This window comes from Desulfogranum japonicum DSM 18378 (assembly GCF_000429945.1).
GTDB lineage: Bacteria > Desulfobacterota > Desulfobulbia > Desulfobulbales > Desulfobulbaceae > Desulfogranum > Desulfogranum japonicum.
The window spans coordinates 1-54288 of the sequence record NZ_KE386994.1 but is presented as its reverse complement, the minus strand read 5'-3'; the positions used below and the strand labels follow the sequence as shown (position 1 = coordinate 54288).

The window sequence follows — 54288 nt, the reverse complement described above, 5'->3', positions numbered from 1 at the left end:
AGTCTGCAATGCACGTAGCAAATTGGAGGTGATTGAGGAGGTGAATGGTATCACTACCGCCAGCAATGTATATGCAAACCAAACCTTTCTCTTTTGCCCCTGCTTGGTGTTTGAAAATTGTGCTTGCAGAGGAGAAAGTAAATCCTTTAATATGAACATGGTGAGTTGCTCCTTTTGGCATATTTTCAGTTACTTAGTACTAATTGAACTATACCATAGTGGCACTCACCTTTCACCGCTTATCCTTTTGATATTACGTAATATATTTACATTTCCGACTCAATATGGCATAGTAAATGAGCCATTTCTCAACAATCGTTCTCATTTAGGAACTCTCCCCATATTTACCACCAAGCTTTTAACCTTGTGCACAATTTTAAGGAAACTTCAGTATCTCGAGTTTGCGAATAAAATGGAATTCAGAAACAAGCCAGGCCTAGCTAAGCAATCCTTTGGCCAGGTTGTTGATGCAATTTTTTTTTTGGGTGACACTTGGGCAGTTCGTTTGTTATTCTTGATGCTTATGAAGAAGTTACTCCTCAAATATGTTTTCTTGGTCGTTAACGTTTTGGTGATAATACCTTTTTCATGTTTTTTCATCTACCTGCAATGTTTAGGTATTGCATTAACTGCCAACGTTGAGTCATGATACCGGATACACGCTTTTCTTCAAACTTACATGCAGAGAATTCCAGCCCATTTCCTTCTTTTCTTTTCCAGGATATTCTTGGCAACATACCCGCGTTACTTACCGTTTTTGATCGCCACTTTTCGCTCGTCTATACTAATGAGCATCAACTGGGTAAGGAAGATGATCAAAAGAAAAGCAACCAAGATCTCTACAGTGCCTTTTATGAACATAGCGGAAACAACGGACAGTATGAGGCATTGATCGCGAAGGTGTTCAAAACGGGGGAAGCCTGTCATACCGAGCACTATCTTCCGAACTTTGGTTATATCGAGATCTATTCTTTTCCCATTTCAACAGGTAGCAGCCATATTGATTTTGTTGGACAACACCTTCGCAATATAGATGAAAGACGTAGGGTGGAAGAGGCTCTCAGCGGTGCCAATCAAATGCTTGAAGCCATCATAGAGGCGGCACCACTCGCTATTATTGCCCTTGATCATGAGGTCAAACTGACACTGTGGAATCCTGCCGCTGAGAAAATGTTTGGTTGGCGCAAGGAAGAGGTTCTCGGACGACCTTATCCCATTATCAATGATTCTCTGAAAAAGGAAGTGTGGGAGAATATCCAGCGACTGAAAAAAGGAGAGACCCGCCAATCCGTAGAAACCCAACGTATGCATAAAAACGGCATGTTGATCGATGTCAGCCTGTCTACCGCGCCAGTGTGCGATCGCCATGGGAACACGATCGGATATATGGCCATTTTTGCAGACATTCGGGAACAGACACGTGTCCAGGAAGCTTTACGCCAATCCGAGGCGAATTATCGTACCATCTTTGATGCGGCCAATGACGCGACCTTTGTCTTTGATCCGGAAAACGGTGCCATGCTTGATGTCAACCGGAAAATGTGCGAAATGTACGATTACGAGCGCGAGCAGGTGCTAAAATTAAACGTAGGAACCTTATCCGCCGGTTTTCCGCCCTACACCTACGAGGATGTGCTCCAGAAAATCCATAAGACCCGTCGTTACGACGCTTCCCATATGTTTGAATGGCTGGCAAGAGATCGCTCCGGCCGGCTTTTTTGGATTGAGGTAACCATGAAGGGAGCGGTCATTGGCGGGGAATATCGGGTGTTGGCTGCTGTTCGCGATATTTCCGAACGTAAGGCGGCTGAAGAAGAAAACCGGAAAATGCAGGAACGACTGCGCCAGATCGACAAGATGGCTGCCATCGGCACCCTGGCCTCCGGCATTGCCCATGAAATCAACAACCCCAATAACTTCATTCTCTCCAATGCCCAGCTCATCAATAGTATTTGGCCGGAAATCCAGCGAGTCCTCAGCTTTTACGCCCTGAAAAACAGCCCATTTTATATTGGGAGGCTCCCTTTTTCAGAGGTCTCCACCTGCATCCCCAAGATGCTTGACGCCTTGATTGAAGGGGCCAATCGCATCAATACAATTGTTACCGGCTTGAAAAACTTTGCCCGTCAGGAAAAATCCCAGCTCAATCAAACGGTAGATGTCAACCGAGTCATTCAGGCGGCTATGCCCATGCTCCAGAATCAGATACGCAAGCATACAGATTCGTTCGACTGTTTCCTGGCCCAATCCCTGCCTCCTGTCAAAGGTAGTTTCCAGCAATTGGAACAGGTGGTTATCAATCTGACCATGAACGCCCTGCATGCGGTTGAAAAGCGGCATGCAGGGGTTTACCTGTTCACCTGCCACGACAGGAAGCATAACCAAGTGGTCATAATGGTCTGTGACGAGGGCATGGGCATGACCGAGGAGCTCAGACAGGTGATATTCGATCCTTTTTTCACCACCAAGCACGATTGTGGCGGCACCGGGCTTGGGCTTTCCATTTGCTACAGCATTGTCAAGGAGCATGGCGGCCTGATCGAGTGTGATTCCTTCCCAGGAGAGGGCAGCACCTTCACGGTTCGCTTACCGATCCTCTGTCCGGAAAATATGGAAGAGGTATAGTCATGGATACGTCTTTTTCCGTGCTTCTTGTCGATGACGAGGAACATATCCTGCAGTCTTCCGCTGTTGTTCTGCGTTATGCCGGGATTCGCCACGTGCGTACCGAGGCGGACAGCAGGCAGGTTATTACCCATATCGAACAGGGAGACATCGGTGTTGTGGTGCTTGATCTGTTCATGCCCAACGTTTCCGGGACCGACCTGCTGACTGAACTCTGCCGCGACTATCCGCATATTCCCGTTATTGTCATGACAGCGGCGGATGAGGTGGCGACAGCTGTGGAATGCATGCGCTTGGGTGCGTTCGATTACCTTGTCAAGCCCGTCGACAATGCACGGCTCATCTCAAGCGTCAAACGCGCCATTGAGATGTGCAGCCTGAAAAATCAAGTAAGGGAACTGCGGGATCACCTGCTCACCAACACCGTGACCCAGCCGGAAGCCTTTGCTTCAATTATAACGACCAGTGTCAAGATGACTTCGGTATTTCAGTACTGCGAGGTGATTGCCCCTTCTATGCAGCCTGTGATCGTTCTCGGTGAGACAGGCGTCGGCAAGGAACTGATAGCGCAGGCGATTCATCGGCTAAGTGGTGTTCCCGGCAAGTTCGTCACGGTCAATATAGCAGGGCTTGACGACAATATGCTCTCAGACACCCTCTTCGGGCATACAAAAGGGGCCTTTACCGGTGCAGACCAGGCCCGAAAAGGTCTTATTACCCAGGCTGCAGAAGGCACCTTGTTCCTCGATGAAATAGGCGATCTGGGGGAACCATCCCAGGTAAAACTGCTCCGGTTGCTTCAGGAGCAGGAATACTATCCCATCGGTTCGGACGTTCCGCACATCAGCAATGCGCGTATCATTGCCGCAACTAACAAGAATCTTCGGAAATTGGTTGCAGACAAAACGTTTCGCAACGACCTCTATTATCGTTTGTGTTCCCACCAAGTGCAAATTCCTCCATTGCGGGATCGTAAGGAGGACATCGCCCTTTTACTGGACGCCTTTCTTGAGGAAGCTGCGGAGATATTCCACAAAAAAGTACCCGCTTACCCTCATGAATTGAACACGATGCTCACCAATTACTCCTTTCCAGGTAATATACGCGAATTAAAGGCGTTGGCCTTTGACGCAGTGGCCAGGCATAGACAAGGCATGCTTTCACTTGAATTTTTCAAGGATGTCGTGGGCCAACTACCCTCTCCTCTCCTGCAGGAAGCTGCACTAACCCAACGGTTTAGCGACTGGCTTCGGGAAACGGGGGACCGTTTTCCAAAGGTGTGTGAGGTGGAAGATCTTCTCATTGATGAAGCCATGCATCTGGCCAAGGGCAATCAACGGGTGGCAGCTTCTCTGCTCGGCTATTCCAGACAAACGCTTAATAAAAGGCTCATGTCCCGAAAAAAAAACCGGAAAACCGAGTATGGCTCCTGATATTCTCCGCACTGTCTGATGGTATAGGGTCCTGAGACCCCTGATCAGTCATGTGTCAACAATCTTGACAGCACATTGTTTTTTTCATTAATATTAAGCTGTTAGAACTTCCAACCAATAATGATTGTAAAAAAACGCGACAGTCGCCAGGTCGATCTTTGCGTTGATCAATCAGCTTACTCTCTGTTTTTACTGTTATTTTTAAATATTCTTTTTTGGCACTCTTCCTGCTTTGCCCTTACAGTTATTGTCCGGTTGCCACCAGTTGGCCAGCCGGGCCCTCTGGTATAAACAATCCAAAAAGGAGCAACAGCATGGCATTAGCAGAGCAAGTATTTGATTTCTTTATTCCCTCAGTCAGCAAAATGGGGATTGGTGCGGTGAAACAGCTGGGCGACGCCGCTAAATTCCTTGGAGGGACCAAAGCTCTTTTGGTGACGGATAAGGGTGTGGCCGCCTTGGGAATGGCTGATCAAATCAAACAAATATTGGAAGACGCGGGCATAACAACCCTGGTGTACAGCGATACGGAACCCAACCCCACTGATGTGAACGTACGGGAAGGGTTGATAATCTATAAAGAAAACAAGTGCAATATGTTGGTGAGCCTAGGCGGCGGTAGTTCACACGACTGTGCCAAGGGGATAGGCATTGTTGCCTGCAATGACGGCGATATCCGCGACTTTGCCGGCGTTGACGCTGTTCCCAATGCATTGCCTCCGTTCATTGCCATCAACACCACCGCAGGAACAGCGGCTGAGATGACCCGCTTTGCGGTGATCACCAACACTGAGACCCATGTAAAGATGATCTTTGCCACAGCCCGCATCACGCCAACAATCGCCATCAACGATCCAGTGCTCATGGTCGGCATGCCGCCGGCGCTGACAGCTTCAACAGGTATGGATGCACTGACCCATGCCATCGAAGCCTATGTGGCGGCCCTGGCTAACCCCGTTACCGATGCCTGCGCAGTTGCAGCCATCAAACTCATTGTTGAGTACCTACCCCAAGCCGTTGCCAATGGCGACAATATGGAAGCCCGCGATAAAATGGCCTATGCAGAATACCTGGCGGGTATGGCCTTCAATAACGCCGGTATAGGCATTGTCCATGCCATGGCGCATCAACCTGGGGCCTTACTCAACAAGCCGCATGGCGTCTGCAATGCAATTCTTCTGCCCCATGGCTGCGCGTTCAACCTGATCGCCTGTCCGCAGCGCTATGCTGACATAGCTGTACTCATGGGTGTTAATCCCGAAGGGCTGTCGTCTATGGAAGTGGCGGAAAAAGGAGTCGAGGCTATACGCAAGCTATCCGTAGCTGTAGGTATTCCAGCAGGTTTGGCTGATATAGGTGTGAAAGAGTCTGATATTCCATTACTCGCCGATAACGCGATCAAAGATATCTGCTGCCTGTTCAATCCGAGAAAAATTACCCTCGATGACCTGATTAGGTTGTATAAGGAAGCAATGTAATCAACACACGTCGAAGGAGATGCATTTTGAGCGCATCTCCTTCGATAGGGTGCACCCGTAATATGGAGTAACCTGTGCCTCTAGAATAAGTGGATAAAATTGATAGCGACAGTTCGTACGTTCTGCAGTATTCTCTCTGAGTCAGCAAGCTCTGCTCCCAGGCAGTGATGTGCTCCTGCCACTTCTTATTTCTGAAAAAGCTTGCTTTGGCGACCAAACCATATATTAAACTCCTGCTTAAGGTCCTCACGCGGTGGATGTGCAGAAGACACACCAACAAAACTCGCTCGTCCGGTCCTGAGGAGAGGCGGAAGCTGTGAGCCTTCCGCTCTATCCGGTAGAATGAACGACAATGAAATATCCAAGGGTATTGTATATAGGTGGTGCTCCCATGGTTGGGAAAACAACCATCTCTCGCATTATCAGTGCTCGATTACAGTACGGGCTTATTTCCACCGATGATATCGGGGCCGGGATTGCAGCTGTTACTGATCCATCATCCCATCCTGCTTTTCATTACATGGAAAACCTTGATTATCGCGAATATTACATTAAAAAGAATATTAGCGAGTTAATTCTGGATATCAACAAGCAACATCAAGAGTTGTGGCCAGCTTTATTAAAACTTTTTGAGAATCATTCAACTTGGGATTCGGAAACGATTATTGAAGGATGGGCGCTAAGACCACCTTATGTCTCCAATCTAACCGGTGACATTTCAGGGATTTTTCTGTTACCTGAAGATTCTTTGATTGAAAAGCGGATACGTGCTAATACTTTCAGCATTGCTTCGTCTGACCCCGAAAAAATGATTCAAAATTATCTTGAACGAAGTCTCTGGTATAATCGTTTAATTCGAGACCAAGTAATCCAGATCGGTCTAAATAAAATATCAATTTATGAAGGCATGGAGCCAAATTGTATTGCAGATGAATGCATGAAAAAACTCATGATCGATAAAAATCTATAATTTTTCACTTTACCGGATTCGGACCAAAAAATGGTTCTCTCCGGCACAATACCTTTGGTAGTAGCCAATAAGGATGAATCTAAAATGGATATTGAGAAACCGTTCAATGTATCGCTAACAAAAGACAAGTCTATAACTGGCAACCTTTACGGTTCTGGTGATATTGCAATTATTTTTTCGAATATGGATACAAATGAACAAAGTGAATGGAATCCACTTATTCGCCATTTACGATTAGATAGATGTATGGGATTTACATATACTTATCCGACGCACATGAATGACCAATCAGAAATTCTTGAAGAGGTCATTTCATATGCTCATGGACTGGGTGTAAAAAAAATCGTTCTTGTCGGTGCAAGCAGAGGTGGGGTTGCATCCTTAAAGGTCGCTGCTCGAAATGTAAATAATGATAGTATAGTCGGCGTGATAGCTCTTTCAGCTCCAATTGAATATGAAGGCACTATTTTCTATAACGCCAACGAATTAAAAGCAATCAAAATACCAAAACTGTTGTTGAACTCAGAGAAGGATGGCGGAGCTGAGGATAACCGAAAAATGCTCGAATTATTTTGTGATCCAAAAGAACTCTTCTTTTATTCTGGGGATGCCCATGGCACTGAACTTTTCGACCATGAACTTAAATCAATAGCGACTAAAATTAACGATTTTATGAAATCAATTTTAATAAAATATGATACTATTTGAATTGCCGAGCCATCGCGTACGTACGTGCGACAGTCAAATGCCGCAGTTGAAGCGCACGTTAACTAGAATCCATTTTTGAAGAGGAGATTGACATGAAATTTAAATTATCATTTTTGGTCTCATTAATCATGGTTGGATTAGCAAGTGTTGCCACCGGGACTGAAATTACATCATCACACAACATTGACTATCCTACAGGATGGCAAAACTGGTCCTCAATAGCAGTTTCACATAGAACCGATAACAATACACTTCGAATAATACTCGGCAATAAAACTGCTGTTGACGCTGCACGCGTTGGCCAAACTAATCCTTGGCCTGATGGCGCTATGTTAGGAAAGGTTGTTTGGAAAGATATTCAGTTAGAAAATTGGGAAGAGGCAACTGTACCGGGGCAATTTGTTCATGTGGAATTTATGATAAAGGACTCAAAAAAATATTCCAATACTTACGGTTGGGGGTGGGCACGTTGGGTTGGGCCAGATCTAAAACCCTTCAATAAAGGGGCCCAGACCTGCATCTCATGCCATACACCAGTTCAAAATCGTGATTGGGTATTTACCGACCCAGCACCTTTTCCGACTATAGAATAGCCTTGCAAACAACGGAAAACGGTTCAACAAGCTATTTAGTTTACCATTCATTGAGTGGTGATTTTTTTTACAAAGCTCAATGAGTTGGTTGCTTCTACTTACCCGTTAACGTATCAAATTTACACTTAAAATAGGAGATGTAGCCTATTTATCGGCCTCTCGTTCCAGGAACGGTGGCCGGGTTAAACAAACATATCGGGCAGTTAACGATCCAGCTAACTGCCTTTTGATCACCAGAAGTATATCAATGGCAACAGAAGATAAATAACATCCTGTTGTCGGATCAAAAACGTAATTTCATCTTCACCAGCAACCATGTTGGCTCCTTCATGTTCTTTTCCTGCATAATCAACCTTCAATCACTGCTTCAAAACCGGATACGATATCTAACAACTCAGAGGTTATAACATTCTGCCTTGCTTCACGGTATGTTCCCTGGAGTTTTTCACGCATCTCCATGATATTTTTTTCTGCTGCCTGCATGGCTGTCAGACGTGCAGCATTTTCACTGGCCATGGATTGAGCAAAAGCCCTGAAAAAAGAAGCAAACATATATTGATGCAGTAGATGCTCAAACAGCATTGCGGGTGGTAATCCGAGCATGGGAATACAGCGACTGGGCCATTCTTTTTTTCTTTTCTCCTCCAACCAGTGATCATCAAAGGGAAAAATTCTCTGCATAAAGGGATGATACCCTATAGTCTTTTTTTCCTGCCGGTTATAAACGATATAGAGCGTGCCGACTTCACGTTGTTTCTGCCAGGTAGCGAACGTTTCCATAATCCGCTGCATTTTGTTACTGATACCGCTTATGCTGTTTGGCAGGGAAAAAAACTCAGCTGCACCAAACCCTTGTTCCAGGGCTGAATGTACCCTTTCACCTGCAGCCCAAAAAACACAGGTATTTCCTTCCGCTTTAAGCTTTTCAGCATGATCATACGCGTATTTGACAACTACCTCATTAAACTGACCGCACATCCCCTGATCAGAGCCCAGTACAAGATATACGGCATGCTTTTTCACATGTCGCTGGGGTATTTCTGCCTGTTCACGAAACAATGCTTGCAATCCGGTATCAACCACTACATAGTAACGATCAAGAGAAGCTGCTGCTCCTTCGTACTGCCTTATATTCACTGCAGCCAGACTTTTCATGGTCTTAACCACCGAGAGCAGATCATGGGCTGTTTCTATCTTACGTTGCAGCTGTTCCAAGGTTTCCATGCGCTACCTATTCTCATTCAGGTTGCTCACTATTTTGCCTATGTTCATCCAGCTCGCAGACAGCATTGATAACATGTATGAGCCTGTCTTTCAGTGTATCCCATATCTGATCCTGCTTGCCTGCCGCACGAACAACCTCGGCCAAATCAGGATCCCCTCGCACCAGTTCAATAATTTTTTTCTCAACCATGGCAACGGAACGTAAGGGAACATTGTCAAACAATCCTTGAATTACCCCAAAGAGAACAGCTATCTGCTCCGCCTCAGCCTGGGCATCATACTGATCTTGTTTAAGCAATTCCCTCACTCTGCGGCCATGGACAAGCTTACGACGGGTATCATCATCCAGCCTGGTACCAAATCTGGAAAAGGACTCAAGCTCCTGATACTGGGAATACGAAAGGCGCAACTCACCTGCAACCTTTCTGTAAGCAGGCAGCTGAGCCTTGCCACCGACGCGTGAAACGGATTTTCCGACTTCAACAGCAGGTAATTGTCCCTTTTGAAACAGATCTGGCGAGAGATAGACTTGACCATCTGTTATGGAAATAAGATTGGTCGGAATATAGGCAGATATGTTTTGCGCTTCGGTTTCAATGATTGGCAAAGCGGTAAGAGAACCACCTCCACGCTCTTCACGTAAATGGGTGGATCGTTCAAGCAGCCGTGAATGGATATAAAAAATATCTCCCGGGAATGCCTCACGGCCTGGAGGTCTGCGCAAGAGAAGACAAATCTGCCTGTATGCCTGGGCATGACGGGTGATATCGTCGTATACCACAAGGACATCATGGCCCTGCCCCATAAAAAATTCCCCTATGGATGTGGCAGCATAGGGCGCGATATATTGAAGACCGGCAGCATCATTGCCTTCAGCCACTACTACAATAGTGTGGTCCATGGCGTGATTGCGCTGCAGGTCATCAATCACTTTAGCAACACTTGAACTGCGCTGGCCTATAGCGCAGTAGATACATATTATATTTCGCCCGCGCTGGTTGATAATGGTATCTACAGCCACTGCAGTCTTTCCGGTCTGTCGGTCACCAAGGATTAGCTCACGCTGACCACGCCCGATGGGGACAAGGGCATCAATCACTTTTATCCCTGTTTGCAGAGGAGTATCGACCGGAGCTCGATCCATGATTGCAGGTGCTTCACGCTGAACCGGTAAACGTTGTTCATCGGGCAAACGGGGCTTATCATCCAGCGGGTTGCCAAGAGGATCAATAATCCTGCCCACCAGCTCGTTGTGAACCGGAACATCCAAAACCTTACCTGTCCTGGAAACTTCATCACCTGACTTTAAACAATCATCGTTATCAAGGAGAACAATGCCAATTCTGTCTGGCAAAATGTCAAGCACCAGACCGGTGGCTTTATCTCCAAATATTACCAGTTCCTCGGACTGTACCCTGTTCAAGCCTTCAGCCCAGATGATACCCTGGCTGATCCTGCGGATACGCCCCACCTCCTCTATTTTGGGGGCAGGTGCAATGCTATCGAGGCTTCCATCAATCCCTGAGGTAACTTCCTCTAATATTTTCTGCAGCTCACGCATTGCCATAAGCTATTGCCTGCGTATTCTACCCGGAGTAAGTGCACGCATGACCTGATCCTCCATTTCATCCATGTACCCCCTGACATTCCATTCAAATTTGGTATTACCTGCCAGCAGAAGTATGCCAAAGCCCAGTCCGGGATCTACTATGAATTCAGGTTCGAGATCGGGAAATATTTTGTTCACTGCTGATTGGATCTCCTTCTGCTGATCATTACTGATCAAAAATCCGGTCTTCACTTGAACATCTGATACAACAGTTGTTTTGTTTTCATCTGCCGGGAATGCTTCTGGCAACAGGGTAGAAAAGCGGGTAATCATTTTTGCTTCGAGCTGCTCATCGGCAAGATCCTGAACAGCTTTGGCTGCAACGCTGAAAACCTGGTGGCAGAGTGTCTCTTTTACCTTCCTGAAAAAAAATTCTTTTTCCTGGTCAAGATGCTCGAGCCAAGAGATCCTTGCTTTTTCCACTTCCTCTTTTGCCTTTGCATAAGCCTCTTCATGCCATTGCTGAATTTCTTTTTTGACCTCCTGCTGTATGTGTTCTTTATAGGTTTCCAGTTCCTGGCGTTCCAGTGCAGAGATCTCTGCATCAGCAACAGCCTTTTGTCTTAGTGACTCGGCCTGCTCCAGCCTGTCAGCAATATTCTTTTCCCGTTCGTCCATTGCTTTCAGGATGGGCTTGTATAAAAAACGTTTCAGCAGATAAATAAGGATGAGAAAGTTGACAATCTGAGCACCAACCGTAAACCAGTCAATGAGCATTGCCTACCCCCCGGCCCTTGACAAAAAATAATTCCAGAATGGATTGGCAAAGATAAGGATCATCGAGACTACAAAACAGTAAATAGCCGTTGACTCCACCATGGCCAGTCCAACAAACAATGTTCTGGTAATGGTATTTGTTTCATCAGGCTGCTGGGCTATGGAACTCAAAGCCTGGGCCAGGGCCTTCCCTTCTCCAAGGGCAGGACCGATGGACCCAATGCTGATACATATACCTGCGGTAAAAATGGAGGCTATTGCTATCAAAGTCAGGTTGTCCATCATATCCTCCTAAACATCAGTTAATTTGTACTCTTTTGTTTATTTATCTGCGATGGGATCGAACCTTGAGGCCGGACCCGATATACACTGCTGCCAGAATTGCAAAGATATAGGCCTGCACCATGCCGGTGAGCAGGCCAAGCAAATTCATTAACACCGGAAAAATCAGAGGTGCTATAGCCAGCAGGATAGCAGCAATCATAGAACCACTCATAATGTTGCCAAAAAGTCGAACGGCCAACGCCAAAGTCCTGCTTATTTCACCTGTAATATTGAAGGGGAGCATCAATGGAGTCGGCTGAATATAATTTTTCAGATATGCCAGCAAACCGTTATCCACTATGCCGTAAGCAGGCACGGCAATACATACACAAATTGCCAGCCCGGTGGTGGTTGAAAGAGAGCCCGTGGGAGCCTGGAAACCTGGCACCACACTGAGCAGATTAGAGACGGCGATAAATAGAAAAAGAGTTCCAATAAACGGGAGAAACCTCCGTGGATCCTGCCGTGTTACATCCTGTATCTGACCATTTATGAGCGCAATAATGGATTCAAGGAAATTCTGCCAACGGGATATATTGGAGCCTCGATGCAACCTCCTGGTCACCCACCAACTTGCCAGGGTAAGCAGCAGCATGACCAGCCAGGTACAAACAATGGTCGCGTTAAGTTTAAACGGCCCAACCTGATAGAAAATTATAGAATCAGGGCTAATTCGCATGAACATTTCCCCTGTGAGACTGAGGTATTATTCTTATGAATAGAAACCTTGTGAGGAGGAAAAAAAGAAAGGCTATTCCAAAAGTCAGTAAACCATGCTGCAGGGCAATCCAGAAACACGCGAGCGTAACCGGGAATCTGATCAGGGCACTGACCAGCAGCATACGACCTGGTTTTTTTGCGAAAGGAATACGTCGGACCGTCAGCCATAACCCCCCAAAAAAGAACAGCGCCAATAGCAGGCCCCAAATAACACCCTGCAGCATATGCATACTATGCCCCCCCGTTGTCCTCTCTTTCCCTTGTGATGGTTTCACGTTCTTTCTGAATCCAGTACCAGGCATTTAAACAGCCAACCAAGAGCCCGATAAACAGCAACATGAGAGTCCACGAATATTGCGTCGGGAAGTGATAATCGATCCAGATTCCGATAAAGACAGCCACCATGGTAGGGATGGCCACAGACCAGCCGATTATGCCAAACATTCCCAACCCGTACCACATTCCATCGCGGCCACTGTTACGGGTACGCATCCTACGCTTCTCCCGTTTGGAAACTTCTGTAGAAAATTGCTCCTGTTTATTATCATTTTCTGTCATTGTTCCCTTGAAACATCGGTTCAAACATAAAAGTGTCAGTTTCTGCATTAATCAACAAAAAAAGCTACCTGAACGCCCCGAAATTCAGCCTTAACCAGTGACTCTTCTAAATGGTCTTTTTACCCAATTTTTGTGTTATGCTCAAAGCTTTACCCTCGAAGGCAAGCGAAGACTCCGATGTCAACTATATGCCTGCGGTAAAAAGCATTTTAGCCCTTAAACGTGAGGAAAAATCCTCATGTATTTTCTGGAAAGACACTAACTACTGGCTGCCGAGTCGGCTAAACTGTTTTAAAAAACCGATCTCAAGCTTGGCTGCAGCAGATCTGCTGGCCTTTTCTCTGTCGTCATACTCCTGCTGCATCTGTTGAACGATATCGACAAGCTCTCCCAGTTCTCCTGCGACAGCATTTCGGGTAGCGATCTCAACCTTGCCTCTGACTTTGACCAGGACTCCCCCGTCAATAGCTACAAAATTATCTTCACCCTGTAAATTCCTGTATGTCAAAATACCCGGAACCAGAGAGGTCACGTAATCGATATGGCGTGGTTTTAAGCAGAATTCGCCGGTATCGCTTTCAGCCCTGACTTGAAGCACTTGTATTTCAATAAATATGGCTGTAGGCAACATGATATTGAGCCGGATATGTTGTTGTTCCATTTGCTCAGGTGACATTATTATCGATTTTCACCTCGTCAATGGAACCGATCATATAAAGACCGCTTTCAGGGATCTGGTAAAATGCATCATTGAGTATTTTGTCACAGCCATTAATGGTATCTTCCAATTGAACGAACCGCCCATCCAGGCCTGTAAAATGCTCTGTAGTAAAAAACGGTTGAGTGAGAAAACGTTCAAGACGACGGGCCCTGTTGACTATACGCCTGTCATTCTGCGATAATTCTTCTAGGCCGAGCATAGCAATAATGTCTTTTAAATCTTCATAATCAGAGAGTGTCCTGCGGACCTGCCGGGCAACCTGGTAGTGCTTTTCCCCAACAATACGAGGGTTGAGCATCATGGATCTGGACTGCAATGGGTCAATGGCGGGATAAAATCCCTGGCTCGCCATTTGGCGGGATAAAACAATTGATGCTGATAAATGAGAAAAGGTATGCACAGCCGCTGGATCAGTGAGATCATCTGCCGGCACATAAACCGCCTGTATGGAAGTAATAGCAGCCTTACGGCTGCTGGCAATCCGCTCCTGTAATCCTGCCAGCTCCGTTCCCATGGTGGGTTGATAGCCAAGTCGTGATGGAAGGCGTCCCATCAGGCCAGAGAGCTCCATGCCGGCCTGGATAAATCGAAAAATATTGTCGATAAGCAGCAGCACATCCTGCCCTTGAACGTCTCGAAAGAATTCCGCCATAGTGAGGGCTGTATTACCAACACGAAACCGGGAACCGGGTGATTCGTTCATCTGGCCGAAAACCATGACCGTATTTTTCAGGACATCGGCTTCTCCCATCTCCCGATACAGTTCTTCGCCCTCCCTGCATCGCTCACCGATACCACAAAAAATACTCACCCCTTTGTGGCTGGCCACCATATTGTGAATCAGCTCAGTAATCACCACGGTCTTGCCGACACCAGCTCCACCAAACAAGCCCGTTTTGCCACCTTTTTCAATGGGAACCAGAAGGTCGATTCCCTTAATGCCGGTTAAAAATATCTCTTCACTGACCACCCGTTCAGAGAGACTCAGGGGATGCTGGTGAATGGATTTGAATTCTTTAAAATCAGGCTGTTCTCCATTGTCGATGACGTCTCCAAAGACGTTGAACATACGGCCAAGAAGCTGGTTACCAATGGGAACTTCGATCGGTCTACCGTAACCCTGAACCCTATCTCCCTTGGCAAGCCCGGCTGTTGTTGTCAAGGCGATACCACGGGCCAGATGTTCATCAAGATGATCGATAATCTCGATTACAGTCGCATGTATTCCTTCTGTTTTTAAGATAGAATACAGTGGCGGCAGAGAACCTGGACAGTGGATATCAACCACCGTGGCTCGTACCGAACTGATAACGCCACTAAATTGCTGCTGCCTGTGTACGTCCCTTTCAGCCATAATCCCAGTATCAGATAAAAGAAGGGTCTTTGTAGCCGGAATATGCTTGAGTTCAGGGTAATCTGCCTGCCCTGTGTTCATTATCACGCTAACTGGCAATTTTGACAAGGTCATTGTCAAAAAGCCTACATCAGGATCAAGTAACCTGGTTCCCCCCAATCCAATCAGCCATGACATGGAACAAAATATGCCCGCCTTAAAAGTGAGATCAAATCATCGATTATAAACAAACACCAATCAACAGTCCCGATTTCATCTGGAAAAACATAGCATGATTGTCCCAACAATAGCCACCGATAATCAGCAGGAGGCGTGAATTATCGAGACAATATCTAAATAAAAACAAAATATTACAGCATCACAAGCAGTATAACCAAAAATTTACATTGATTACAACGAAATCGGGGGGGCTCAATATACGGGATTAAGAGAACAGACAGTCAGAAAAATAAAGGCTGACGTATTTACAAGGATACGATATTCTACATATATACAAATACTTCCCACCTGGAGGTGCTACGATGCACGTCAAAGTTATAAGCAGAAGATTGTTTAGGATATCTCAGAAGGAAAAACTTGTTCCTCTTCTACAGAGCCTTCGTAAAAGTGCAGAGCAACAGGACGGTTTTATTTCCAGATCCACATACTCCAATATGAATGATCCAGGGGAATATATTGTGATAAGTGAATGGAAAACAGCTGATAACTGGACAAAATGGATGCAAAAAGAAGAGGTGCAAAAACTCCAGTGGGAGATTGACTCCATTCTGGGCGAAAGGACCTTTTTTGATGTCTACATTCCTGAAGATTTCTAGTGCTCAACTCATAACCTGGCCAAGAATAACATGATCAACAACACGCTGATATCAGATATCAAGCTGGCTTGGGGTAACTGATCCCAGACACTCCACGGAGTCTACGTTTACCTGCTCAAAATCGCGCTTGTCCAAATATGAAGCACCTCTAATCAATTACAGTTTGGAGACGAATGAAACCAAAAAGATACGTCCGCGTGATGAGTTACGCCTTGAAGGGATGATTTCATTAGCACAGAGAGTGTGCATAGATTAACAACACTCTCTGCCAGAAAAATACCATCTTCAGTCATGCATTTTTGCAATAGGGGTATCCAGCATATCCCGGACCTTCTTTGCAAAAGCTTCTGGGGTAAAGGGTTTCTGGAGAAACTCAATTCCTTTATCAAGAACTCCATGGCGATGAATGGCTTCACCCGTGTAACCTGAAATAAAGAGAATACGAATGTCCGGCCATTTCAGCGCCATCTGTTCCGCTAATTCCCGTCCTCCCATTTCCGGCATAACCACGTCAGTAATCAGCAAATCTGGGACATTTGAGCAATTATCGAGAATCTGCAATGCTTCTCTTCCATTTATAGCAGCCAACACTCGATAGCCGTACTCCTGCAAAATAGTACATGCAAGTTCACGCACCATTGTTTCATCTTCAACCAGAAGTATGGTCTCTTTACCTTTTACTATTTCCTCCTTCGGCGACTCTGTATCTTCCGGTAGTACCTTTTCACCCTCTGCCCGGGGAAGATAGACTTTAAATGTCGTACCAACTCCCAGTTCACTATAAACAACAATATGCCCCTGGCTTTGTGTAACAATTCCATAGACCGTTGCCAGACCAAGCCCGGTTCCTTTGCCCTTGTCCTTGGTTGTAAAAAATGGTTCGAAAATGCGAGATTTGGTTTCTTCATCAAACCCCACTCCTGTATCACTTACGGTCAGCACGACAAAGTGGCCAGGTTCCACATCCAGATGGTGGCTTGCATATTCTGCATCTAGTTCCACATTGGCTGTTTCAAGAGTCAATTTGCCACCGTCTGGCATGGCATCTCTTGCGTTAATGCATAGATTCATGATGATCTGCTCCATAAGAACAGGGTCAACGATTACACTGTCAAGATCATCCTGAAGCTGACATTCTACATGAATATTTTCACCAATCAGTCGCCGCAGCATCTTTTCACTTTCCACAACCACATGGTTGAGATCCAATACACGTGGTTGCAGAACCTGTTTACGGCTGAAGACAAGGAGTTGTTGAGTTAAGCTGGCTGCACTTTGGCCTGCCTTTTTTATCCTACGTATATTTTTTTGCAGCCGCTCATCATCTCCCACCCGCATCTGCAACAAATCACAATACCCCATGATTGCAGTAAGTAAATTATTGAAATCATGCGCTAATCCTCCGGCGAGATTCCCTACGGCCTCCATTTTTACAGCCTGCCGCAATTGTGCCTCAAGATTTACCCGTTCGGTAATATCACGGAGAATCCCTACAAGGTGGGGGTTCCCTTTTTCATCTCGGTGTAGAATCTTTTTAGTAAGGATTGTACACTTTTCCCCATGCATATTTGTTATTTTTTCTTCATTTACGTTTTCCCTGCCAGTGTTGAAAACCAACTCATCCTTGGACCAGAAGACATCGGCTTCTTCCTTTGGGAAAAAATCATAATCTGACTTACCCAGCAACTCCTCTCGGCTCAATCCAACAAATGCACAAAAGGCATCATTCAATAATTCCCATCGATGATTTCTGTCCTTTACAAAAATGGGCTCAGGAAGGGCATTGAGTAACCGATCCAACCAATTTCTGGATTCCATCAACGCATCCTGGGTTAGACGCAATTCTTGTAATTTTTCTTCAAGGCTCTGATAAAGTTTTGCATTTTCGATGGAAATTGCCGCCTGAGAGAGCAATGCATCAAGGAGTTGCAGCTGGTCCAGTGCGAATACATCGGCAGCCAAATTGTTTTCCAGATAGAGCACACCAGCCAGTTTTTTCTGATGAATAAGCGGCAGCCCCAGAACGGACCTGGAAAGATGTTCACGAAAATACACATCTTGTGCGTACTCTGGATCATTCTGAGCATCTCCGAGCACAACAGCGTGTTTTTGCCTTACCACAGCGCTTATCAGCGATTGAGGAATATCATCACTTTCTTCAAGAGGAATGGAACCAAACGTCTCAACTCCATGTCCATCAATGGTACCTTGGGCTTGTACAAACATTTTATCGCCCTGGGTAATGACCAGTACGGCTTTTTCAGCACCGGCATTTTCCATAACTATCTGCATGAATTTTTCAAGCAAACGTTCAAGCTGGATCTCCTGGGAAAGCGTGCGTGAGGCCTTGATGATTGTTGCCACATCCACCTGACCAGTGCCAGACAAGGTATGGCCCGTAAGGCTGGGAATTTCATCCTGACTCAAAACACCCAACACCTCAAGGGCCTTAAAAGCCTGGGTCAGTGCCTTGTCTCTATCACCCTGAGCGACATGGGCAAGTATCTGATACTTACAGATCCTGGTACATTCTTTTTTTCCTGTTATATGGGCAGATAACTCCTCTGCCAGTACATGGACCCTGGGAAAATTACAGTTGAGATACTCTGCCTCAATCGCTTCTTCATACAAGGTGCAGCTCAAGTCGTGGTACCTGTTCCATCGATCCTTTGGCAGAAGACCAAGCCCCATATTCAGGTACCATACCGCAGCAGCATACCCGCCTGAACAACGAGCCCTGTGACCAGCCATGCAATTTAATTCAGCCAGTTGCGAAAATTCTTCTTCTGTTTTGAGATAACGAAATCCCTCGTTCAACTGATCAACCACTGCAAAAATATGGTTTTTCAATTCATTGCCAGAGAGTTTTGAAAGAAACAGACGGCCCAGTTCAAGGTGGTTACGTCTTTTTTTCTGTTGGGGGAGCATAGACTCTGCAGCCATCCTCACTCTGGCATGAGTAAAAGTGAAACGGGTCGGCCCAAGAAAAGGAGCATTATCAGCTTCGCGTCCAGCCTCTTTATGTGATTTCCCCAGGGAAACAACCAACAAATTTTCTTCGATCTCAAGCAATAGTCTGCGAAGAGTATCTGTGTTGCTCCCAAGAATATCACCCAACGTTTCCAGGGAAAACTCGTTACCAATACAGGCGGCAGTCATTATCACATCCTGGGCTTGCTCAGAAAGTTCCTGTATCTTCATTGTTACCGAGGCAATTACATCTTCAACAACAGCTCTCTGGTGTATCAATGCGTCATCCCATTGCCATGATCGTTGCTCACAATCAAACCACAGTGCACCTTCTGTATGCAGTGATTGCATAAAGGTTATGACCAACAACGGGTTCCCTTTGGTTTTAGTAAAAACTGCCTCTGCAAAGTCAGCTGTTTCTTTATCTGATCGATGGATCATATCCTCAATCAGGTTTTGAACTGACTTTTGATCCAGATTTTTCAGGGAGATGTGCTGCACAAAGCTATTATCTGACAATTGGTCTATACATTTCAAATTGTGTCGTACAGGAGCATCAGATGACGAATCATCATATGCTCCAATCAATAGAAACGGACTGTTATTTTTTTCCCCAGCTAATAGTCTGATAACATCAAGGGTCACAGCATCAGCCCACTGGAGATTGTCGAGAAAAAGAACAAGAGGGCCGCACTCACAAGACAAAAGAGAAAATATTGAACAGATAACAGCATGTAACGGTTGATTGGGAGGCAGTTTCGGCACATCTTCCGATTCTTTGGCCACGGCATCCGTCACCAGCATATGCAGGCCAGGGCACATTGCGCTTAATAGATCCAGATGATCCTGGTTCTGCCTGCAAATACGCAAACGCAATGCATGGAGCCGCTGCGAAGAATATGCCGATAAAATACTGCTTAAAACAAAGAATGCCTGGTTTATACCATGACAGGGAACATTTCTCTGGTACTGATCGCAGGTGCCGGAAATAAACACACCGCCACTTTCTATTACCCCACGTTGAAGCTCATTGACCAATAAAGTTTTACCGCTTCCCTCAGGGCCAGATACAAGAACTATCTCCCCTTTTCCGCATGCCGCACGTTGAAAACTCTTTTCAAGTACTGCTAACTCAACATTTCTTCCGTACAGCCTCTGTGGAACAAGCAGCCTGGCAAAGACATCATCCCTGCCAAGAGTAAAGGAGTTGATATGGCCTGTTTTATGATATTGTGCCAGGCACCGTTCCAGATCCCGAACAACACCAAAGGCAGATTGATACCGCTCTTCAGCCCCCTTGTTCAGCAGCTTCATAACAATATCAGACAGTACACCTGGGACTTCTGGATTGACAGAGGAAACTGCCTGAGGCTGCCTTGCTATATGCTCATAAATGAGCTCAGCGTTTGTATCAGCAGTAAAGGGAACAAGTCCGGTCAGCATTTCGTAAAGAACAACGCCAAGAGAGTACAAGTCTGTTCGATAATCCACTCCCCTGTTGATTCTTCCTGTCTGCTCTGGTGAGATGTAGGCAAGATTATTTTCAAATTGATCTACCGGATCTGATACCTGGGATAAAGTGCTCTGCACGGCAATGGAAAAATCAATCAGCACAGGACGTTGTCCCGGGCCGATCATAACATGTTCACTACTCAGGTTTTTATAAATAATGTTAGCGCCATGAAGTACGGTAAGGATCTCGGCAATCCCCATGCCTATGGTCAATATATCAGAGAGTCCTGGTTTTTCTATGGCACAGAAATCCTGCAAATTAAGGCCGTCGATATACTCAAGATACAGGACAGCTTTGCCAGAGAGGGTTCCGGTTTCTAAGGCTTTACGAATTCCTGGGTGCTCAAACTGTTGTGTTATCCTCAACTCATTGGCAAACATCTCCGCTTGCCTGGAAAACGGAGAGGCTGTTTTAGCAAACTTCACGAGTACCTGTATGCCATCCTGGGTGTTATCAAACCGATACACCCTTCTTTGACGCCCCTCATGAAGTAAATGGAGGTGCTTTTCGTCTATTCTCGTTCCCTTGATAGCCATACATCGTTCTTTTCTTTTTTAGCGGCCAGAAAAAGACCTCATCAACGGCCTGTTCCCAAATATTTTTTTGCCTCACGGTACCCCTGCTCCAATAAAGAGAGAGTCCCCTCCCTTTCCTGAACCTCAAGGTCCGACATTTCGATAAGTTCCTGTGAAAAGGAACGCATATCCCCTGAAGCCATTACAGGAGTATGAACCAGCAACAACCGCTTATAGCCCCGCAATATCCGACGGCACAACTTCGTTGACATGGTTTCGTTGAAAGCTGTATCCAAGGAGCCGAACATATCTTTCCAATGGCGACACCATCCGGGGGTTAGAAAATAAGTGCCTGCTACCTGCCGTTGCTCCCGGTAATATTCCTCATCCCCACCAAGACATATACCTATACAGTCGGCAACTGGCTTCCCTGCAAACCGGGGATAAAAAACCGGACACGTGACATCAACCGTCTCAGCCGGATCAGCAAGCACGCCTCCGCACTGACCATAGCCCAGAAACAGACAGTGAATGTAACGATCCATCTGACGGCTTTCTTGTTCCAGTTTCTCTTTCAGGAGATCCCTGCGTCTGTGCAGGCCAAGTTCAAGAACCCGGATAAGAGCTTCATCGCCTGAATTTTCAGGGTCAAATGCTGAAATATGGGGAATTCGGTATACCGTATGCACACGCTGTGATTCAATGGAAGAAATAAGATGCTGTGCTTTGTGATCATCTACAACGGTTATCTTTGTCAGATCTGTATCCAAGGCAACGAGAGATGCTATCTCAAGCTCCATGATTTCACAGGTGAGAATACCAAGCACAGCCATGAACGCCCCTCATCTGATCATAAAAAAATCACTGAGCACCATCACTTTTTCAGGGCAAACGTGCTCACATCGCTTGCAGGAAACACCAGCACAACGTGAATGATACAGTTGAACCACTGGACGATTTTCCTTAAAACTTAACTCAAGTGCAGACTGCGGGCAGGCATCCACACAACCAGAACATGCAGTGCAACCTTCAATGGACAAGAGCAAGATCTCCCCTGGGTCAGAGACTACACTCAACTCCTGTACTCCCGGATTGCCCAGGTCCCCTATAGCTCCTGCTTGCAGTATTTCGGGAGCAGAGACGGTTTCAGGAAACGCTTTCACCCCATAACGAGTCAGCATAGTACGGTAACTGGTCATAGGCATACCTTCCGTCCAATATGCCAGCTCAAGCATATACATTTTTTTAAACGTGTCTGATGCCGCAAGCACGTAATGATCAGGCCGAATTCGATCTGCAAGCCGTTGCATTACATCCAGTTGCGCGGGATCCATAACCAGGTGCCTTGCCATTTTTAAAGAGGTATTGCCAACCTGCACAATCTTTTTTGTATATGCGGGAACCCATCCCATAAACATCGCCTTAACAGGATCTACATACGTTCCTGCGGCTCCAGCCATATACACGACGTGTATATCTCCATATCCAATCCCCGCCTCATGGCAAAGAGTTACATGCCCAGCCCTGATCGCGCCGAAAGCTTTACCCGCCTCCTGCAAATCCTCCTCAGTAAGAGAGAGTTTCCTTCCCAGATGCAGGCAAGCATCGGGCGTCTGGATACAAGGAAGTTCGATAAGACCTGCTTGTATCCCCTCACAAAGAGCTGCAACCACACCGGTGCCGGTGATGCCTTTCACCTGCGCGTTGTTCGAGGAAACCAAAGATGCTCGTTCCAGATCAACTACCGGCCCCTGTACAACCTGCATTTGTTCATCCAGAACCAAAAGACGATATTGCAAGTTACGCATCAACTGCAGATCAGTTACGGCACCTGGCGCGGCCAACATTCCGCAGGAAATCTGTTGCCCTTCTATGGCAGGCCCTGCTGCGGCAGAAGCTGTAATAATACGGCCATTATGATACAAAGCCATTTCTGCATTGGTTCCATAATCGGTAATCAATGCTGTCTGCTGCTCCTGGAGAATACCGCTTTGCAGCACCATAGCCAGGGCATCTGCTCCAATGGTATGACAGACAGCAGGTGGAATAAGCACCTGGCAGGTTTCATTCAATTCCAGGCCCTGTAATATTCCCGCCTGTATACTTACCCCGCGGCGATCAGGTTTCACAACACCGAGGGTTGCCAGTTTTCTAGCCCCTGTATAAGCCAGATCCCTCACTTCAATCCCCTGCAGCAGGGAGAGCTGAACCGTGTTACCACACACTGCCAAACGCCTGATCGCTATAACAGGAACCTTGAGACCTTCTACGACCCTGTTCACAGCAGTTCGTAACATTCTGGTCGCAACAGTAACACCAGCTTCAAGAGCAAAGTGTAAATGGTCCACAACATTAGCGCCAGGAAGAGGATGAGCCAGGGAAATAGAGGTGGAAAGGACTGCTCCGGAGGTCAGATCCACAGCCTGTGCACGAATTCCACTGGTACCGATGTCTACGGCTACGCCGATCTCATCCATCTCTCCACCAACATTACAGGCCGTAAGACTCTCTACGAAACCCATGTATCCTGGCATATCTCTCCAGACACAGGTCAATAAAATTTCCTTCATCCGCAGGCAATTTCTCAAGATCAGCCATATAATGTCTCAGAGCGTCATGTTCATAGGTTGTCAATTGTAGTTTATCATCCCCAAAAATAAGCTCTCCGCATTTCAATGCTGCTGCTCTGGCTCTACTATAAAGGCTCTGGTGATGCTCAACGACCACCTTGCCTATTTCCCAGGCAATATCAGGGCATAAAATATAGCTCTGAGGATCTCTATAACGATCGGAATTAACCATACAGGCCTGCAGTTCTTTCTCGTAGCCCAGGTTAATGGCAGTGTTCATGAGCGCTGTATCATAGCCCAGCATCTCGGTAAATACCGCGGCTGTGGTCCCGCCGAACATGGAGTGATATTCCACTGCTTCATTGGACCAGAGGTCACAGACAGCAGCGATGGCATTACCGCAGAAATCAGAATGGGCACAGGCACTACTTTTTCCTTCACAGGATACAGGCACCCCGGTAATGGCCTTAATTATAGGGTTTTCGTAGGCACAGTTTTTTCCAGGGCCCGTAGCACCACACTCATAGGCCACCAAGGTGTTGCTCACGCTGATAGCGCGCGAAATTGCTGCCAAGGTGTGGGGAATTTCCCGCCCATGATACCCACCGGCCATAAACATTGCGGTATTGGCATGGGCGCAGCTGGTGTCGCCGCTTGGAAGACAATTATGCCGCTCGGCTATGGCAACAATCTGCGGCCAGAGCCATTGCATATCCCTTCCACCCAGAACGGCCTGTGCAAACAACAAACCGGTAACGTCATTGCGAATAATGGCGTGATCAAAAATTTCCTTACCACCTATTGATTCGATGGCCACCATATCAGCATGCCGAGCACAAGCTGCAATCGCCTCCAGAACACGCTGGGAACGATCTGAATCACGCATATGCACCATGTCAGGTTTACGCAAGTCAGCAATGGTGAACCGGCAGCCCGAAACAATACCATACCTTTCTTCATATCTGTCCATAAGTGAAACAGTCTGAGCAGCTACGTCTTCACCCCATTCTGTTTTCTGAGTCATCTGGGCAACGTGTTCGATCTCCAGGCAGACATGGGGATGCCCTATGGAAACACATCGCTCCAAAGCATCATTATAACCTCGTTCAAACTCACGAAGTAGCGTTTTCAAGGACTTTTCGCTGCCAGCGCGGGGATGAACAACAATCTCCGGAATAACCTCCCCTCCTCCCAGACACATTCCCCTTCTGGTTGTTACCGGGTACAGGCAGGTACCGAACATCATTTCCTCCGCTCGAGCATAGGCCATGGTTTTGCTAAGCTGCATATGCCTCCTGGAATTATTTTTTTCTCCTGTTCTCCATCACAAGGCTGTAAACCAGATTCTTCCCATCACCCATTCCATTTTTCTCGAATCTGGCTCCATGTCATTCCCTGCAGTGCATCTTCCGCAATTCCGACAGCCCATGAAGCTTCTTTTCCCCATATACCTAAATCAAACCCAGCTGTAAAATCTTCATTAACAGCTCCTCCTCCACAGACAAATGGTATCTGTAAATTCAGATGTTTCAGCCGTGCGGCGATTCGAGGAAAGGCAGTCATGGTTGTCGTCATGAGTGCTGTTCCCCCAAGCAATATCGGTCTGTGTTGTTGACAGCTTCGCACCACGAGATCAACAGGTACATCTACGCCAAGATTGATAACTTCATACCCTGCCGCCCTGAGCAGAGCATTAACAATAAGCTGCCCTATATCGTGTATGTCACCTTCAGCAGTGTGGGTAATCACCTTTCCTTTTTTCTCCATGGGACGACCCATTTTTTCCTCACAGCGGGTAATACCTTCGAGCATGGCATCTGCAGACAGGACAACCTGGGGAAGAAAATATATTCCTTCACCCCATAATCTGCTGACCTCATCCATGCCGGGAATAAGGCCTTCCCGTATTACCTCTTCTGGCCTCTTATATTCCAACGCCTGATCAACAATGGTGATAATTTTTTCATCATCTCCATGGATGACATGCTCAGCCACCTCTTGCAGCAATGCGTCATGGGAAAATCTATGTGTTCGCTCTTCTTTCTGCTCACGAAAAAGATCATAGCGACTGAATATCAATGAATTGTCTTCAAGATACTTCACAAACACTCCTCCATATTCCGACATATAAGATAGTATACATCAGCACCATCAAAAGACGAAAGTTGAAAGTAGGTATTCACACTGTTACTCTTTTTCCATATTGAGGTAATTTCCAGGACGAAAACGCGGAGTACAAATAGCCAGGAAAACCAAATCACCAGTTCCACTGTTTGTTATACGTTGACAGGCTCCTTCTGGTATCCATACGACATCATAGGTGGTAACACGTGTTGCCGGGCAACCGTCAATTTCAACCACGCCTTCTCCCTCCAGGATAACGTATCGCTCTGTTGTCCCCAGTAATGCATGTAACTCTGTTGTAATACCCGGCTCAATTCTGGCACGGGCCACAGAACAGTCAGCATCAGCATCACTGTTCAAAAGCTCAGTAATGAAGCATTTTTCATTGGTATAAAATTCATTTTTAGGCTTATAGGTATATATCATTTTTTTTCCTGAAGTTATTATCGCCTATAATGAGGAACGTTCTTATATCACTCCATCTATTTGTAAGAAGAGTTGCATTATATGCTCTGATTTCTATACTCAATTTCATGGTTAAAATTCGACCAGGAGGGGGAGAATGAAAACTTTGTACACATTTGGAGTAGCCTGTTTTCTCGCGATGGTATTTGTAGCCGGTTGCACTAAGACTTCTTACCAAGAAGGTATTCAGGCCGCTGACAGTATTCAAAGCGTAGAACAGGAATTACGGGTAGGAAAAAAACAAATTGAAACCACGACGAAAGCCATGGAAGCCATGTTTATGGCACGTGGACCCCATCTGAAAAAACAGTTCAGAGTGTTCTCTGACTCCATCGATGACCTTGAAAAGTCACGAAAAACTGTAGCCAAAAGATTGGATACAATGCGCAAGAAAAAAGCTGACTATCTGAAACAGTGGTCAGAGCAGATGCAGACAATTGAAAGCGCCGCCATTCGAGAGACCTCTGAAAAGAGAAGAGAGAACGTTGAGCAAATGTTTGCAACCGTTCAAGGTGAACTCTCTGCAGTTGGCGAGACCTTTGCGCCCTTCATGGGCAAACTGAACGATATTCGCACAGCATTAAACATGGATTTGAATGAGAACGGGCTCCAGGCGATGCGTTCCATTGCAGACAAAGCCAAGTCCGATGCCCAAAATATCACGACCAGACTGGATACAACCATTTCAGTACTCAAGTCTACAGTCAGTGCCCTGTCAGGGAGTAATTGAACTCTGAATAAGTAGTCACTTCAGATATACCAGTGAGTTTCCAGACACTTGCCTTAGGGTCGCGAAAAATAATAAATATCCTGAAATTGCGTAGGATATCGGTTTAGTAACGTCGTCGCGTCAATGGCTCAATACGGCCAGTATGGAACCATTGACGCGACGACGTTATAAATTGCATTCCTCTCGAAATACCCGGTCAAGGAACCATAAAGGCCAACTTGTTTCATGCAAACATGGCACTCACGATTCCATCACAAACATTTTCTCAGCAACAGGAACTCCTTCCCCTGTCTTTAAAAAGACGTCCCAGCCATCGATTAATATATGCCTCAACGCATCCCACACCTGGATTGACGCTGATGGCATCAACCGGACAGTTGTTTGCACACGCCCCACATTCCATACAGGCATTGAGATCACAAATAGTTGCTTTTTTCTGCTTAATCTCAAAAACTCGATGGGGGCAGACGAGGATACAATTTCCACAGCCAACACAAACATCCACATTAAGCTTTAAGGTAGTAGTGTTATCAATATACCTCATTGTTTGCATGATTAAACCTCCTAATCAACAAATGGCGCAACCAACCACACCAATAAAGCCAGTATCGCTAACAAAGCCAAAACAGGTATCCCTCGCCTCATTTCATACTCTACGCCAGATGGCGATGTGTATGGCGTGCATCCAGTAAAATTCATAGCTTGGAAAGAACTAAAAACAGACATCCAGACACTTAACGATAATAGTTCAATCGTTACATGAGGATAAATATTGATCCCCCAACACAAAGCAACCAAGAGTGGAGGCCATAGCCCTTTCAGCCAAAATTGACGACAAGGTAGCCATGGTAGCAGTATAGGAACAAAAACAGAGCCACATAACAGACCAAGCAGAGTCGCCATGCCCAAATGCAAGGTGCGCTGAATAATTGCTTGCAAGGAAAACATATGCGGTCCTATCCAAGCAAAAAGGAAACCTGCTATCAGAACAAACCCTATTGTTTTAAGCTGAAGATAGAGCTCAACAGGGATCAGTTCCACTCGTTCCATCAACGTAAAGGTCACAGCCCTCATTCCTTCGCTTGCAGTATTGTCGCGTTCGAGAAATTCAGGAAGATCTCGTGCTTGAACAGGACCAAATATTATACGAAACCCACTCTTCTTCTTAACAAGGGATGATGATACGCCGCCTGCACATAGTTGGGGAACAATAAGTGTGTTATGGGAAACGAGCTCTGCAATACGAGTCTGCTTGACCATCAAGACAACTTCATCTGTAGAAAATGTTCCTTTCCCGGCAGCACACCAGACGTTGATACCCCTAGTGTCAACAACAAGTATCCAGCAGTCAACTTCGGCAAGCTCAAACCTAAGCAGATCAAAAGACAACTTGTAATTTGCTGTAACCAGAACAGGGCTATCCCTATGAGGAGTCCCCACAGCATACAAGCCGGGACTGATACGATAATTATCACGGATGATACCAATTCTGGTGAAAAGTCGTCCAACTCTGTCACGTAATTGCGACCGTGTAGCAACACGTGGTATCGGGCCAACCGGAGTGTCGATAAAACCCTCTACATATGCATCAATGGAGTAGCCTGCTTTTTCGTGAACACCAGCACGGGGTTCAGCGTTTGGGCCTCAACATGGGGCCTGGTTGTCAAAATGCTTTTGAGCATGATCTCCCTGTCCACACATGTCTGTTTCATTACGGCCTGAACACTGAGTATGTATAGTATTTTGCATAGTTCCAATAACGTAATAAATATTCTCACAACTTCATCGCAAGTACACATTCTCTCTAGTGTGTTTGCAATGCATTCAAAACCTGCTTTTCCAGATCATTAAAGGTTGCCATCATGCCTGCTTCAGGATCATTGAGAAAAATTTCCTTTAATGAAATAAAATATTCAAAAAGAGATTGCCTCAGGACAGGCCAATTTTCTCTTTTGGTCGTATTATGATCCCAGACATCCCAGCTTATAACAGCAACCCCAACAATAATTCCCAGGAATTTCCCGCCGGCTTTAGCGACAACTTTACCACCGGTTTTTACTGCCATCTGTGAAGCAGCTTTACCGGCAGACTTTGCCATAACCTTGGTTGAAACTTTTGTAACCAATGCCTTCATCTTGCTGGTGAGCACTACGACACCACCAGATCCTGATGCAACGACAGTCTTCAAGGAAAGAGGAATTGTACGGTCAGCGTCAGTGTTTGAAACAGTAAGAACAAGACCGTTCATATACCGATCCCATTCAGCACGAGGAATGGAAAACGTATCAGGTACAATCTCAATTTGCTGACGCAGCCTGGCTACGTACTGTTTAACAGTTTCACGAACAATACGTTCAAGTTCCAATTCAGCCTGTTGTGGCCGCAAGACTCTTTGAGAAAACTCTTCCTGAATATCCTGTGTCATTTTTTCAGCTGCAGTAGGCTGATTTTCAAATACATAATGCATTCCCGACTGACCAAGCGCTTTCATTCCTAACACCTGTTGAGTCCAGTAACTGAAATACCATTCGAGAAAATCCGTATCAACACGCTTCATAAGAAGCTCGAGCCACCTGTCGAGTTGATCACCGGCAAACAATTCTGCATGTTGACGGGCATCTGCAAGAGCCTCTGCCACGGCTCGATCAACCTCATTCCAGGGAATGGGTTCAACAACAGGCTTTTCCCGGACAACAGCATGTCGCGAATCTTCAATATTCTGTGCAACAAAAAAGCGACCAAGTGCCGCCAAAACAAGCAAAACGATAATTATCAAGATGCTGTTAAACAATATTTTTCGGACAGCTTCAAAAGCAGTCGCTATCCGTGTCAATTTACTCTCCTTATGATCCATAAAACATTTCCATGTTTAAAACATATCAGATATAGAACAGGACATACGATTATCTTAACATTTTACGAAGTAATTCCATTACAGGATACTTAGGGGTCGCAAAAAAAATCATCCGCTCCTATTGGTTATTCAACTCATAATTCTGACGGTTTCAATGGATCAATACGACCAGTATGGAGCAGTGAAACACTCAGGGAAATGAGCCGATATCCTATCCCCTTTTTTAAGTAATCAGTATTTCCCATGATTTTTGCTTCAAGTTCTTCTTCAACAGCAAGGAAGTTGCTGCCTTCCAGCTCGTACTATGAACAGAGAAAAAGGTTGTGTCGACCCACGCACGGCGCTATTGTGGAGCCGAAATACTCATCGGCACCATACTGTAACTGTGATTACTTGCTACTGTGCACGTGATAAAGGGAACGAATGCATGTTCCGTTTCACCGCACCCTCTTAATATCTATAACACATGCAGTAGCCATCAAATTCAAAACTTTTACAACCAATATATAAAGAAACATGCAAGGATATCTTATCACTTTTTACACCCAACAGGACCGCGAGCATGAAGACCGTCCTCTGGCCCAGTGGATTCTGGATCAGGCCAGAAAACTTGGTGTTCGAGGAGCCACCCTGCTTACGGCAAAGGCTGGCTTCGGCCATGACGGTCGATTCCACTCTGAGAGTTTTTTTGATCTTTCAGACAATCCAACCCTTATTCAGATGGCCCTGACACCTGAAGAGTCCGACAAATTATTTGCCTGCCTCGCTGACCAGAAAATACGAATCTTTTACACCAAATATGAAACAGAGTTCGGCTTTATCGGTCAGTTATGAACTGCAGCATTGCTCTTCTTCCGACATCTCCATTCTTTACGGGAGATCCCAAGGTACGCAGGAACACAGTTTTCTTTATATACACTGCTAAGGAATCATGATGATAGGTCCATTTGTTAATGTGTCGGCAGTTATTGTCGGCAGTCTTGCCGGTGTCTGCATCGGCTCCAGGCTCAATGCCAATTTTCGTCAGAATATGCCCATGGTTTTCGGTTGTGCCGCTATGGGCCTCGGCGTTGCAATGATCGTAAAGGTCAAACTCCTAGCACCGGTAGTGCTGGCATTGGTAGTAGGTTCCGCATTGGGAGAACTGGTTCAAATAGAAACAAAAATACAACAACTAGCTGGCAAAACAAGAAAGTGGGTGGATAAATTTGCCAAACCATCCGGTAATATAAGCCAGGAAGAGTTTCTGGATAAATACGTCGCCCTTCTGGTGTTATTTGCAATGAGTGGTACAGGAATTTACGGCTCTTTGAGCGAAGGAATGACAGGAGATCCAACCCTTCTCATTGTCAAAGCCATCCTTGACCTGTTCACCGCACCTATCTTTTCGTCAACCATGGGGCTGGCAGTGGGGTTACTGGCTATACCCATGTTCGCAGTGCAAAGTTCGCTATATCTCATGGCTACCCTGGTGCTGCCATTAACAACCCCTGAAATGCTGGCAGATTTTTCAGCATGCGGTGGATTAATCATGCTGGCCACAGGGTTTCGTATTTGCGGTATCAGACCGTTTCCCATTGCCAATATGATCCCAGCCCTACTGATTGTCATGCCGCTCTCCTGGGCATGGACAATGTATATAGTACAATGAGTAACGCACGAGATACGGATGCCAAGCCACAATTGACCAAACAGAAACACTTCTTCTCCTAAGGGGCGCGGGAAATAATAAATATTTAAAAATTGCGTAGGATATCGGTTTACGTCGTAACGTCAATGATTCCATACGGGCCGTATTGAGCCATTGACGCGACGACGTTACCGAGTTGAGAGACAAGCAAGATTGGATAATGTATTTTTTCCGTACCCCTAAGCCTGTTTCTGTCCATAATTGAGTGTTTTTGTTCTTTTCACGCTACAGCAAATATATTCATTCAGGACCGGCCCTTATTGGGCATCTGCCATGGAAATTACAGGAAAATATAACTCAGCAACCATTTTTACAGATACAATTGATGAAGCAGCTCTAAGCCAGTTATACAACATGCTCAACATCCCCTGCTTCCAAGACAGCCGGATAGCTATCATGCCCGATGTTCACATGGGTAAAGGATCTGTAGTTGGCTTTACAATGAGTTCAAACAGGTATATTAATCCCAACGTAATAGGAGTGGATATCGGCTGCGGGATAACCGCCTTGAACCTGGGACAGGTCCACATCAACCTTGAGCAATTTGACAATTTTGTTCACTCTGCTATTCCAGCTGGCAGTGACATTCACTCTACAATCAATACGCAGCGTGCAGCAGCAGTTCCAGAACTCGATAAGTTAATTCGAAAAGTGGCGCCGACTGAACATCAGAGAATTCTGTTAAGTATTGGATCACTTGGTGGTGGAAATCACTTTATTGAACTGGACAAGGACGATCATGCCAATATTTGGCTGATTATTCACAGTGGCAGCAGAAACCTTGGCTTACAGGTGTGCAGGTTTCATCAGCAAAAGGCCAAACAGGCACTGAAGGAAGAGTTCAAAGGAGCAGGCGCCTATCACGGCATGGAATACCTTACCCATGAAAATGGAGGGAATGAATATCTCTCAGATATGCGTATTGCTCAGGCCTACGCAGAACTGAATCGCCTGACCATCGCGCAAATTCTCACGGAAGGCTATTTGTCGCAGAAACTCTCTCACTGTCGACAGATAACAAGCGTTCACAATTATTTCAATTTTGCAGACAACATTGTGAGAAAAGGTGCCATTTCAGCGCACAAAGGTGAATCTGTCATTATTCCACTGAACATGCGAGATGGCTGCATTATCGGAACAGGCAAAGGTAACCCTGAATGGAATTTTTCAGCTCCGCACGGGGCTGGCAGACTGTTAAAAAGGGGAGAAGCCAAGACTCTGATAAGCCTTGCGGAATACAAGGAGGCAATGCAGGGTATTTACAGCACCTGTGTCAGTGAACGTACCATAGATGAATCTCCTATGGCTTATAAAGACACCAATGAACTACAGCAACTGATAACCGACTGTGTTGATATAGAAACAATTATACAACCAATCTACAATTTCAAAGCCTGACAAAGGATAAGGCGTTACACCATATCCAATAAATTCCCGGCAATACACAGACGCATCTGAAACGGCTTTGTGTATTGCCGAAAACATATTGAATTTTCCACGCGTTACCCAAAACTGTTTTACGTTTCAAGCATCCTACAATTTTGCATCAATCATTCTTCAAAAGAAGAAGGTTTATACCTGGCAAGGAAAAATCTGGAAAAAACAGTTTGCTTGTCTGCATAGTCTCGAACCATTCATTACCTACGAGAACATCCCCTGCATCGCTCACGTGCAGATTATCTCCAGAGGAATACTTGGATTCCCATTGATATTCAGGATCATCTCCATACCAGAGGGCACCGTACTGATCGGCCATGATAATGCCATAGTCCCTGGCAAGATCCTTTATCTGGTAGTTATATTGATCAATGTCCCAAACCGCAGTATTAGGAGTGATAGTGGTAATAACCGGCGCAATCCCTCGGGCAATGGCCCGGTCTGCCATAAGTTTGATGTTCGCACGGGTTGAAGTGGGATGAAGTTCTTCATAGCGATCATTGGCGCCGAACATAATGAGGATACAGTTAGCATCAGAGTGTGCACTCATAACCGTATTGATTCTGGATGCACCTTCATAGGAACGCTCTCCAGGATGGCCGTAGTTATATACTCTGGAATTACTATTAATATCCTGCAAAAGTTCCTGCAGGGTATCCACATATCCGCCTTCGGTTTCACCTGTCCGGTCATGTCCGCACCAGTAATTGACATTGTGAGCTGCGTCCCTTTTACAGCCTGCTGTGATGCTGTCTCCAATGGCAATGCATTTAAAAGGGTCGGCTATGCCCCTGCCTGAAATACTGCTGTAATAGCTTGAAGCCTTAGTAGTGGCTTTACCGGCAGCGGCAACCACGTCATTCTCCACGGCAAAACGCCCCTCATTGTACACAGCCCATATCTGTACGATATCACTGCCGGTGTTTCGCCACCAGGACAATACCAGTTGGCCGGCATCATTCCACGTAAGCTCAGGGGACATATCTGCCAATGCATTATCTGCATGTACCATCCGGGGCTCTGACCAACCGTTGCCGGTCCAGGTTGCAAAATAGATATCACTGTCTCCCTGAGCTACAGCCAGGGAAGACCAAGCAAGAATGGGAATATCGCCAAGAAGTACTGCAGTGGGAGCTGTATCAGAATAGAGTTGAGTCTCCACCGTTGACTCCAGACTCTTCCCGTCACTGGTTGAGTATGTGTAAAAAATGCTATCACGGCCATCGCCGAATTGCACTTTAAATTCCCACCGTTCGCCTTGAGCATTCTCAATTTCGACTGTACGGTCTGAAAAAGAGCTGGCTAGAGCCATCGCTGGCTGACTACAAAGAACGACACAAACCAGGGTCAGGCAGGAAACGACAGCCATTATCCATGTATACATCTTCATATTAGTAAATTTCTGTTACCTCATTACTGGTTAATCTACGGCACAGTACAGCTTATATGGTCCTAATGAAAATAGACCACACCGAACAGCATTCATCAGACATCTACTCAGAGGGAATATAGTCTCTGTGAAAAAGGGAATGTTCAACGTGAAGTTCGCACGTGTTGTGCCTGGAAACGAACGCCCCCGACTATCCCGATTACTAGCCGAGATAAATCAGGTACTGTATTTTCCACGAATCAAAAATCATTTGAAAGGCAGCATACGTACACTCTTCCTGTCAGGTGTACACACACAAGACCTTCTTATTCAAGCTGTGAGCTTTTCAAAAAAGAGAACAACACAACTCTTTTAACTACACATTCTCTGCAGCCTTGAATAGGTTCGTGAAAAAATCAGGACTAACGCGGATTCTTTAACGCAAACAGCTGGCAATTACAAGGCTCTGTAAACCTGTAAAGAAATATTTCCCAGAGAAAACCGTTTCTTGTGCATCACCGGCAGCAGAAACGGTTTGTATGAGGCCGCAATTACAGAGATTCTGGAAGAGCTTGCCGAGAATAGGCATTCTCTGATAATCTCCCAGACTCTGATGTCCAAGTCAGTATCACTATAATGTGAAGAATTTCGATGCTCTCTTTCCTGACAGAAGGCCGGAAATTTACGAAATAATCAATGTTGTCTGGTAGCGGAACGTTTCATTTCACGCACCAGCAGATCAAAATCAACATCCACAAACGGTCTGTGTTCTGCCAGTTCCATGCAATACTTCCTGGCATACAGATCTTTCTCCACAAGGAGTTCCAGCTGATCGGCAACATTTGGCGACAAGCCAGACATCCTCCAGAAATCTTTTCCTATGGCTAAAATCATGACGACCATGAGAAGAATAACAGACCACAACAAATTGGAGTCTGCACCAGCTATAGAATTTTGGGACCAGAAAGAAATCAGGGTACCGATAACAAACCCGCACATGACCCCTACCCAGCGAATGCAGTCCAGATGTTTTTTCAAATCGTATTTGGGATCTTCTGATTCCAGTGGAGTGAGATACTTTGGAATCTGTTCCAAAGTAACAAAAAAATGAATAATGGTTAAAACAAATCCCAAGGTTACCCAGGTTCGTACAAACTGGACCGTAGATTCAGAGTACGATTCAAAGAGAAAAAAAGCTTCACCTGAAAACCACGCCTGGAGGAGGATGGGGATAAAGGATCCGTATGCTACTGCCTTCACACAACTGGATATATATGAACTTCGACAAACCTTGGTCAGCGATTCCAGCTGAGATTGGCGACAGAAAAGTCGCTTCATGACTACTACCTACTTACATCTCTAAACTTCAAAAAAAATGGCCCAAAAATATTTTTCCATCAAAAATATTTATATAGAGCCTATCATAACCATAAAAAGAGCTCTTGTCAGCACTTCTCTGAAAGGTCAGACAACTTTTTAAATCGGAAAAATAAAAACTTGTGGAATATAAAAAAGATAGCCTCTCATTTTTCTGCTCCTTTTTTAGACCGCCAGAGCCTATCTAACCACAAAATTGAAAGAGAATCTCATACAGCTTGTATTGCTGCCAGCCACAAAGGCATCAGGATCAAATCAAAAATTTGGCCAGACCAATTGCCTATAGTGGTTAAAACGGTTCACTATTCTTGCCCGCTGTTCAACCTGGAACTAATGATGCGCAAGGCACAATCAAACTGAAGCCCCCTGTGAAAAGCCTTGCGGCACAAGAGAAAAATGGCAAAAACATTTGTTATTCTGATCAGTAAGGCGTAATATAAAGGTAATGGCGCTCATGTCATCCTCCTACTTGAACCCCTCTGCAGATCATCCCCTATTTCGGCAGAGGGGTTTTTTATTCATTTCGACACAAGCCTGCAGATAAGCAGTTACCCACAGACATCCATTCTAATACGATATAAAAAAAAGCCGGCAACCACATGGCTGCCGGCTTTGTACATTTTAAAAAAGCAACATCCTCATGAACACTTCGAATATCCACATTCATGACAGATCTCGCACCCTTCTTCGAAGACCAGCCTGCCGCTGCTGCACTCAGGACAAGCACTGGAGAAACCATGGTGAGTAGCTGCCATAAAGGATTTGAGCAGTTTGCCAAGTTGGGCAGGTAAATCAAGCATGTGTCCACTGGAACGATCGAGTTGCTTGATAATCTCCTCCATGGGAATCTGGTAACGTAAGGCAAGGGAAACCAGACGGCATGTGGTTGTCCACATGGTTGATTTATCTTTCAGGTCGACCCTGTTATCAAATGGAAATTTAGCAAAAACCTCCATGGGATTTTCGTTTTCATCAAAACAAACAATGAGATAAATCGTATTCTGATTAATATCTTTGAGGCGATAACGTTTAGCACTGAGTACATCGGGTAGCTCTGTCTTACGAACAAGCCCGGCTGAAGCTGAAACAGTTGCCTCATTTGCCTTGTCACTGGTGGTGGCATTGAGTACCTGATGATCACGGGAACCATCTCTGTATACGGTCAGTCCCTTGCACCCGAGGTCAAATCCCAGCATGTAGGCAGTACGTACATCATCACGGGTTGCAGCAGAAGGGAGATTAATGGTTTTACTGATAGATGAATCAACTCCATTATTCTGTAATATCCCCTGCATATGGATATGTTCATGCGGGGAAATATCCTGGGCTGTACGGAAAATTTCCTGCCATTTCACAGGTATTTGACTATGTCCTATAACTGTACCGCTGGAAGCGACATCTCCCATCAGCTTCTCAGAATAAAAACCTTCCTGCCTGGCCACATCCTCAAAATGCCTGTTAACCATTAACAGTCGATCGCCATCCATAACGTGTTTTTCCATTACAATCGAAAAATACGGCTCACAGCCTGATGCGCAGTCAGCAATCATAGATACCGTACCAGTTGGCTGTATGGATGTGAGTGCGGCATTTCTGCGCGGTTTGTAGGTGTTGATTTCCGGATCGTAAGCAGGAAACGGGCCCTTGATTTCAGCAATGGCTACAGATGCTTTTTCTGCTTCATCGCGAATAAAGCGCATAACATTTGAGGCAGCCTCCCTTCCTTTCTCTGAAGCGTAAGGCAGCTCCATTTGGATAAGCATATCATGCAGGCCCATAACTCCCAGCCCTACTTTACGGGTCTTTTGGGTCATCTCTGCAATTTCAGGGATAGGAAATCGATTGCAATCTATGACATTATCCAGAAAACGAACCGCAAGATGCACTGTTTTAGCCAGTTGTTCGTAGTCCACATCTCCCTCTAAGACATAATGCCCGAGGTTAATGGAGCCTAGATTACAGGATTCATAAGGGAGAAGCCACTGCTCCCCACAGGGGTTAGTTGCTTCAAAATCACCAAGTTGAGGAGTGGCATTATCGCGATTTGCCGCATCAATAAACAAAACACCAGGTTCACCGTTATGCCAGGCCAGATCAATAATCTTGTTAAAGACCTCAACCGCCCTAAGTGACTGGGTGACTTTGCCCGTTACCGGATTGACCAAATCATAATCCAGATCGTTTTTCACAGCATCCATAAACAGGTCGGTTATGGCAACGCTGAAGTTGAAATTAGTGTATTTAGTCTGATCTTCCTTGGCTACTATGAACTGCATAATATCAGGATGATCAATGCGCAGGACTCCCATGTTGGCTCCCCTGCGCTTACCGCCCTGCTTGATGGTTTCGGTTGCCGCATCAAACACAGCTGCAAAACTCAGCGGCCCTGAAGCTACTCCCTGGGTGGATCGAACCGACGAATTTTTAGGACGCAGGCGAGAAAAGGAATATCCTGTTCCACCGCCGGTTTTATGCACAAGAGCCCCATTACGAATAGAGGTAAAAATGCCGTCCATGGAATCTTCCACAGGAAGAACAAAACAGGCTGAAAGCTGCCCGAGGTCTGTCCCTGCATTCATCAGACATGGCGAGTTTGGCAGAAAATCAAGATGATAGATCATGTTGAAAAAATCATCCCGAATGGTATCATAGTCATCGAGTTCCTGGTCAACCAGGGCCACGGCATTAGCTACCCGCCGACAGAGAATTTCCCAGTTTTCAATGGGATTTCCCTTTTCATCTTTGAGATAATAGCGACGCTCAAGAACGGTTTCGGCAGTTTCTGTTAACTGTTGTCTCGGCATGTCTTTTGTCATACACTCCTCTCCCCGTATGCTCAATGGTTGTAGTCGCAACATATCTTTGCGATAATCACAAAAAAGCAACGACCCTTATTGTCCAACGGCAATTGAGTTACAAGTTATTCTGGCTAATAATTGAAAAATTTCGCACGCAAGCTGTACCTGGCAGATTGAAAAATTAAAAATCTGTTACCCGGCACCTGACGCGCAAGTTTAGAATACAAGAATTGTCTTTATGTTTTAGGGCACCCTTTGAAACAGTACATGAAACACTGTGGGCAACCCTTGAAAGCGGTTGTTTGCCAACACAGATCGGTCACTACAACAGGCAGTTGGAACAACCTGAAAAATTGCTCCATCCATGTTGACCACGCAGGGAAGTTATCACAACATATGGACAGGTTCAACAAGAAAAAGCCCCACATGTTGTGTTTTTTTAACAAAAACTGAAAAACTCATATTTTCAACAAGTTCTACAAACTGGTCTGTTTTTCAGGCCAAATTCACTTCTTTTTTCTGGACTTTTACAATCAACGTGTTCTTCTTCAACAGATACTCAATCGAAATAGAAACACCACTCGAACAGCGCCGAATAGCTGCTGGTGTGAACAAAATTATCAGAGGCAAACTCACCCCTGAGAGCTTGCTGAGGAGTTAATCTGTACGTAACCGTAAAAGCTGTCTGGTACCTCACCTGATCGTCCAGAATCAGAGGTTGGGTGATCAGACTTTTCAGTCCCCACACCCAGTGATCAGTATCTGGAAACAACCAGCCAAGTTCCACAGTTGGTCCGGCCTCAACCTTGCCGGATATTTTATCCGATACCCACAATGATATACCACCAAGACCATACCCATATCCCAATGGGGTTACTGGCGTTGTTCTGCCTATGCCAGCTTGTCCATACAAAACTAAAGAATCATCATCGTCTGCAAATGTAAATCTCGTAAATCCAAGATTTACAAGCCATGCAGGCTGTCCCCACAGTGGTTCCAGCGGATTGGTTGACTGCAGGGTGATCAAATCCAGGCTTTCCAACTTCAACTGTTTGGTAGAAGGGGTATACCTGAACTCTGTATCCAAAATTTCAATTCCCACACCAGGAATATACCCTTGAAGTGGATCAAAGACATCATGGAGAATTGGGCGTCCTCCCAACAACCAAGAGGAGAGACCATCCTGTACCCCTGCTCCCATTACAATACGCATGGACGGATGTCCCTTATCAGGCCTCACAGGCAAGGGCTTATGGGGTTGTTGAACCTTGCATCGGGGGAGAGTACTGCGCTGGATGGCCAGTTCATGTTGCACACGTGCAAGTTTTGTCTCGCCGGCTACCTTATGGCGTGGATGTTGTTTAACCTGCAGATATTGATTATACAGCATGGCCAGCTCTAAAACGCAGGCCTGCATATGAGTGTTGAGCTGCGTAAATTGTTGACACTTCAAGTTTTCGCTGTTTTGTCCAAGATTGGCGCCCAGTTGCTGCAATGGTTGGGAAAGCCGTTGTGCAGCCTGTAGTATTCTACTGCTCTTGCTGGGACGATAGACGGGAGGAGCTCGCAAGCCAATTTTTTTTTCTATTTGACGGACTGTTTCCACTGGCAATGTCCAGTACTGATACGCGTTAATCAAGGGTAACTCAGGTCTCAATACTTCAAGCAAAGCGAGTAATTGATAGGCACAGTTTTGCCGTAAAAAATAATAAGGAATGCCTATTCCTTGCAGTTCCCAAACGTGGAGGAGAAAAAAATCAATCTCCTGTTGCGTCAGATCCAGGGGATATTCCCAGATGTCTCTATCCTCCAGACTGCCATACATTTGTGCCTGCACATAGTAAGGCGTGGCTGAAAAATACCCCAGGTAGTTACCCACAAGCCCCTTGGCGGCATACCCTATGCCGCGCTCTGCTCCGGCATCTGCAACAAATCCTACACTGGCAGACAATAGGGGGTCAGAGGATGAAAAATCCGCTGAATCTATTCGCAGCAGTGTGTGCCCAAACATAGAAGCAGGATTATTCATGTAGGATACCGGTAAAACCAGGCTCAGTCCTGTACCATTGATTGCGGTGAGCCACTTGCTCAATGCCGGGCATTTACGGATAACATCCTCTGGATCAACAACATCAAGTTCTTGTGCGAGGAAACTGTAACGTGCAGGGAAACGGCAACGCGGATCAGTATCAGCAAGAGATGTTGTTTCAGTGGCAAAACGATTTTCGCCCCAAAACATCTCCAGGTTGGCATATCCTTCTGTTTCCGGATTCAACGAAGCGCCTTTACTGAAAAAAAAATTTGCCGAAAAAGGAATGAGAGAAGTATTGTCAATATAATGTAACAACTTCAACCATTTGGCTGATGCCCATATATGTTTATCATGAGCACGTTTTTTTAATGCAGAAATATCATACACTGCCAGTGATGAGTCGGGCTGCCAAAACAGAAACACGGCAAGCAGAATGCATGCAAGCAGGTTCTTCACCCTACCCCAATTCTAAAAAAAATTGCTGTAAACGCTGCAAATAAACAAGACTCCGAGACGACAATATATAAACAGGTACCTGGAGACTGTCCCCAAATAGCATTTTAGACGACTGATATTTCAGGAATACTTTCCTTTAAAAACAACCCCGCTATCAGGAAAAAACATTTATGGACAGGCACGAGGAGGCTTCTAGGAATCTGTCGGCGAAAGCTCTTCTTCCCCATATTTGTGTTATTTTTAAAAAAATCAATGCTCACAATATCAACTAAATGGCTGTGCTTGATGTTCTGAAAATGCCTTAATCTGAGAAAAAATAGCAATTCTCCGACAAACTCCTAGTTAAAGTCAGCTGTATCCATGGCTTCATACAACGAAGTAAGCATAACATGCGGAGGAGTCTGCGAAGTTGGATACAACAACATATATTGTTCCTGTACTAACGCCAAAAACTGAGCCTGCTTCTCTTGAGGAACCTTCAACAAAGTTGCTAAAGCGTGTACATGTTCGCCATCTCCTGTTGCCATTTCTATTTTCAGGTCAGCATAATTGGCCCGGGTGAACGCCTCGACGCCAGCATTCCCACTGTCAGAAGATCCAGGGGTGGAGCTTGAAGAAACATCAAGCAAGCCATTAACGGTATTATCCAACGTATTGGTAACGCTCTCCGTTGGTGCACTGGTGGGAGAACACCCACTGAGCATCAAAAAGCATACAACCGGAGTGATTACAGATACTATTTTATTCATGTATATCCATTTCCTTCAAATAACGTGCGATTATTCTTTCCCCGCTTGGGTCATCGCGATATCATAGTAAAGGGTATCACTAATCGTCAAGGGCAGAGCAGTACTATCAATGCTTTCTTGTACCTTGCCAATTACTTACCCTCTCATTATAGTGGTGCTATCGTCTGGAAACTGACCTCTTAGAGATCAGAGTCAAAGGCTGATTACGCATTTTCTCAAAAGACCAGAGTAGTACAGTGTGCTCTTTCCATGAGATAAAGTAAACCATCAGGCAGTATACAATTCCATGGTTTGCTGTCTGTAAAGAAACTGAGATACTGCGTAAAACTATAATGCCCAGAATGGCGTGCAAGCCATTGCAAAACTGGACTGGTAAACGAAAGGTGAGACGCCAAAAGCTTCATATCCCCATGGCACTCCCATCATTAACACTTCCACATTTATCAGGTAGATAACATGTTACTCAAAAAAATTGTTTTCTGTTCACTTCTCATCCCTACAGCCCTTTGGGCTGCGGAACCAAAAAACAACGACCTGCACTGGTCAATCAACAAAGGCTGGAAGCTGGCTGTTCAGCCAAAGGCCATAGTCCAGTCCTTGGATAACAAAAAAGTTTTCATTCTAGGAGAGGACTCCCAGATTCATATTTTCAGTGCAGAGGGCAACGTATTGGGAACCCTTCCTGTAAATGAGGGCGTTGTAGATATTGACATCGCGCCACGTGGTGAGGCAATCTACCTGGTCAACAGTAAAGACAATAGCTATACAGCAATTGATCTCTCCTTTACACAGGATATCGATATCAGCCAAGCCCCGATTCTAGGCAACCCCGATGCACCTGTTACTCTTGTCGAATTTTCAGATTTTGAATGCCCTTTCTGTAGCAAAGTCAAACCGATACTTCATGAGTTAATTGAAAAGAACCCAGAAAAACTCAAAATAGCATTCAAACACCTGCCATTGCGTATGCATGCCCATGCTCAACAGGCTGCCCTTGCCGCTATCGCAGCCCAAAATCAGGGAAAATTCTGGGAAATGCATGATGCACTGTTTGATATTGCAAAACTGAGTCCGGAAGCGATTGATGCCACAGCCAAAAAAATTGGCCTGGATATGGACCAATATAAGAAAGACATGGCAGCAGAAGAAACCATGCAACGACTGGGACAAGACATACGAGACGCACAACAGGCTGACGTCACAGGAACCCCAGCGCTATATGTCAATGGAGTGCAGGTAAAACAGCGTTCAGTTGAGGCTATTCAGGTTATGATAGATGAGGCATTGGGTCAAGAGTGAAAAAAACTGATGTCATAGGCTCCATGAATGCAGAAACTACACGGGAGATTGAGTTTACTGAAAACAATACCGCACAGCTGCTCTTTGGAGATCTCAATAAAAATCTACATACCATTGAACAGGCAGCCAATGTATCTATCAATGTACGCGGCTCCAAAGTTCAGATTAAAGGACGCAGCCATGCCGTAGGACTGGCTGCGTCTGTCCTTGAACAATTATATGCGCTGATCCGCAAAGGATACCCTGTCTTTACTCAGGATATAGCCTTTGGCGTTAAAATCCTGGAATCTGCGCCAGAAACAAAATTAGAGGAAATTTTTCTCGACAAAGTCTACATTACATCGAGAAATCGCGTTATTTCGCCAAAATCAGTCAACCAGAAACGTTATATTGAGGCTATTCGTAACCGAGATATTGTCTTCGGGATTGGTCCTGCAGGCACTGGAAAAACCTACCTCGCTGTTGCCATGGCAGTATCGGCGTTGGCCAGTGAACAGGTACACTCCATTATTCTGACACGACCTGCCGTTGAAGCAGGGGAAAAGCTAGGCTTTCTTCCCGGTGATATGGCACAAAAAATAGATCCGTATTTACGACCCTTGACCGATGCCATCAACGATATGCTTGGCCAGGCGAGAACACAGGAACTGGTTGAACGTGGAATAATCGAAATTGCACCTCTGGCCTTCATGCGGGGACGAACTCTCAACAATGCCTTTATAATTCTGGATGAAGCGCAAAATACCACCCGCGAACAGATGAAAATGTTTCTGACTCGCATAGGGTTTGACAGCCGTGCCGTCATTACAGGCGATATCACCCAGATTGACCTTCCGGGGAATAAATCATCCGGCCTTGTGGAAGCCAAACGTATCCTCACCGGAATCAAAGGTATTGATTTTTGTCACTTTGCCAAATCCGATGTTGTGCGGCATCCGCTGGTTCAAGAAATAATCCATGCCTACGAAAAAGATACCAGTCAACAAGGTAAGGCTTACGCCAATGTCGAGAAAAAGGAACCGTGACTATGCCTGTCAACTTCAGCATCAGCGAAGAGGTCAAAGGGTATACCGTTAATAGTGAAGAACTTATTCGTTTTACTGTCAGCTTACAAAAAATTCTGGGTGTAGAACGACAGGTTGTCAGTATTGTCTTGATGACCAATGGGGAAATGGCTTTCTACAACCTCACCTATCGAAAAAAGGAAGGACCGACCAATGTTCTGTCCTTTCCAGCTGACCATGATATCGCTGTACCAGATATCCAAACAGATCTCGGCGATATACTCATTGCACTGGAAACTACGGAACACGAGGCCAGACAGCAAAATACTACTCTGCATCACCGCATCCGGGAGCTCATCATACACGGCATGCTCCATCTGATTGGCTATGATCATGAACGATCCGAGCAGGAGGCTCTTGAAATGTGGGACAGAGAAAAAGAATTATTTCAACAGTTGATACACAGCAGGAGAACACATATGCCACATCTTGCCATTAATGTTGACCACGTCGCCACTGTCCGGCAGGCCAGAGGGACAACTGAACCAGATCCGGTAACTGCCGCAGCAATATGCGAGCTTGCCGGTGCTGAAGGTATTGTTGTCCACTTGCGAGAAGACAGAAGACACATCCAGGATCGTGATGTACGCCTGCTTAGGCAGACTGTGAAAACCAGACTCAACCTGGAGATGGCCATTGCAAAAGAAATAGTGGATATCGCCCTTGAGATAGGCCCGGATATGGTAACCCTGGTACCGGAAAAACGTCAGGAACTGACCACAGAAGGAGGCCTGGATGTAGTTGGGAACTTCAAAAAAATCAGTAAAACCATTGCCAAAATGACCAAGGCATCCATCCCAGTGTCACTGTTCATTGATCCCGAGGCAGACCAGATCGAAGCAGCTCTGGAAGCAGGAGCGACCTATGTGGAGTTGCATACTGGTCGCTACTGCGACGCAATTACTGAAAAAGAACGGGACGAGGAATTCAGGCTTATAGCCCAGGCTGCGGAACTGGCTTATGAGTCAGGGCTTAGGGTTAACGCAGGGCACGGGCTGGATTACAGGAATACAGCAGCCATTGCTGCATTACCGACCATTGAAGAATTGAGTATAGGGCATGCTGTCATCAGCCGGGCAGTACTTGTTGGCCTTGACCAGGCTGTTCGTGAAATACTGTCCATTGTAAAGCAAATTTCCTGATTTTTTTACAAGTCCCCAGGTTTTTAAAACTTGGGGACGTATTTGTCTCAGCTTAGGGTGCATCCCAAGCATATACACTTCAATATAAGCATATAGTTTTTATAACTATCATTTCATATAAAAATGTGGGTTAGGCCAGCTCCTTGCTGAGTCCGATAATATCTTCATAGGATCCAAGCACTATGAGAATATCCTCGGCGCGGATAATAGTGGTAGGTTTAGGATTGAATTCCATGGTACCATCTTCATGCTTAATGGCGACCACAATCACATCATACTTCTTTCGAATTTCCGCATCGATGAGGTTTTTTTCGACCAAAGCCGAATCGTGACTCACTTTCAACTCCTCCATCATCAGGTCGAGTTCTCCTGCCCCCATTGTCAGATCAATAAAATCACTTACCGTAGGACGTACAATCAAGTGAGCCATTCTCTTTGCACCTATGGAGTATGGCGAGATAACCTTTGAAGCACCGGCCCGCATAAGTTTAGTCTCTACGCCTGGTGTTCCGCTCGATCTTGTCATGATATACAGATTCGGATTTATGCCCCTTGCGGTTAAAGTGATATACAGATTATCAGCATCAGTGGAAACAACAGAGACCAACCCTCTAGCCCTTTTAATACCGGCAGCCAGGAGTACATCATCATCTGAGGCCTCGCCCTGATAGGCCAGATATCCACTCGCTTCTATATCGTGTATTACCTCTTCTTCTTTTTCTATGACTACAAATTCTCTGTTATGCTCTTCAAGTATTTTGCAAATCTCTCTACCAATACGTCCGAAACCGCAGACTATATAGTGGTCACGCAAGCGGGAGACCTGATGTGTCATTTTTCTTCTCCTGAAAATACCACGCAATTCACCTTCAATCATTGTCTCTGTTATCTTGCTGAAGGTGTACATAACAAAACTGACGCTGGTAATGACCAGAAAGACTGTAAACACCTTCCCGCCAGCATGAATGGGGACAATATCCCCGTATCCGACGGTGAAGACAGTGATAATGGTCAGGTACATTCCTTCCCAAAAACCCGTATTTTCCAAAAACATGTAACCTACTGTTCCACCTAACAATAACAGGATGAAAAGCAGACTTATAACGGTTACCTTGCGCATGCAGTCTCGTAAGTGAATATATTGAAATAATAACTAAAAGCCATATAGTTTATCACAGACCTTCCCGCTGCGCTACAGAGAATAGAGCACAGATACGCAAATGTTCTTTGACAAATTATCAGGTTGGGTGTATATTTTTGGGCGCTGATGCCCGGATGGCGGAACTGGTAGACGCAAGGGACTTAAAATCCCTCGGTGCTAGCACTGTGCGAGTTCGACTCTCGCTCCGGGCACCAAAAATTTCAAGGGTTTAGCGTTTTCACGCTGAACCCTTTTTTATTTTCCAACTTGCTACACTAGAATTTATCGATTTCTTTCAATAGATGCTCGGTCGCCAGGCGAGTATAAATTTCTGTGACCTGGCTGGTTGAGTGACCCATCATTTCCTGGATTGATCTAAGGTGGATTCCCTTTTCTGCGGAATGAACGCCAAAGGCAAGACAAAAAACATGAGGGGTGATTCTCTTGGTGATCCCAGCTCTCTTTTTTGCCAATAATAAAGTTGATTTCAGATCTATATATGGTCCCCCCTGTGTTAGGGTAGTTGTCACATCCTCGAAAAAGTAGAGCAGCCATGATAATAAGCTCTCCACATGTAAGGCTTACCATATTTGCACACCAGTGCTTGAGTTTGAGGAAATCGAGATTTTTTCTCAACTCTTGAATACACTGATTGTTTTATCCTTCGTACGACATTGAGATTCCGGAAAGAGTTATCATCAGGAAATCTTTCACGATGTTTTTAAGACTTCCATCGCCGGACATTGCGACCAATCGTGACTCAGTGCGTTTCCATGAACAATTCTAACATCGCAATCATGCAAACCTGTGCAGTCCATGATTATACAAACCTTCTTTCGTGTAATCTCTTTTCCAGCATCTTCTTTGATCCTGCTTTTCACGCTCAGGGTGGTTGTTCTAATGGACAGCGTTTCTTCCCGAGTTGTGACTGGGCATCGGTACAATCGCTCAGAGTGGACTATCTCTTTCATCTATCCCTCCCCGTTGAAATGAAAAACAAAACCAACCTCATAGAGCACGATGAACTCTGTCAGGCCATCCAAGAGAAAGGCGGTGGATGAGGTGCTATAAACCGCCTGGCAGCATCGCTTGACCTAAATAGCGCGACGATTGTCACCATGGATATCAATGGAGCAAGACGACAGGAGAAAGTGATGCAAGGAATTGCAGATTTTTGGGGACAGCCGGTACATGGGGTAAGTCCCAGCAATAAGGAAAAAGCTGCCTGAAACAGGCATCCCCTCCCCTCCAACCATCTTGGCTCTATGTTTGGTCGCACATGCATAGTAGCGGGGAGGGCGTTGCCTGTCCAGCAAATATCATTTTTTTGCTTTTCCATACCTTCACAATATCACAAGGGTAAATCAAGACAATGACGCAATCAGGGCGCAGAATGACACCGCTTCAGTCCTATTCATTGACAATGGATAACCTTGGTGCTGGAACGGTAAAAATATTCTCAAGGTCTACGATATCAGGACATTGCAAAGGTGGACAGCTGAGCCTCTTTTTCCTTGCACTGACAGTCAAAATGCCAGCCAGATAGAGCGCCTCAGAAACTTATTTGAGGCAATGCATCAGGTTGGTCTTGGCTGTGCTTACCGCGGAATAATCCGCTACCTCTCGGCAGCCCTGGATGAAGAGCCATACCCTTGGCATTACCAAGCCTGCTGATTCCATGGTGGAAGAAAAACTGCTTGATTATGAAAAACTAGCCCACCTTCACGCAGCAATAGATGCTGGCAAATCAATTGACGACATCAAAGAAATACAGCGTAAGGTGTATGAAGAAGTTGGCCGTTCAGTTGCCAAACATACCCAGGTGGGAAACAATAGATACGAATGAATTGCTGGTTCAGATCCTGGCAGAGCTCAGGGTGCTCAATGAAAACATGGCGGTACAACAACCATCAGGCCTATCTCCAAACGCATCTGCAAAAATTGTGGGTGGCATTGAATGCATGAACCAGCAAAACAAACACGTGCTGTTCAACGGAGAATGCATGGCAAAAAGCAATATGGGAAAATGTGCCCAATGCGGTACCGAAAATATGCGCCTGAAAAATCATTTTGATAAACAGGTATGCTCCAGATGATCCGGCATGCGCAGTTATGTTCGTAACTTCCAGGAAGTCTGTGGTTGAGGCATTACTGGAATTTCATGGTGATGCATACTTTCCCAAGAGTGAAACCACCATTGGACAGGTTCTGGAAAAGGTGCCTGAACAGGTGCTGCCACTGGAAGGCTATATTTCATCAACCGAAGAAGAATCAGCACTCCTTGACATGGCCCTGGCTGTGATCCGTGGAGATAACCAGGTCGCTACTCTTGTAGCTGGCGTCGATAACCAGGATGATGGATTTGTCTATTACATTAATGCACTGGGATGGGGACTGAAGCAGACCTGTTGGTACATCAGTAGCGGAGTTGCAGTCACCTTTCAGGCCTTGGTAAAAATACTGTGGGAAGATGAATAAAGGATAGAGTGGGAAATATATACCTATAACGCTAACTGTACAGGATGCCATGGGGTATCGTACCTCAGAGGTATATGATTTCTGCTTAGCCCATCCATGTAAAAGAGTACCCTACAAGGTGGCTTCTAGTCGAAGGGCTAATCCGTTTACCGTTATGTGGATCGTTACCCCGGAACAAACCGGCCAATTCCAGGCGGGACAGGACTCTACATCTGCGACACTCACCACTACAAAGATATGCTCACCAGCAAATTGGACCGCAAGGTTCTGGATTCCGGTGGCTGGCGCCGAAATGCTACAGCAACAGAAGAATATGCAAAACATCTGTGTGTAGAATATGTGGATTAACGAGGTCTGTGACATCAACCCAGGGAAAAGGCTAGCATTATTAGGATGCCAGCTTCATGTCTCTGGTGGCTGGGGATATACTGCGGGTGAGAGATTGGAAAAAGACAACCAAACATAAGACAACTTTCTGGCTAATGAAAAGACAGGAAGAAACCGAGGGAGGTGTTACGTATTCACCTCGCCATGGTGCTCTGTACCCTGCATGCAGTGAACGAGCAAAAATCTATTCAACCAAATCTTGGGAAGGATCTGTGCGCATTCGATATCACCGCTACTGTAATCTTCTCTGTCTTTTCAATCGAATCGGAAAAACGATCAAGAGCGTTGAAGAAGATATCACCGTAAACGAATGACGATCACCTAAAATAACTCATCACCCCCTGCTGCAACAGAAACGCTCAAAATATTGGACTGTTTTTCCGCAATTTATCCAAATAATGCGCCATAACACTATTGGCTTCCCCTCGCCCCCTCAATAAGTACCCATGCAGATAGCAGGAAGAGCTCCTTTACAGATAAAAAGAAACTCTATAACATTCAAAATGTGTTTATTAGTGAGCAAACAACCAATAAGTTATTTGACATTATCAACACCAGGTTGTTTTATAGATTTATGCCACCAACTCATTGGTATGGCTAGATTTCTATATATTTCTATTTAACAAAAATGACGTACCACTGTGTAGGTACAAGGTCGGCTTGGCCGTTCATAAAGGGTGTATGTTATCGAGAAACTATATAACTACTTGTTAGTAACTTTCTACAAGGTTGCTTTGTGCTCAAGCCGGGAGTCAATACATACTTATGGATAGCGAGCCCAAACAACTGATAGATGATCCCGGTCCCACGTATCGAGGGTTCCGGCTTCAGTCACTTTACGCACTCAAGAGAATTCTCGAATCCGACACAGGCTCCAACTTTCAACCGGAAGGAATAGAGGATCTGGCCGTCTACTCAGCGGACGGAGAGTTACTAGAGGCAGTTCAAGTCAAAGCTCACAGTGCGGCGCTCTCGCCATCGTCCCTCGGCAAACCGTTTTTCCTGCGCATGCAGGAACTCGTGAAGAGAAACAAAGGGGTTCCTGTCACGCTTGTTTCTTATGGTCCCATAGGGCCAGTGCTGACAGCCGCACTGGATGAGCGAAGTGTGCGCGAGAGGCAGAACCTAATCAACTACATCGCGGGCGTCGTGGATGCTAAAGGCACGGCGGCTGGCATTGCAGATGCCCTTCGTCTTGAGCAGGTGGAAGAGAGCACTGTCACCCGTGACGTTACAGGTGCGCTTGCGGCGCTGTGTACGGGAATTGCCCCTGAGCGGGCGCTTGAGGCGCTATGGTGGTGGATCTACTCGGCTGCGGAACACCGCGAGTTACTTGACCGCCGCCAAATAGTTGACAGAGTGACATCCATCGGCGAGTTTCTATCAAAACGCGCAGCATTTCACCGAGAATGGCACACCTCGGTACGGCCGATCGAGGACATCAATGTGCCGAGCGAGCAACGACATACACTCGCCGTTGAGTTCGCCTCTGGAGTGGCAGTTCGACCCGAGCACATAGCGCTGGGCTTGGATGTGAAACGCGATCAACTTCTGTCACAGATTCACGCAGCATTCGACGAATCACAGTTAACGATAGTACATGGTGCTTCGGGCCAGGGGAAGACCGCCTTGGCGTATCGTTACTCCTATGACTACTACCCGGAGGCATGGCGCTATCGAGTGGACCTTATAGAGGGAGAGGCTCACGCCCGCAGCATCGCTCTTGCCCTAGCTGGACACGCAGAAGCTTCCTCAGCACAGTTATTAGTCTGTATCGATGTTCAACCGGGCGGCACCTCGTGGATCGAGCTGGCCAAATTCCTCGCGCCGTGCTCGAATGTCCGAGTGTTGGCAACTCTCCGCGAGGAGGATTGGCGACGAGGATTCGCAAGACTCCCTGATCTCGATTACCGTGACATTGAGCTCAGTCTCGACGAAAGAGAGGCCGAGCGCATATACACCCGCTTACGCTCTGCTCACGACATTCCTCACGTGATCGACTTCTCTGATGCTTGGACGCGCTTTGGCGGGCAGGGACCGCTGTTGGAATTCGTTCATTTCCTTCGCAGCAACAATACGCTTGAAAATCGCCTTAGGTCGCAGATTACCAACCTTCAGGACGCAGCGCGCAGTGGCAGGATACAGGATCAAGAATTGGATTTGCTTCGCCTTGCATCAGTCGCCACGGCGTACGAAGCACAGGTGGACGTGCTGAGGCTGACCGAGAAGGCGAACGTGAGAGAACCCCTCAGAGTGCTTGAATCTTTCGAGAAGGAATTCTTCTTACGCCTGACCAAAGACAAGAGGTATGTCGTCGCCCTACATCCAATCCGATCCCGGTTCTTGGCGGCATTCCTTACAGATGACAATGTTCAGCCATGGGTATCCACGGCGATGCGCGTCCTCCCGATTATTGATGAACGTGATCTTGAGCGCTTCTTGCTTTGCGCCTTTCTCTATGAGTCGGAGTCGAGAGAGGCCGTGGTGGAAGCCGTCAATGCGTTCCAGCCCAGGCGTTGGACAGGCCTATGCGGATGCATGCGGGCGCTGCTGTGGCTTGGGGTGGCGGAGTACGTGACAGAGAACCGAGCTGTGATCAAGGACGCCTTTGCCCGGTGTAACGAGGCTTGGCACCTCATGCTCCATTTCGACATCGCCGGCATCGCCGACATCAACACGGCCGATATGTTCGGAAGCTTGGGTGAACTCGGAGCTAATGCTGCTGAAGCATCACGCGGCTTCGCTGCGCGACAGACCGATACGAAACGTGCCTTTGGCCGCCTTGAAAAGTTCATACGGAATCGAGAATTTACACTGTTAAAGCCCGAAACAAACCGTGAGTGGAGTTCCCTTGGAGAAGCATGCTTCTGGGTAGGCCATCTGGGCATCAAACACGTTGCGAAAGAATGGGTCAACGAAGATCTCCTGACGGAAGCTATAGCTGCCCCGGAGATTGAAGCCCTTGGTGAAGCGTGTATCGGAGTCGCGACACTATGGGGAGACCGGTATCAGTGCTGGTTTGCTGCAAACCATGAAAAGTTGCTCACAAGGCTTAGAAGTGACCTTCGGATCGTACAGTTTTCGGAGAGTGATGAGGAGATATCCAGCGGCTTCCTCCTTTCCCGTGAAGAGCGTGGGCTCCTGGCTGACGGAGACGGAGGGAAAACACCTGTGTCGCTGAATGATCTCGTAGTCTCGAAGCTACAAGTTGTTCACAATATTCTGCCTTTCAAGGAGCGATATAGGAGCAAAGGCATCGGGCACCGAACCGGCTTACTTGATCCGCAGTACGATGAATCGGAGAAGGGAATCCTCAAGCATTATTTGCTGCCTCGATGGGGGCCGGAACTTAACCATCTATTTGGCCAACTCGGCGCCCTTGCTTTTCGAGTCCCGACGTGGGCGGAATTCTCCAGAGATGCACTGAATTTCAGGCGAGAGGTGCTTGAGATGTGCGCCGAACTGAGATCCGCAATTCTCGCATACTACCGAAGCAAGGAAACCGTCAATCTGCTCTCTGACCATCTTTCAACTGAACGGTGGGATAGCCTGAAGGCAACCGGTTTCCGTATCAAATTTTTCCCGAAATGCGCGGTTGATGAATGGGGCCTCGATCCGGGAAGCGGCAAGAAAAGACCACGGCCGGAAGGATATGGAAACGAAACGCATGCCAGAGAAAAGGTTTCTAGAAACTTCAGTAAGGCGGCTCAGGAGTACACACAACCGCTCGGTAATTTTCTGACACAGGCTCCGGCTGTTCTCCTGCGAAACTCCATGCTTGGAAAAGCCACTTGCCAGAAGGAACGCAAGCAGCTCGTAGCACAACTGCAAGAAGCAGGCTTCGACGGAAAGGGACGACGCCTCACAATGGTGAACCTCGCCGATTTCTGCAAAGCACTTTCGCCCTTCCAGCGTGAAATCGAAAGAATCCTCGGGGAAAGGACTGAGACGCAGGAACACCATGCCCTGGCCTTACGTGAATCATCTGACATTCCTAATCTTTGCCTGTTATGGAACGAATTCCTGGAACGACCTGGATGTACGAACAACGCAACCGCACGACGATCCAGGACGAAGCACTTGACTGAACTCGACACTCAGAAGACGCTTGCGAACCTACGACGGCAACTGGACAAACGTCTCACAGGGATAAGCCGGGATGGTGCCAATTTCCGGATATTTGACACAAGAGCGCGCTGGGAGGATAATCCCACTCTCTGGATCACATGCGATGTTCGCGATCCTGGAAGACTGGTTGATATTTCCTACATTCTTGAAAAATGTCTCAGAAAGACACTCGCGATCTGCCGCTCCAACGACAACAACAGGCTAGTCGCCGACTTGAATTGGCGACAGATCGTCGCCGTTCCTCTGGTTGCGGGCAAGAGCCTTCAAAAACTCGCCTATCCCCACTTTTGGGGTGCCGTGTACTCAAGCGCCAGTGTGGCCCAGAGTAAATACCGACATGTACCACTTCCCATCCCGGACGCAGCGTGGCGACAACTCGACCTGGAACAGTGGGTGCCCCCTCGCTTGCAGGAGTTTCGTGAGTTTGCTGATGCGCTCGCAAGACTCTGGGAACAATGCGGACACTTCGCTGACTTCGTGCGTTTCGGAGATGATCTAGACGACCTCGGCGCGGGCATCGCACAGAGCTATATCCGAGAAGTCCAAGATGAATTGAGCGCAGTGCTCCAAAACGTACTTGATCGGTGTGGGCAAATCTTCGAGAGCTTCACAAACCTCTCTAGGGAAGCAATGCGGGACCGTCCTATGCTGGTAGAGTGCTTCTCCCTCTTGACCGAACTTGAATCCAAGCTTCTTCCTCGCAGCGAATGGAACGGATCCGAGATTGTTGGCCTCCAAGAGCTGGCAGCTTGGCACGGCAAGCTGACTGAAGCACTAGGAATTGTTGGGATTGCAGAGATCCTATGGACTGCTGACGCACTTAATCTCACCTGCGATATACAGCGGCTTGAGGAGGCCCTTTCTCAGCTCGACAGAGAAGCTTGGTGGACCGCGTAACAATCGGCCCGTAGTTCCTGGGGACGCGAGACTTAATTCCAACAATAACATTCTGCGGTCAAGCCGCAGATGTTGTCGTTCATGGCGACTGCGTCGCCATGAATCGCGGTGCTGACTTCGTCAAGCACCTTGCCCTGGTGCCTTGCGCCAGAATCAGGTAGCCGGGGGAATCTCTCCCCCAGCCCCCACACCACCTAGCATGCGGGTCCGCACTAGGCGGTTCCCATGAGCTACCGAGCCGTAGCCGGGTAATG

The 54288-nt window shown here is 46.2% G+C and carries 46 protein-coding genes and 1 tRNA gene; 21 read left to right on the top strand and 26 right to left on the bottom strand.

Going from position 1 to position 54288, the window contains the following annotated elements:
• From G493_RS34170 to G493_RS0123995, 4 genes are all read left to right on the top strand, one after another.
• On the top strand, positions 1–649 hold a 649-nt coding region (locus tag G493_RS34170), incomplete at its 5' end, for a hypothetical protein (protein ID WP_205623754.1).
• Entirely contained in the window at positions 646–2625 is a 1980-nt protein-coding gene (locus G493_RS32740; protein ID WP_051309881.1) for a PAS domain S-box protein, read from the top strand. The genes G493_RS34170 and G493_RS32740, both read left to right, overlap by 4 nt.
• Positions 2626–2627: 2 nt before the next feature.
• Positions 2628–4058 carry a sigma-54-dependent transcriptional regulator gene (locus tag G493_RS0124000; protein WP_028582380.1) on the top strand — a complete coding sequence of 477 codons (1431 nt, stop codon included), beginning with the start codon at positions 2628–2630 and terminating at the stop codon, positions 4056–4058.
• Between the two features lie 314 nt (positions 4059–4372).
• Complete coding sequence (locus tag G493_RS0123995) at positions 4373–5536, top strand: iron-containing alcohol dehydrogenase (protein ID WP_028582379.1); 1164 nt, start codon at positions 4373–4375, stop codon at positions 5534–5536.
• Here the strand turns inward: G493_RS0123995 and tnpA are convergent.
• Positions 5511–5786 carry an IS66 family insertion sequence element accessory protein TnpA gene (gene tnpA / locus G493_RS34965; RefSeq protein WP_408608820.1) on the bottom strand — a complete coding sequence of 92 codons (276 nt, stop codon included), beginning with the start codon at positions 5784–5786 and terminating at the stop codon, positions 5511–5513. The two genes, G493_RS0123995 and tnpA, sit on opposite strands and share 26 nt — an antisense overlap.
• A gap of 141 nt (positions 5787–5927) precedes the next feature.
• Here tnpA and G493_RS0123990 point away from each other — a divergent pair, with 141 nt between their 5' ends.
• The 3 genes from G493_RS0123990 to G493_RS0123980 all read left to right on the top strand — a co-directional run bounded on the left by G493_RS0123990 (position 5928) and on the right by G493_RS0123980 (position 7807).
• Positions 5928–6506, top strand: a complete 579-nt coding sequence (locus G493_RS0123990; RefSeq protein ID WP_028582378.1) for a hypothetical protein — start codon at positions 5928–5930, stop codon at positions 6504–6506.
• 84 nt (positions 6507–6590) lie between these two features.
• Positions 6591–7214, top strand: coding sequence for an alpha/beta hydrolase (locus tag G493_RS0123985; protein ID WP_028582377.1), 624 nt, complete (start codon positions 6591–6593; stop codon positions 7212–7214).
• Between the two features lie 92 nt (positions 7215–7306).
• Entirely contained in the window at positions 7307–7807 is a 501-nt protein-coding gene (locus tag G493_RS0123980) for a cytochrome P460 family protein (protein WP_028582376.1), read from the top strand.
• Positions 7808–8155: 348 nt separating this feature from the next.
• On the opposite strand, the gene G493_RS0123970 is transcribed toward G493_RS0123980, so the two are convergent.
• The 9 genes from G493_RS0123970 to atpD form a co-directional block, all read right to left on the bottom strand.
• Complete coding sequence (locus G493_RS0123970) at positions 8156–9031, bottom strand: F0F1 ATP synthase subunit gamma (protein ID WP_028582375.1); 876 nt, start codon at positions 9029–9031, stop codon at positions 8156–8158.
• 13 nt (positions 9032–9044) lie between these two features.
• The gene (locus G493_RS31100; RefSeq protein WP_084813750.1) at positions 9045–10598 is read right to left on the bottom strand and encodes an alternate F1F0 ATPase, F1 subunit alpha; all 1554 of its coding nucleotides are present in this window, start codon (positions 10596–10598) and stop codon (positions 9045–9047) included.
• Positions 10599–10601: 3 nt separating this feature from the next.
• Positions 10602–11357, bottom strand: coding sequence for a F0F1 ATP synthase subunit B family protein (locus tag G493_RS0123960; protein WP_028582374.1), 756 nt, complete (start codon positions 11355–11357; stop codon positions 10602–10604).
• Between the two features lie 3 nt (positions 11358–11360).
• Positions 11361–11639 carry a F0F1 ATP synthase subunit C gene (locus tag G493_RS0123955; protein ID WP_028582373.1) on the bottom strand — a complete coding sequence of 93 codons (279 nt, stop codon included), beginning with the start codon at positions 11637–11639 and terminating at the stop codon, positions 11361–11363.
• 43 nt (positions 11640–11682) lie between these two features.
• The gene (locus tag G493_RS0123950) at positions 11683–12360 is read right to left on the bottom strand and encodes a F0F1 ATP synthase subunit A (RefSeq protein ID WP_028582372.1); all 678 of its coding nucleotides are present in this window, start codon (positions 12358–12360) and stop codon (positions 11683–11685) included.
• A complete protein-coding gene (locus G493_RS34960; RefSeq protein WP_408608822.1) occupies positions 12350–12625 on the bottom strand; it encodes an N-ATPase subunit AtpR in 276 nt (91 codons plus the stop codon). Before G493_RS34960 ends, G493_RS0123950 begins: the two co-directional genes overlap by 11 nt.
• A 7-nt stretch (positions 12626–12632) precedes the next feature.
• Positions 12633–12959 (bottom strand): AtpZ/AtpI family protein, encoded by a 327-nt coding sequence (locus G493_RS0123940; RefSeq protein WP_028582371.1) that lies wholly within the window; start codon positions 12957–12959, stop codon positions 12633–12635.
• Between the two features lie 262 nt (positions 12960–13221).
• A complete protein-coding gene (locus G493_RS0123935) occupies positions 13222–13635 on the bottom strand; it encodes a hypothetical protein (RefSeq protein ID WP_051309879.1) in 414 nt (137 codons plus the stop codon).
• Entirely contained in the window at positions 13625–15034 is a 1410-nt protein-coding gene (gene atpD, locus G493_RS0123930) for a F0F1 ATP synthase subunit beta (RefSeq protein WP_028582369.1), read from the bottom strand. The genes G493_RS0123935 and atpD overlap by 11 nt, the downstream gene beginning before the upstream one ends.
• 521 nt (positions 15035–15555) lie before the next feature.
• Between atpD and G493_RS0123925 the strand changes: the two genes are divergently transcribed.
• Positions 15556–15849, top strand: a complete 294-nt coding sequence (locus tag G493_RS0123925) for an antibiotic biosynthesis monooxygenase family protein (RefSeq protein WP_028582368.1) — start codon at positions 15556–15558, stop codon at positions 15847–15849.
• Between the two features lie 285 nt (positions 15850–16134).
• On the opposite strand, the gene G493_RS0123920 is transcribed toward G493_RS0123925, so the two are convergent.
• From G493_RS0123920 to G493_RS0123895, 6 genes are all read right to left on the bottom strand, one after another.
• Positions 16135–20868, bottom strand: a complete 4734-nt coding sequence (locus G493_RS0123920; protein ID WP_028582367.1) for an AAA family ATPase — start codon at positions 20866–20868, stop codon at positions 16135–16137.
• A 41-nt stretch (positions 20869–20909) separates the two neighbouring features.
• A complete protein-coding gene (locus tag G493_RS0123915; protein ID WP_028582366.1) occupies positions 20910–21680 on the bottom strand; it encodes a DUF1638 domain-containing protein in 771 nt (256 codons plus the stop codon).
• A gap of 9 nt (positions 21681–21689) precedes the next feature.
• Positions 21690–23381, bottom strand: a complete 1692-nt coding sequence (locus G493_RS0123910) for a methylamine methyltransferase corrinoid protein reductive activase (protein WP_205623753.1) — start codon at positions 23379–23381, stop codon at positions 21690–21692.
• Entirely contained in the window at positions 23338–24705 is a 1368-nt protein-coding gene (locus tag G493_RS0123905; RefSeq protein WP_028582364.1) for a methyltransferase MtaB domain-containing protein, read from the bottom strand. The genes G493_RS0123910 and G493_RS0123905 overlap by 44 nt, the downstream gene beginning before the upstream one ends.
• Before the next feature lie 65 nt (positions 24706–24770).
• On the bottom strand, positions 24771–25520 hold the full coding sequence (locus G493_RS0123900) for a B12-binding domain-containing protein (RefSeq protein WP_028582363.1): 750 nt from the start codon (positions 25518–25520) through the stop codon (positions 24771–24773).
• 84 nt (positions 25521–25604) lie between these two features.
• A complete protein-coding gene (locus G493_RS0123895) occupies positions 25605–25967 on the bottom strand; it encodes a cupin domain-containing protein (protein ID WP_028582362.1) in 363 nt (120 codons plus the stop codon).
• A gap of 136 nt (positions 25968–26103) precedes the next feature.
• Between G493_RS0123895 and G493_RS0123890 the strand changes: the two genes are divergently transcribed.
• Complete coding sequence (locus G493_RS0123890) at positions 26104–26736, top strand: DUF2959 family protein (RefSeq protein WP_028582361.1); 633 nt, start codon at positions 26104–26106, stop codon at positions 26734–26736.
• 265 nt (positions 26737–27001) lie between these two features.
• Here G493_RS0123890 and hgcB read toward each other — a convergent pair whose 3' ends face one another.
• From hgcB to G493_RS0123870, 3 genes are read right to left on the bottom strand one after another with little or no spacing between them, the layout of a single operon-like run.
• A complete protein-coding gene (gene hgcB, locus G493_RS0123885) occupies positions 27002–27289 on the bottom strand; it encodes a mercury methylation ferredoxin HgcB (protein ID WP_084813749.1) in 288 nt (95 codons plus the stop codon).
• An 11-nt stretch (positions 27290–27300) separates the two neighbouring features.
• The gene (gene hgcA, locus G493_RS0123880; RefSeq protein ID WP_250697406.1) at positions 27301–28485 is read right to left on the bottom strand and encodes a mercury methylation corrinoid protein HgcA; all 1185 of its coding nucleotides are present in this window, start codon (positions 28483–28485) and stop codon (positions 27301–27303) included.
• A gap of 55 nt (positions 28486–28540) precedes the next feature.
• A complete protein-coding gene (locus tag G493_RS0123870; protein WP_028582357.1) occupies positions 28541–29590 on the bottom strand; it encodes a hypothetical protein in 1050 nt (349 codons plus the stop codon).
• 516 nt (positions 29591–30106) lie between these two features.
• On the opposite strand from G493_RS0123870, the gene G493_RS0123865 reads away from it, so the two are divergent.
• The 3 genes from G493_RS0123865 to G493_RS0123855 all read left to right on the top strand — a co-directional run bounded on the left by G493_RS0123865 (position 30107) and on the right by G493_RS0123855 (position 32678).
• Entirely contained in the window at positions 30107–30424 is a 318-nt protein-coding gene (locus G493_RS0123865; RefSeq protein ID WP_028582356.1) for a DUF190 domain-containing protein, read from the top strand.
• 97 nt (positions 30425–30521) lie between these two features.
• On the top strand, positions 30522–31241 hold the full coding sequence (locus G493_RS0123860) for a DUF554 domain-containing protein (RefSeq protein ID WP_028582355.1): 720 nt from the start codon (positions 30522–30524) through the stop codon (positions 31239–31241).
• Between the two features lie 312 nt (positions 31242–31553).
• Complete coding sequence (locus G493_RS0123855) at positions 31554–32678, top strand: RNA-splicing ligase RtcB (protein ID WP_028582354.1); 1125 nt, start codon at positions 31554–31556, stop codon at positions 32676–32678.
• A gap of 148 nt (positions 32679–32826) precedes the next feature.
• Here the strand turns inward: G493_RS0123855 and G493_RS0123850 are convergent, their stop codons facing one another.
• From G493_RS0123850 to G493_RS32735, 5 genes are all read right to left on the bottom strand, one after another.
• Positions 32827–34107 carry an SGNH/GDSL hydrolase family protein gene (locus G493_RS0123850; protein WP_028582353.1) on the bottom strand — a complete coding sequence of 427 codons (1281 nt, stop codon included), beginning with the start codon at positions 34105–34107 and terminating at the stop codon, positions 32827–32829.
• 672 nt (positions 34108–34779) lie between these two features.
• Positions 34780–35424: a hypothetical protein gene (locus G493_RS0123840; protein ID WP_028582352.1), complete on the bottom strand. Its 645-nt coding sequence runs from the start codon at positions 35422–35424 to the stop codon at positions 34780–34782.
• A gap of 677 nt (positions 35425–36101) precedes the next feature.
• Positions 36102–38279 carry an adenosylcobalamin-dependent ribonucleoside-diphosphate reductase gene (locus G493_RS0123825; RefSeq protein WP_028582351.1) on the bottom strand — a complete coding sequence of 726 codons (2178 nt, stop codon included), beginning with the start codon at positions 38277–38279 and terminating at the stop codon, positions 36102–36104.
• 541 nt (positions 38280–38820) lie between these two features.
• A complete protein-coding gene (locus G493_RS0123820; RefSeq protein WP_028582350.1) occupies positions 38821–40749 on the bottom strand; it encodes an Lnb N-terminal periplasmic domain-containing protein in 1929 nt (642 codons plus the stop codon).
• A gap of 338 nt (positions 40750–41087) precedes the next feature.
• A complete protein-coding gene (locus G493_RS32735; RefSeq protein ID WP_028582349.1) occupies positions 41088–41498 on the bottom strand; it encodes a DUF3015 family protein in 411 nt (136 codons plus the stop codon).
• 456 nt (positions 41499–41954) lie between these two features.
• Here G493_RS32735 and G493_RS31085 point away from each other — a divergent pair, with 456 nt between their 5' ends.
• Genes G493_RS31085 through G493_RS0123800 form a run of 3 tightly spaced genes read left to right on the top strand, consistent with a single transcriptional unit; the run spans position 41955 to position 45003 of the window.
• Entirely contained in the window at positions 41955–42797 is an 843-nt protein-coding gene (locus G493_RS31085; protein WP_035275857.1) for a thioredoxin domain-containing protein, read from the top strand.
• A gap of 23 nt (positions 42798–42820) precedes the next feature.
• Complete coding sequence (locus tag G493_RS0123805) at positions 42821–43822, top strand: PhoH family protein (RefSeq protein WP_035275877.1); 1002 nt, start codon at positions 42821–42823, stop codon at positions 43820–43822.
• A gap of 2 nt (positions 43823–43824) precedes the next feature.
• Positions 43825–45003, top strand: a complete 1179-nt coding sequence (locus tag G493_RS0123800) for a pyridoxine 5'-phosphate synthase (protein ID WP_028582347.1) — start codon at positions 43825–43827, stop codon at positions 45001–45003.
• 130 nt (positions 45004–45133) lie between these two features.
• On the opposite strand, the gene G493_RS0123795 is transcribed toward G493_RS0123800, so the two are convergent.
• Positions 45134–46123, bottom strand: a complete 990-nt coding sequence (locus tag G493_RS0123795; protein WP_028582346.1) for a potassium channel family protein — start codon at positions 46121–46123, stop codon at positions 45134–45136.
• Between the two features lie 149 nt (positions 46124–46272).
• Here G493_RS0123795 and G493_RS0123790 point away from each other — a divergent pair.
• Positions 46273–46359: transfer RNA gene (locus G493_RS0123790), tRNA-Leu, on the top strand.
• A 60-nt stretch (positions 46360–46419) separates the two neighbouring features.
• On the opposite strand, the gene G493_RS34955 is transcribed toward G493_RS0123790, so the two are convergent.
• Positions 46420–46674 carry a tyrosine-type recombinase/integrase gene (locus tag G493_RS34955; RefSeq protein WP_408608821.1) on the bottom strand — a complete coding sequence of 85 codons (255 nt, stop codon included), beginning with the start codon at positions 46672–46674 and terminating at the stop codon, positions 46420–46422.
• Positions 46675–46917: 243 nt separating this feature from the next.
• Here G493_RS34955 and G493_RS0123780 point away from each other — a divergent pair, with 243 nt between their 5' ends.
• From G493_RS0123780 to G493_RS0123745, 5 genes are all read left to right on the top strand, one after another.
• A complete protein-coding gene (locus tag G493_RS0123780) occupies positions 46918–47205 on the top strand; it encodes a hypothetical protein (protein WP_028582344.1) in 288 nt (95 codons plus the stop codon).
• Positions 47206–47780: 575 nt separating this feature from the next.
• The gene (locus G493_RS0123770) at positions 47781–47990 is read left to right on the top strand and encodes a hypothetical protein (protein ID WP_028582343.1); all 210 of its coding nucleotides are present in this window, start codon (positions 47781–47783) and stop codon (positions 47988–47990) included.
• A gap of 290 nt (positions 47991–48280) precedes the next feature.
• Positions 48281–48622: a terminase gpA endonuclease subunit gene (locus G493_RS0123760; protein ID WP_028582341.1), complete on the top strand. Its 342-nt coding sequence runs from the start codon at positions 48281–48283 to the stop codon at positions 48620–48622.
• 404 nt (positions 48623–49026) lie between these two features.
• A complete protein-coding gene (locus G493_RS0123750) occupies positions 49027–49323 on the top strand; it encodes a hypothetical protein (RefSeq protein WP_028582339.1) in 297 nt (98 codons plus the stop codon).
• Between the two features lie 451 nt (positions 49324–49774).
• Entirely contained in the window at positions 49775–54034 is a 4260-nt protein-coding gene (locus G493_RS0123745) for a hypothetical protein (protein ID WP_028582338.1), read from the top strand.
• Positions 54035–54288 lie beyond the last annotated feature (254 nt).

Excerpts from the sequence above, each read along its gene's own strand:
- G493_RS0123745 (WP_028582338.1), top strand. The coding sequence starts at position 49,775 with ATGGATAGCGAGCCCAAACAACTGATAGATGATCCCGGTCCCACGTAT.
- G493_RS0123925 (WP_028582368.1), top strand. The coding sequence starts at position 15,556 with ATGCACGTCAAAGTTATAAGCAGAAGATTGTTTAGGATATCTCAGAAG.
- hgcB (WP_084813749.1), bottom strand. The coding sequence starts at position 27,289 with ATGCAAACAATGAGGTATATTGATAACACTACTACCTTAAAGCTTAAT.
- G493_RS0123980 (WP_028582376.1), top strand. The coding sequence starts at position 7,307 with ATGAAATTTAAATTATCATTTTTGGTCTCATTAATCATGGTTGGATTA.
- G493_RS0123950 (WP_028582372.1), bottom strand. The coding sequence starts at position 12,360 with ATGCGAATTAGCCCTGATTCTATAATTTTCTATCAGGTTGGGCCGTTT.
- G493_RS31100 (WP_084813750.1), bottom strand. The coding sequence starts at position 10,598 with ATGGCAATGCGTGAGCTGCAGAAAATATTAGAGGAAGTTACCTCAGGG.
- G493_RS0123905 (WP_028582364.1), bottom strand. The coding sequence starts at position 24,705 with ATGCAGCTTAGCAAAACCATGGCCTATGCTCGAGCGGAGGAAATGATG.
- G493_RS0123935 (WP_051309879.1), bottom strand. The coding sequence starts at position 13,635 with ATGTCACCTGAGCAAATGGAACAACAACATATCCGGCTCAATATCATG.
- G493_RS0123960 (WP_028582374.1), bottom strand. The coding sequence starts at position 11,357 with ATGCTCATTGACTGGTTTACGGTTGGTGCTCAGATTGTCAACTTTCTC.
- G493_RS0123985 (WP_028582377.1), top strand. The coding sequence starts at position 6,591 with ATGGATATTGAGAAACCGTTCAATGTATCGCTAACAAAAGACAAGTCT.
- G493_RS0123890 (WP_028582361.1), top strand. The coding sequence starts at position 26,104 with ATGAAAACTTTGTACACATTTGGAGTAGCCTGTTTTCTCGCGATGGTA.
- G493_RS0123995 (WP_028582379.1), top strand. The coding sequence starts at position 4,373 with ATGGCATTAGCAGAGCAAGTATTTGATTTCTTTATTCCCTCAGTCAGC.
- G493_RS0124000 (WP_028582380.1), top strand. The coding sequence starts at position 2,628 with ATGGATACGTCTTTTTCCGTGCTTCTTGTCGATGACGAGGAACATATC.
- G493_RS0123970 (WP_028582375.1), bottom strand. The coding sequence starts at position 9,031 with ATGGAAACCTTGGAACAGCTGCAACGTAAGATAGAAACAGCCCATGAT.
- G493_RS0123855 (WP_028582354.1), top strand. The coding sequence starts at position 31,554 with ATGGAAATTACAGGAAAATATAACTCAGCAACCATTTTTACAGATACA.
- G493_RS32735 (WP_028582349.1), bottom strand. The coding sequence starts at position 41,498 with ATGAATAAAATAGTATCTGTAATCACTCCGGTTGTATGCTTTTTGATG.
- G493_RS0123870 (WP_028582357.1), bottom strand. The coding sequence starts at position 29,590 with ATGGATCATAAGGAGAGTAAATTGACACGGATAGCGACTGCTTTTGAA.
- G493_RS0123860 (WP_028582355.1), top strand. The coding sequence starts at position 30,522 with ATGATGATAGGTCCATTTGTTAATGTGTCGGCAGTTATTGTCGGCAGT.
- G493_RS0123750 (WP_028582339.1), top strand. The coding sequence starts at position 49,027 with ATGTCTCTGGTGGCTGGGGATATACTGCGGGTGAGAGATTGGAAAAAG.
- G493_RS0123805 (WP_035275877.1), top strand. The coding sequence starts at position 42,821 with ATGAATGCAGAAACTACACGGGAGATTGAGTTTACTGAAAACAATACC.
- G493_RS34960 (WP_408608822.1), bottom strand. The coding sequence starts at position 12,625 with ATGCTGCAGGGTGTTATTTGGGGCCTGCTATTGGCGCTGTTCTTTTTT.
- G493_RS0123955 (WP_028582373.1), bottom strand. The coding sequence starts at position 11,639 with ATGGACAACCTGACTTTGATAGCAATAGCCTCCATTTTTACCGCAGGT.
- G493_RS0123780 (WP_028582344.1), top strand. The coding sequence starts at position 46,918 with ATGAACAATTCTAACATCGCAATCATGCAAACCTGTGCAGTCCATGAT.
- G493_RS0123825 (WP_028582351.1), bottom strand. The coding sequence starts at position 38,279 with ATGACAAAAGACATGCCGAGACAACAGTTAACAGAAACTGCCGAAACC.
- G493_RS0123865 (WP_028582356.1), top strand. The coding sequence starts at position 30,107 with ATGCAAGGATATCTTATCACTTTTTACACCCAACAGGACCGCGAGCAT.
- G493_RS0123915 (WP_028582366.1), bottom strand. The coding sequence starts at position 21,680 with ATGGCTGTGCTTGGTATTCTCACCTGTGAAATCATGGAGCTTGAGATA.
- G493_RS0123940 (WP_028582371.1), bottom strand. The coding sequence starts at position 12,959 with ATGACAGAAAATGATAATAAACAGGAGCAATTTTCTACAGAAGTTTCC.
- G493_RS0123840 (WP_028582352.1), bottom strand. The coding sequence starts at position 35,424 with ATGAAGCGACTTTTCTGTCGCCAATCTCAGCTGGAATCGCTGACCAAG.
- G493_RS31085 (WP_035275857.1), top strand. The coding sequence starts at position 41,955 with ATGTTACTCAAAAAAATTGTTTTCTGTTCACTTCTCATCCCTACAGCC.
- G493_RS0123850 (WP_028582353.1), bottom strand. The coding sequence starts at position 34,107 with ATGAAGATGTATACATGGATAATGGCTGTCGTTTCCTGCCTGACCCTG.
- G493_RS0123910 (WP_205623753.1), bottom strand. The coding sequence starts at position 23,381 with ATGCCAGGATACATGGGTTTCGTAGAGAGTCTTACGGCCTGTAATGTT.
- G493_RS0123895 (WP_028582362.1), bottom strand. The coding sequence starts at position 25,967 with ATGATATATACCTATAAGCCTAAAAATGAATTTTATACCAATGAAAAA.
- atpD (WP_028582369.1), bottom strand. The coding sequence starts at position 15,034 with ATGGCTGAAAGGGACGTACACAGGCAGCAGCAATTTAGTGGCGTTATC.
- G493_RS0123770 (WP_028582343.1), top strand. The coding sequence starts at position 47,781 with ATGAAGAGCCATACCCTTGGCATTACCAAGCCTGCTGATTCCATGGTG.
- G493_RS0123800 (WP_028582347.1), top strand. The coding sequence starts at position 43,825 with ATGCCTGTCAACTTCAGCATCAGCGAAGAGGTCAAAGGGTATACCGTT.
- G493_RS0123920 (WP_028582367.1), bottom strand. The coding sequence starts at position 20,868 with ATGGCTATCAAGGGAACGAGAATAGACGAAAAGCACCTCCATTTACTT.
- G493_RS0123795 (WP_028582346.1), bottom strand. The coding sequence starts at position 46,123 with ATGCGCAAGGTAACCGTTATAAGTCTGCTTTTCATCCTGTTATTGTTA.
- G493_RS0123990 (WP_028582378.1), top strand. The coding sequence starts at position 5,928 with ATGGTTGGGAAAACAACCATCTCTCGCATTATCAGTGCTCGATTACAG.
- G493_RS32740 (WP_051309881.1), top strand. The coding sequence starts at position 646 with ATGATACCGGATACACGCTTTTCTTCAAACTTACATGCAGAGAATTCC.